Genomic DNA, 41,170 nt, shown 5'->3' with positions numbered 1-41,170 from the left:
GTGCGCCGCCCCGCCGGACGGCCCGTCCCCCCGGACCGCCTCGCCAGGCCGACGCACCAGCCGGTACGCCTGCATCAGCTCATCCCACCACGCCCGTACGACACCTCCCGCGACACCATCTCACCCTCGCGCCCAACTCACGTTGATCATGAGTTTGTCGCCCCGACACGCCGGCATCGACGACGACAACTTCATGATCGAGCGGCGGCGGGGCTGGCGTCAGGTAAGGCGGGATTCGAGGATGTCGAGGGCCTCGGGGACGGTTCGGGCCACCGTGAGCAGGTGCAGGCCGGCGGGTTTGAGGAAGTTCTGGTCGGCCAGGCCGCCCAGCCAGTCGAGCAACGGGCGGTAGAAGCCGTCCGCGTCGATCAGCACCATCGGCTTGGCGTGCATGGCGAGCGTGGCGGTGGTCCACACCTCGAACAGCTCGTCCAGGGTGCCGAGCCCGCCCGGCAGGGTGATGAACGCGTCCGACTTGTCGATCATCAGCGTCTTGCGGCCGGCCATGCCCTCGGTGATCAGCAGCTCGTCGGAGGCCAGGTCGGCGACCTCCAGGTCCACCAGCGCCTGCGGGATCACCCCGAGGGTGTACCCGCCGGCGGAGCGCGCGCCGTCCGCCACCGCCCCCATCATCCCGACGCAGCCGCCGCCGCTGACCAGGGTGTGCCCGCGCCGGGCCAGCTCGGCGCCGGTCTCGGCGGCGAGGTCCAGCCAGCGTGGGTCGAGGGTGCGGGAGGACGCGCAGAACACGCAGATGGCGGCCATTCAGCCCTTCCCGCCCTCGTCGGCGGCGGCCCGCTGGTCCGCCTCGGCGCGGGCGACCGACTCCACGCGGATCGCCTCCTGCTCGGCGGAGAGCACCGCCTCGGCCTCCACGATGTGCCGGACCGCCGCGTTGACGTCGTCGGTGAGGCAGATCAGCTCCAGGTCGGAGGGCCCGATCTTGCCCTCGGCGGCCATGCTGTCCCGCAGCCAGTCGAGCAGCCCGCGCCAATAGTCCGCGCCCATGAGCACCACCGGGAAGCGGGTGACCTTGCCGGTCTGCACCAGCGTGAGCGCCTCGAACAGCTCGTCCATGGTGCCGAAGCCCCCGGGCAGCACGACGAACGCCTGCGCGTACTTGACGAACATGGTCTTGCGGGCGAAGAAGTAGCGGAAGTCGATGGCCAGGTCGACCCAGTCGTTGAGGCCCTGCTCGAACGGGAGCTCGATGCCGAGCCCGACGGAGAGGCCGCCCGCCTCGCTGGCCCCCCGGTTGGCCGCCTCCATCACGCCCGGACCGCCGCCGGTGATCACCGCGTACCCGGCCCGGGCCAGGGCGCCGCCCAGTTCCTCGGCCATCCGGCACTCCGGGCTCTCCGGCATGCTCCGGGCCGAGCCGAAGACACTGACCGCGGGCGGCAGGTCGGCCAGGGTGTCGAAGCCCTCGACGAACTCCGACAGGATGCGCAGCGCCCGCCAGGCGTCCTTGGTCTTCCAGTCGCCGCGCCCCCGGGAGTCGAGCAGCCGCTGGTCGGCGGTGCTGGTCGGGATGGCGCCGCGACGCAGCGTGACGGCGCCCCGGTGCCGCTCCCGTCCCCGGTCCGGGCCGGGCTGCTGCCGCCCGTTGCTCTGGCTCATGGGAGCCACCGTAGTGGAGCCGGGGCGGCCGGGTGTGCGGGCCGGCGAGCCGGGGAAATTGTTCGGGATCTTGGGCAACTAATTCGGTCGCCCGTACGTCTTACTATTCACATACCGGGTATGCCCCGGCGCGCGCCTTCGGGGGAGGAGCAAGCGTGATCAGCAACAGCGAGATGATCCGGATCCGGCGACAGATGCAGCGGCGGATCCGGGACGTGGTGGCGGAGCGCCGCCGCGCCCGGCAGTTGGAAGCCCATGACCTCAGCGGTGACCCGACCGAGTCCCGCCCCCCGGCGGACCAGTCCCTCACCCCGGCCGGCTGACCGGTCGACCGTCGATCAGGAGGTTCGCGTCGACCGGGATCCGGTGACGCGAACCTCTTGATCGTCTCAGGGGCGGGTTAGGCGGGGGCGAGCCAGCGGTGCAGGGTGGCCGCGCCGTCGCGGATCTTGGTGAGCTCGACGTGCTCGTCCTTGTGGTGGGCCAGGTTCGGGTCGCCGGGGCCGAAGTTCAGCGCCGGGATGCCCATCGCCGCGAACCGGGCCACGTCCGTCCAGCCCAGCTTGCCGATCGGGGCCGCACCCACCGCCGCCAGGAACTCCTGCGCCGGCGGCGCGTCCAGGCCGGGGGCCGCGCCCGCCGCCGCGTCCGTCACCGCCAGGTCGAAGCCGGCGAAGACCTCCCGCAGGTGCGCCTCGGCGCCCGCCGGGTCGCGGTCCGGGGCGTACCGGTAGTTGATCTCGATCTCGCAGCGGTCCGGGACGACGTTGCCGGCCACCCCGCCGGTGATCCGCACCGCGTTCAGGCCCTCGCGGTAGTCGCAGCCGTCGATGGTGACCCGCCGCGCCTCGTACGACCGCAGCCGGTCCAGCACCTCGCCCGCGCCGTGGATGGCGTTCACCCCGTGCCAGGACCGGGCCGCGTGGGCCCGCTCGCCGTGCGTGGTGACGATCGCCCGCATGGTGCCCTGGCAGCCGGCCTCGACGATCCCGTAAGTCGGCTCGAGCAGCACCGCGAAGTCGGCCTCGAGCCACTCCGGGTGCGCCTCGGCCACCAGGGTGAGGCCGTTGTACCTCGACTCGATCTCCTCGGCCTCGTAGAAGAAGTACGTCACGTCGTAGCGCGGGTCCGGCAGGGTCACCGCGAGGTGCAGCGCGAACGCCACCCCGGACTTCATGTCGGAGGTGCCGCAGCCGTACATCAGGTCGCCGCGCATGGTGGACGGGAAGTTGTCGTTGAGCGGCACGGTGTCCAGGTGGCCGGCGAGCACCACGCGCTGCGCCCGGCCCAGGTCGGTACGCGCCATCACCGTGTTGCTGTGCCGGAACGTCGTCAGGTGCGGCACCGAGCGCAGCACCTCCTCCACGCAGTCGGCGATCGCCTTCTCGTTGAGGGAGACGGACTCTATGTCGACCAGGGCGCGCGTGAGCGCCACCGGATCAGCCAAGACCTCGGGGGTCAACGGGTTCTCCATGGTTGGCACGGTACCGTCACAATCGTGACGACCGCGCAGTCTGCCTGGGGCATCGGCCTGGCCACCGTGACCGCTGACGATCAGGTGCTCGACACCTGGTACCCGACCGGCAAGCTGGGCCTCGGCGAGCTGCCGCTGGTCCCCGGGGAGGACCAGGCCGACGTACTGGACCTGCCTCCGGGCGCGGTCGGCGAGCGGGCGCTGCCCGGTCTGCGTACGGTCGAGGTGACCACCGTGATCGGCTCGCTGGACGACCCGATCAAGGACGCCGCCGACGCGTACCTCCGGTTGCACCTCCTCTCCCACCGCCTGGTGCGACCCAACGAGCTCAACCTCGACGGCATCTTCGGCAAGCTGGCCAACGTGGCCTGGACCTCGGCCGGGCCGTGCCCGCCGGAGCGGGTCGACGAGCTGCGCGTCATCGAGCGGGCCGCCGGCCGCCACCTGGCCGTGTACGGGGTGGACAAGTTCCCCCGGATGACCGACTACGTGGTCCCCGCCGGCGTACGGATCGCCGACGCGGACCGGGTCCGGCTCGGCGCGCACCTGGCCGCCGGCACCACCGTGATGCACGAGGGCTTCGTCAACTTCAACGCCGGCACGCTGGGCACCTCGATGGTGGAGGGACGCATCGTGCAGGGCGTGCTGGTCGGCGACGGCTCCGACATCGGCGGCGGCGCCTCGATCATGGGCACCCTCTCCGGCGGCGGCACCGAGAAGGTGCGCATCGGCGAGCGGAGCCTGATCGGCGCGAACGCCGGTGTCGGCATCTCCCTCGGCGACGACTGCGTGGTGGAGGCGGGCTGCTACATCACCGCCGCCTCGAAGATCACCCTGCCGGACGGCCGGGTGGTCAAGGCCCGCGAGCTCTCCGGCGTGGACGGGCTGCTCTTCTGGCGCAACTCGGTCACCGGGGCGCTGGAGGCGAAGCAGCGCAGCGGCCGGGGCATCGAGCTGAACGCCGCCCTGCACGCCAACGACTGACGGCGGACACCGCGACGGTGGCACAAAACGACGAGGGGTCCAGGGATGATCACCCGGTGAGCTCCATGAGGGAACGCATGCTCGCCGGCGAGCCGTACCTCGCCGACGACCCCGAGATCATCGCCGACCTGGACCGCGCCGCCCGGCTGACCGAACGCTTCAACACCAGCTCGGCGGAGGATCCGGAGGGCCGGCTCGCGGCGCTGCGGGAACTGCTCGGCTCGCTCGGCGAGGAGACCTGGGTGCGGCCGCCCTTCCACTGCGACTACGGCTGGCAGACCCACATCGGCCCGCGCAGCTTCGTCAACTTCAACGCCGTCTTCCTCGACGTCGCCCGGATCGTCATCGGCGCCGACGTCCAGATCGGACCGAACGTCCAACTCCTCACCGCCACCCACCCGATCGAGGCGGAGCCGCGCCTGGCCAAGTGGGAGGCGGCCAAGCCGATCACCATCGGGAACAACGTGTGGCTCGGCGGCGGGGTCGTCGTCCTCGCCGGGGTCACCATCGGCGAGAACGCGGTGGTCGGCGCGGGAGCCGTCGTGACCAAGGACCTGCCAGCCAATGTGGTCGCGGTCGGTAACCCCGCCCGGGTCGTACGCGAACTCGCCTGACCGCGTCCAACCGCAGGGCACGCGCCGGAGTTCCACCGGGAACGGGCCCGGGTGGCCTGGCTGCTGCGCCGCGCGGTGCCGTCACCCGGGCGGGGGCTCGGTCAGGCGTACCACCAGGTCGGCGCGGCCGGCGGTGCCGGAGACCAGGCCGGCGTTGGCCTCGTCGCTGCCGAGCGCCCAGGCCCGGGCCTGCTCCGGCGACTTCCCGTACGCCTCGTGCCGGGCGGTGAGCCGACGCAGCCGCAGCTCGGCGTCGAGATCGAGGAACCAGATCTCGTGCAGCAGGGTCCGGACCTCCTCCCACGGCTCGTCCCGCAGCAGGAGGTAGTTCCCCTCGGTCACCACCAGCCGGACCTCGGGCGGCACCTCGATCGCCCCGGCGACCGGCTCCTCCAGATCCCGGCGGAACGCCGGCGCCCAGACCGAGGTCGGCTCCAGCCGCCGCAGGCGGCGCAGCACCGAGACGAACCCGTTGACGTCGAAGGTGTCCGGCGCGCCCTTGCGCTCCTGCCGGCCGAGCCGGACCAGCTCGGACTGGGCGAGGTGGAAGCCGTCCATCGGCACCAGCCGGGCGGTCGGCCCGACCGCCGCGACGAGCCGTTCGGCCAGCGTGGACTTGCCGGCCCCGGGTGCCCCGGCGATGCCGAGCAGCTGCCGCGGACCGGCCGCGGCGAGGGTCCGCGCCCGGGCGGCCAGCTCGTCGAAGGGCAGGACCTGCGCCGGAGGCATCAGCCGAGCACCGGCTCGCTGATGGTGAAACGCGCCTCCACCGCGGCCTGCACCGACTGCGGGCGCGGGTCGAGCTCCAGCTCCGGCGCGACGTCGGCCCGCCCGCCGGCGCCCTTGCCGAACACGGCGCGGGCCATCATCGGCTGGGCGCCCGTACCGGTGTCGGACAGCTCCAGCAGGGCGGTCACCCGGGCGCCGAGCGCCTCCGCGTACTCCCGGGCCCGGGCCAGCGCGTCCGCGATCGCGGCGTGCCGGGCCTCCCGGTACGCGGGGCTGTCCGGCCGCAGCGACCACCACGGGCCGGCCACCTCGACCTGGTCCTGGTCGGCCAGGCGCAGCATCAGCTCGCCGAGCGCGGTGAAGTCGGTGACGGTGACGCTGGTGCCCACACTGCCGTGGTATGCCACCACCCGCTCGCCCGAGCGCTTCGTCTCGGGCCAGACCCGCAGCTGGCCGGTCTCCCGGCGCTCGATGGCCGGGCCGGAGGAGTCGAGCAGCACCCGGACCGCGGCGGCCCGCTCGGCCAGCCGGGTCAACGTCGTCTCCCGGTCGCGGTCCCGGGCGGTCGCGGTCACCGTGAACTCGGCCAGCTCGGGGGCGACCTCCCGGTACGCCTCGCCGCGTACCGCCACCACCGGTGCGTCCGCCATGCCCTCACCCTAACCGCGGGCCGTCCCGGGCGCGGGGGCGCGGGGCGCGGTTCAGCCCGGCGGCCCCGGCAGGTGCCCGGTGTAGGCGACCGCCCCGGCCTCGACCCGGCACTCCGTCAGGTGGCCCCCGGCCGCGCCCAGCTCCCGCAGGTACGCCAGCTCCCCCGCGTGGTCGACCCCGGCCCGGAACTCCCGGCGGTGGGCGGTGAAGGGCCGGCCCCGCACCGCGGCGCGGGCGGCGCGGCCCTCGTCGAGCAGGGCGGTCAGGGTGGCCCGGTCACCGGCCCGCAGCGCGTCGGCCAGGTCGTCGAGGACGACCCGGACCGCATCCAGCCCGGTCAGCACCGGTCCCCGGTTGGCCAGCAGCATGTTCGCGGTCCGGTCGGGCGGGCCGCCGGCCACCCGGGTGCCGTCGGTGAAGCTACCCGCGGCGAGGGCGAGCACCGCCTCACGCAGCGCGGACCGTTGCACCGCCCCGGCCAGCGCACCGGCCAGCAGGTGCGGCACGTGCGAGGAGAGGGCCGCGACCACGTCGTGCTCCGGCGCGGACATGGGCACCACCCGGGCCCCGAAGACGTCGATGACCAGCGCGGCGAGCCGCCGGAACGCGGCCATCCCCGACCCGGTCGGGCAGAGCACCCAGGCCGCCCCGTCGAGCAGCCCCGGGGAGGCGGAGGCGAGACCCGCGCGGTCGGCGCCGGCCATCGGATGACCGGGGACGAACCGATGTCCCAGCCCCAGCGCGCCGGCGGCGGCGGCCACCTGCGCCTTGGTGCTGCCCACGTCGGTGAGGACGCAGTGCTCGTCGGTGGCGGCGGCGACCCGGGACAGCGTCCCCGGCAGGCTCGGCAGCGGACCGCAGAGGAACACCACGTCCCGGCCGGCGACCGCCTCCTCCAGGGTGTCCGGAGCGACGACGCCCTGCGCGTCGGCGTACCGGCGGGTGGCCGGGTCCGGGTCCCACCCGGCGACGTCCAGCCCGGCCGCGCGCAGCCGCAGCAGCACCGACCCGCCGATCAGTCCGGTACCGATCACCGCGGCCGTCCGCTCGCCGAGGACCGGGCGCTTGTCGCTCACCCCGTCGGTCATCGCCGCAGCAGCCCCGGGGTCAGCCGCGCAACCGGCCGGCGACCGCCGCGACATGCTCGTCGGACTCGGTCAGCGCCGCCCGGACGTGCCGGGAGCCGGCCGGGCCGTAGAAGACCCCGGCGGCGACCAGGATGCCCCTGCGGGCCAGCCAGTCGACGGTCTCCCAGCAGTCCTCGTCCCGGGTCATCCACAGGTAGAGTCCGGCCTCGGAGTGTTCGACGGTGAAGCCGGCGCCGGTGAACGCGGCGTGCAGCCGCTCGCGGCGGGCCCGGTAGCGCTCCCGCTGGGCGTCGGCGTGCGCCTGGTCGCCGAGCGCGGCCACCATCGCGGCCTGCACCGGGGCGGGCACGATCATGCCCGCGTGCTTGCGGATCTTGAGCAGCTCGGCCACCAGCGCCGGGTCACCGGCGACGAAGCCGGCCCGGTAACCGGCCAGGTTGGAGCGCTTGGAGAGCGAGTGCACCGCCAGCACGCCGTCGTACGACCCGCCGCATACCTCCGGCGAGAGGATCGAGACGGGCTCGGCCTCCCAGCCCAGCGGCAGGTAGCACTCGTCGCTGGCGACCACGGCGCCGCGTTCGCGGGCCCAGTCGACCACCTTGCGCAGGTGGGTGGCGGGCAGCACCCGGCCGGTCGGGTTCCCGGGCGAGTTGACCCAGACCAGGCGTACCCGGGAGGTGGGGCCGACCGCGGTCAGCGAATCGGTGCGGACGGTGGTGGCGCCGACCAGCCGGGCCCCGTCGGAGTACGTCGGGTAGGCGATGGACGGCACCACGACCACGTCACCGGAGCCGACGCCGAGCAGCGTGGGCAGCCAGGCGACCAGCTCCTTCGAGCCGATCGTGGGCAGCACCCCCAGCCCGTCGACGCCGGCGCCGCAGGCCCGGGCGACCCACGCCGCGATGGCTTCCCGCAGCGCGGGGGTGCCCGCGGTCAGCGGGTAGCCCGGGGCGTCGGACGCGTCGGCGAGCGCCTGCCGGATCACCGTGGGCACCGGGTCCACCGGCGTGCCCATGGAGAGGTTGATCAGACCGTCCGGGTGCGCCGCTGCCGTCGCGGCCGCGGCGTCCAGGGTGTCCCAGGTGAAGTCGGGCAGCCGCGACGAGACCGGCGCGGGCCGGTTCAGTGGCCCTCTCCGCGCGGCGGCTGGGCGGCGACGAACGTGGCGTCCTTCTCCACCTTGCCGATCTTGGAGGCGCCGCCGGGCGAGCCGAGGTCCTCGAAGAACTCGTAGTTCGCCCCGGTGTAGTCCTTCCACTGCTCCGGGACGTCGTCCTCGTAGAAGATCGCTTCGACCGGGCAGACCGGCTCACAGGCACCACAGTCGACGCACTCGTCGGGGTGGATGTAGAGCATCCGATTGCCCTCGTAGATGCAGTCGACCGGGCACTCCTCGATGCATGCCTTGTCGAGCACATCGACGCACGGCTCGGCGATGATGTAGGTCACCGGTCTTCTCCTCCGCAAGACTCGCCGCGATCACCCGCGACGGTAAGAGCCTAGTATCTCGCCGGGGAGGGGATGAATGGTGCTCCGGCAGCAGGACGTGGGACACCGGATCGTGGTCCGCCGGATTGTGGGGATTCGCGAAGGCCGGCCGCTCTTCTCCGACGCCCTCGGGGAGCTGGTCGAGGTGAGCGAGACCCACATCACGCTGGCGACCGCCCAGGGCCGGCTGCGGGTCCCGGTGGGCGAGGTGCACCGGGCCAAGCGGGTGCCGCCGGCCCGCCGGCCGACCGCCGCCGCGGTGGTCGCCCTGGAACTGGCCGCCGACGAGGCGTGGCCCGCCCCCGTCCGCGGTCGGCTCGGCGACTGGCTGCTGCGCAGCGCCGACGGCTGGACCGGCCGGGCGAACTCGGCGCTGCCGGTGGGCGACCCGGACCGCCCGCTCCCGGCCGCCCTGGACGCCGTCGAGCGCTGGTACGCCGACCACCGCCAGCCGGCCATGGTCAACACCCCGCTGCCGCTCGCCGCGCCGGTCGGCGCCGAGCTGGACGCGCGCGGGTGGGGCACCCGGCCGCCGGTACTGGTACAGACCGTGGCGCTCGCCGCGCTGTCGGCACCCGCGCCGGCCCGCGCCGGCCTGCCGCCGGTCGAGCTGGCCGCCGCGCCGTCGGACGACTGGCTGGCCGTCGCCGCCGGCCGCAAGGGCGGCCTGCCGGACGCCGCCCGGCACGTGCTCACCGCCGTGGACCGGGTCCGCTTCGCCCAGGTGTACGCCGACGGCAGGCTGGTCGCCGTCGGCCGGGGCACGGTCACCGGGCAGGGGCGCTGGCTCGGCCTGACCCTGATCGAGGTGCTGCCCGAGGCGCGTCGGCAGGGGCTGGCCAGCCGGGTGCTGCGGTCGCTGGTCGACTGGGGCACGACGCAAGGGGCGAGCCACGCCTTCCTCCAGGTCGAGCAGCGCAACACCCCGGCGGTGGCCCTCTACCGGGGTCTCGGCTTCACCACCCACCACACGTACCTGACCCGCGTCGCCCCCGCCTGAGCCCGCGGCGCGACCCGCCGCCTCGATTCATGATCGTCTGCTGTGCAGTGGGCCGGCCGACGGCGCGGCGGGCCCCTCAGCAACAGACGATCATGGCGCTGTGTGTGGGGGTCAGCGGCGGACGACGCGGCGCGGCTTGGCAGCCTTGAGCTGGGCGTACCGCTTGAGTTGCTGGGAGCGGTAGTCGCGGCCGAGCGCGGTGAGGATCAGGTAGCCGACCAGGACGCCCGCCCCCGCGGCGGCGAGGTAGAGCCAGATCTGGGCGAAGAAGAGCCCGGCGCCACCGCCGAACGGGTTCTCGCCGACCAGCAGCGAGGCGACGAACACGGTCAGCGCCAGCGCCACGCCCACCGCAGCGGCGAGCTCACCGGCCCAGCGGCCCACCGGACGGTCGCGCCCCCAGCGGAACGCCAGCGCGGCGAGGATCAGCCCGATCACCACGAACATCACCAGGGACACCCGGTCGGCGGCGCTGTCGTCGCCCTCGAAACCGAACCTGATGACCAGCCGGGCCAGCACGTTGACCGCGAACAGCGCCATCGCGAGCACGCCCACCGCGCGCCACCGCCCCATCGCACACCTCCGCCGTACGCCCGCCGGAGCGGCGGGACTTCTGGCAGGAATGTCTACCACCGCAACCTGTGTGCCGTCATCACCCGTGGTGCCGGGCCGGTGGCGCGAGGATCTGCCGGAAGCCCATCACCGCGAACGTCATCGCCCCGGCGACGATCATCGCCAGCCCGACCCAGTTGTCACCGGAGACCAGCAGGTCCCCCTCGGTGGTCCGGACCGAGGCCACCGCCATCAGCGCGAACCACGGCACGGCGGGCAGCACCACCGCCCACCGGGTGCCGACCGCCTCGTGGGCGAACCAGCTCAGCGCGATGCCGGCGCCGATCGCCACCAGCGCCGACACGCCGATCAGCTGACCGCCCACCCGCACGGTGGAGAGCAGCAGCTCCAGCACCGCCGAGAGCACCCCGGCGAGCACGGCGATCAGGCCACCGGCGACCCGCAGCGCGAGGTCGACCGCCGGCCGTGGGCGCGCGGGCGGCGGCGCCGGCTCCTGCTCGGGTACGACCGACATCGACGCGGTCGGCAGGGTCACCGGAGGCCGGCCGCCGCGACCGGGGACCGGTCCGGCCCGTTCAGCGCCAGCCCGGCGAACAGGTCGTCCTCCCAGCCGTACGGGCCGTTGCCCGGACCCTTCTCGCCGACCGCCAGGGTGAAGTACTCGACGCCCATGAACTCGGCGCCGAAGTTGCCGGCGATCGAGTAGAGCCAGGAGGTGGCCGGAATCTGGGTGGCGTGCGCCCGCATCGCCGCCTCCTTGGCGGTGTGCTGGTCGGTGGCGTCCATCCGGGCGGCGATCTCCGGGTCGGGGGTGCCGAAGGGCAGCTCGTCGACGCTCTCGATGCCGGCGAAGGGGTTGTCCGAGGCCTCGACGAAGTGCTCCAGGCCGGCCGCCAGCACACTGCGCGGCATGGCCGTCCAGTAGACCTTCGCGGGGGCGAAGCCCCCGACGGCGGCGAGTTCCACCGCCCGCATCGCCACCCGGTGCGCCTGGATGTGGTCCGGGTGCCCGTAGAAGCCGTTGGGGTCGTACGTGATCATGACCTGCGGGCGTACCTCGCGCATGATCTCCACCAGGTGCCCGGCGGCCTCGTCGACGTCCGCCTGCCAGAAGGCGCGGGGGTGCTCGTTGGTGGCGAGCCCCATCATCCCCGAGTCGCGGTAGCGGCCGGCGCCGCCGAGGAAGCGGTGGTCGGTGATGCCGAGCGCGGCGCAGGCGGCGGCGAGCTCGCCGATCCGGTACCCGCCGAGCTGGTCGGCCTCGGCCGCGGCGAGCTGGGCCAGCTCGGGCACGTGGATCTCGCCCTCCTCGCCCAGCGTGCAGGTCACCAGGGTGACGTGGGCCCCGGTCGCGGCGTAGTGCGCCATGGTCGAACCGGTGCCGATGGACTCGTCGTCGGGGTGCGCGTGGACCAGCAGCAGGCGGCGGTCGGGCAGGGTCGTCACGACCGTCACTCTAACCGTCGTCCTCCGCCGACCGAGCCTGACGCGTCCACCCAGGTCGGCCACATCACGCCCGATGCGGCTCTACGATCCGAACTGTGGACTTTCCCGAGCTGGCCGCCCGTACCCGCCGGTTCAGCCACGGGGCGCCGCGCGCCGTCTCCGTCGCCGACGACGGCTCCCGGGTGATCTTCCTGCGCTCGTCCGGTCCGGAGGACCCCGCCGACGCGCTCTGGCTGCTGGACGTCGCTTCCGCCGAGGAACGGCTGGTCGCCGACCCGGCGACCCTGCTCGAGGCGGACGCCGACCCGGCCGCGCTGGCGCCGGGCGAGCGGGCGCTGCGCGAACGGCTGCGGCTCAGCGCCGCCGGCATCGGCTCGTACGCCCTGGACGCGGCCGGCCGGATCGCGGTGTTCCCGCTGGCCAGCCGCCTGTTTCGGGCGGACCTGGTGCACGGCGACGTGGTGGAGGTGGCCACCGTCGGCCCGGTGATCGACCCCCGTCCGGATCCGACCGGGGAACGACTGGCCTACGTCACCGACGCCGCCGAGGGGGTGCGCCGGGGGCAGCTCCGGGTGGTCGAGTCCGACGGCACGGACACCCTGCTGGCCGGCGAGGACAGCGGCGTCACCTGGGGTCTGGCCGAGCACATCGCGGCCGAGGAGTTCGACCGCTTCCGCGGCTACTGGTGGGCGCCGGACGGGCGCTCGGTGCTGGCCGCGCGGGTGGACGAGTCTCGGCTGCCCCACTGGCACCTGCACGACCCGGCCGATCCGGCGAGCCCGCCGACGACCATCGCGTACCCCCGCGCGGGCGGGCAGAACGCCGAGGTCAGTCTGCACCTGCTCGACCTGGACGGCGGCTGGGTCGACGTGCACTGGGACCGCGAGACCTACCCGTACCTGACCTCGGTGGACTGGGCGGACGGCGGGCCGCTGATCACCGTGCTGCGCCGGTCCCAGCAGCACGGCCTGGTGCTCGCGGTGGACCCGCGTACCGGGGAGACCCAGGTGCACGCCGAGCTGGCCGACCCGCGCTGGGTGGAGCCGATCCCCGGCACCCCGGCCCACCTGCCGGACGGGCGGGTGCTGGTGGGCGGGGAGCTGGCCCACGACGGGTACGACGCCCGCTGCCTGTTCGCCGACGGCACCCTGCTCACCCCGCCGTCGCTCTACGTACGCCGGGTGGTGGGCCGGCTGCCGGCGGGCCCGAACGGCCCGGCGGACCTGTTGGTCGAGGCGAGCGAGGGCGAGCCGAGCCAACGGCACCTGTTCCGGGTCCGCACGGCGATCGGCGGCGGCGTGGACGCCCGCCGGTTGAGCGGCGACCCGGGTTGGCACACGGCCGCGATCGGTGGCGCGACGCTGGCGGTCGGCACCGCGTCGCTGGAGCACCCGGGGACCAGGTGGTCGGTCTGGCACGAGGACCGGGAGGTGGCGCGGCTCCGCTCGCTGGCCGCCAACCCGCCGTACGCGCCGAGGCCGACCCTGGTCCGGGTGACCGACCGGCGGCTGCCGACCGCGGTGCTCTACCCGACCGACCACGTGAAGGGCACCCGGCTGCCGGTGCTGCTGGACGTCTACGGCGGTCCCGGGCACCAGGAGGTGATCTCGGCCCGGGGGGCCTGGCTGGAACGGCAGTGGTGGGCCGACTCGGGCTTCGCGGTGGTGACGATCGACAACCGGGGCACCCCGGGGATCGCGCCGTCGTTCGAGAAGGCGATCCATCGGCGGCTGGCCGACGTGATCCTGGCCGACCAGGTGGACGCGCTCACCGCCCTGGCGGGCAAGCATCCGGACCTGGACCTGGACCGGGTGGCCGTGCGGGGCTGGTCGTTCGGCGGCTGGCTGGCCGGGCTGGCGGTGCTGCGGCACCCGGAGCTGTTCCGCTGCGCGATCGTCGGCGCGCCGGTCACCGACTGGACGCTGTACGACACCGCCTACACCGAGCGTTATCTCGGCCTGCCGGAGGACGGGATGGACGTGTACGCCCACCACTCGCTGGTGGAACTGGCCGCCGAGCCGGTCGGCGCCCCGGAGCAGGCCCGGCCGATGCTGCTGGTGCACGGCCTGGTGGACGACAACGTGCTGGCCGCGCACACGCTGCGGCTCTCGGCGGCGCTGCTGGCCGCCGGCCGGCCGCACGCGGTGCTGCCGCTGACCGGGGCGACCCACATGGCGACCGGCGGCACCGCCGAGCGCCTGCTCAAGCTGGAACTGGACTTCCTCCGCACCCACCTGCGGTGAGGAGCGCCCCGTCGACGAGAAGGGCCCGCGGATGCGACCGCCCCCGGCCGACGACGCTGTCGGCCGGGGGCGGTCCGTGCGGTGTTACTGCTTGACGTAGGCGTCCACGAAGCTGGGCCAGCCGAAGATGCTGCCCACGAAGACCCCGCCGGCCTTCTCGCCATGGGCGACGGAGACCACCTCGTTGTACAGCGGCACGGCCGGCGCCGACTCCTTCATGAGCCGCTCGTCCAGCTTGCTCCACTCGTCGGCCTGCTTCGCCGGGTCGAGCGCGAGCACCCGGTCGAACTCGGCGTTGATGGCCTCGTTGTTGAGCTGCGACGTGTTGCTGTTGCCCTCGGCCTTGATGTTGCGGCCGTCGAAGAGCACCGGCAGGATCGAGGCGCCGCTGGGCCAGTCAGCCGCCCAGGAGTCGACCCAGATGTCCCACGGGTTGGTCTTCTTCTTCACCGCGTCGAGGTAGCCGTCCTCGGGGATCGGCTTGATGGTGACCGTGAAGCCGGCCTTCTCCAAGGCGTTCTTGACCTGGGTCGCCGTCTCCTGCGACGGGGTGTCGTCGGAGGTGCCGAGCACCAGGCTGACACTCTTGCCGGCGAGCACCTCCTTCGCCTTCTCCGGGTTGCCGCTCTCGCCGGCCGGGTACACGTCGGACTTCTGGTAGCCGAGCGTGGTGGGCGGCAGCAGCGTGGTGAGCGGCACGGCGCCGTACGGGCCGCCGAGGTTCTTGGTGATGCTGCTGCGGTCGATCGCGTAGTTGATCGCCTGCCGCACGGACAGGTCCGTGACCCGCGTGGTGTTGATGCTCAGCCGGTACGCGTTCGGCGTGGCGGCGACGATCATCCGCTCCTTGAGCTTGGCGTCGCCGGTGACCTTGGCGATCAGCTCGGACGGGACTCCGCCGGTGGCCACCGCGGCGGCGTCGTTGCCGGTGCCGGCGAGCACGCGGTTGGTCTGGGTGGCGTTGTCCGCGCCGAAGGACCAGATGAACTTGTCCGGGTACTGGTGGCGCACCGGGTCGGTCGCCGGGTCCCAGTTCGGGTTGCGCTCGAGCACCATCTCCACGCCCGGCGTGTGCTTGGTGATCTTGTACGGCCCGGACGAGAACGGCTGCTGGTCGAGGTTGACGCCGGTGTCCTTGTCCGCGGGCAGCGGAGCGGTGGCCGGCAGCGACACGGCGAACGGCAGGTCGCAGCGGGGCTTGTTGAACTCGAAGCGCAGCGTCCGCTCGTCCGGCGTGCTCAGCCCCGGCGGCAGCGACGTCTTGTTGGCCTTGAAGTTCCACTTGGTGTCGTACTGCGGGCTGTCGGCCAGCCACTCCTGCAGGTAGGTCGGGCCGCCGGTGAGGTCCGGGTCGAAGGAGCGGGCGATGCCGTACGCGATCTCCTTGGCGGTGATCGGCCGGCCGTCCTCGAACTTCACCCCCTGCTTGATCTTGAACTCCCAGACCTTGCAGTCGTTGTTCACGTTGGTGCCGGGGGTTTCGGCCAGGTCGCCGACCAGGGTGACGTTGCCCTTGCCGTCGTCCTTGAAGGTGGTGAGGTAGCGGGCGTAGAGCTGGCTACCCATCAGACCGGCGAACGAGTAGACCCGCTGCGGGTCCAGGTGGGAGATCTTGTTCTCGCGCAGGATGTAGAAGGTCCCACCCTTGGCCGCGCCGGCCACCTCCGGCGCCGGACCGAGGGAGTCCTTGGGGTCGGTCGCGATGGCGCCGGTGCGCGGCTTGTTGCTGTCCACGCTGTCGGCGTTGTCGCCGGTGTTCTTGCTGCACGCACCGAGGGCAACCGCCAGTGCGATCGCACCGCCCATGGCGGTGACGAGTCTTGCTCGCATACTCACTCCTCCGGGATCGCCATTGAAGGAAAGCTTCGCCTAGCTTTCGTTCGCCGTAAATTTCGAGCAGGTAACGGGGCCACAACGATCGGCACCCGGGAGGTCAGCCGAGGCGTACCCGGGGGTCGATGAACGCGTAGAGCAGGTCGACGACGACGTTCGCGACGACCACGAAGAGCGCGGAGATCAACACGGTGGCCATGATGGTCGGAAGGTCCCCCTGGCGGACCGCCTCCACCGCGGTACGGCCCAGCCCCTGGATCCCGAAGGTCGTCTCGGTGATCACCGTGCCGCCGAGCGCGCCGCCCACGTCCAGACCGGCGATCGTCACGATCGGCGTGATCGCCGCCCGCAGCGCGTGCCGCCCGTAGACCTGCCGCTTCGGCATGCCCTTGGCCCGGGCCGTCCGGACGAAGTCCTCGGAGAGCGTCTCCAGCATCTGCGCCCGCGACAACCGCGCGTAGATCGCGGAGAAGAGCAGCGCCAGGGTGACCCAGGCCAGCACGAGCCCCCGCGCCCACTCCACCGGGTTGTCCACGAGGGGCGTGTACCGCGGCGTCGGCAGGATCTTCAGGGTATAGACGAAGATCAGCAACAGCACGGCACCGACGAAGTAGAGCTGCAACGAGGCGAACGTCAGGGTGAGCCCGATCGAGACGCGGTCGAGCAGCGAACCTCTTCGCAATGCCGAGATCATCCCCAGCCCGACCCCGAGGGCGAGCCACAGCACCGCCGCCGGGATGACGATGTTCAACGTCACCGGCAGGACCCGGGCGAAGGTGTCGCTGACCGCCTCGCTGTTGACGTAGGAGTAGCCGAGACAGGGCGCCTCGCACTTGCCGCCCTGCGCGCTGCCCAGGTCGCGGCCGACGAAGATGCCCTTCATGTAGTTGGCGTACTGCTCCGTCCTCGGGTCGTTCAGCCCCAGCTCGGTACGCACCCGTTCCAGGCGCTCGGCGTTGCAGTTCTTCGGGCACATGCCGGTCACCGGGTCGCGGGGCAGCGCGAAGAACATCAGGAAGCTGACGACGCTCACCGCGAACAGCACCGAGACCGCCAGCAGCACCCGCTTCAGCAGGAAGCGCATCATGCGCAGTACCCCTTACCGTGACGACTTCGGGTCGAGCGCGTCGCGGAGCGCATCGCCGAAGAGGTTGAACGCCAGCACGAGCGCGAAGATGGTGATGCCGGGGAAGAAGACGTAGGCCGGGTCGGTCTGCAGGTAGTCGATGCTGCGATAGATCATCCGGCCGAAGCTCGGCACCGACTCGGGAAGTCCGATGCCGAGGAAGGACAGCGCGGCCTCGCCGGTCACGTACGCCGGCACCGCGAGCGAGAACGAGACCAGGATCGGGGCCCAGATGTTCGGCAGCAGTTGCCGGAAGAGCATGTGTCCCAGCCCGGCCCCGCTAGCCCGGGCCGCCTCCACGAACTCCCGCTCGCGCAGCGACACCACCTGTCCGCGTACCAGCCGGGCGGTGCCGGTCCAGCCGAACGCGGCGAAGACCACGATCAGCGTGGTGACCGCGAACCAGGTCGGCACCGCGTCCCGGGGGCCGTAGAAGCGCAGCGAGAACGTCGGCACCACGGCCAGCGCGAAGACGAGGAACGGCATCGCCAGGGCGACGTCGGTGACCCAACCGATCACCGAGTCGATCACCCCGCCGAGGTAACCGGCGAGGATCCCGAGCACCACCCCGATCGTCGCGGTGACCAGCGCGGCGCCGAGCGCGATCAGCAGCGAGGTGCGGATACCGAAGATCATCCGGATGAAGATGTCCCGGCCCAGGCCCGGTTCGAGCCCGAACCAGTGGTCGGCGTTGACCCCGCCGACGTAACCGAGGGGCATGCCGGTGGTGTCCAGCAGGTCACCGAACTGCTCGTTCGGCGACACCCCGTAGAGCCGCTGGACCAGTGGCGCCGCCACCGCCAGCAGGACGAACAGGGCCAGCACCACGCCGCTGACCAGCGCGGTGCGGTCGCGCCGCAGCCGGCTCCAGACCAGTTGGCCCGGTGAGCGACCGACGAGGGACTTCTCCTCGGGACCCGTGCCGGTGGACTCGATCTCGGCCAGTGCCACGCCCTCGACCGGGGACATGCTCATTTCGACACCTCCTCGGCGGTCTCGCCGACCGGCCCGGCCGAACTCGCGCCGGCCCGCGCGGGGTCCGGGCTCGCGCTCGGGCTGATCGTTCCCGTCTCCGGGAAATGACAGGCGGTGGCCTGGTTGCCGCCGCGCGGCACCAGTGCCGGTTCCTCGGTCGCGCACCGCTCCTGGGCCTTCCAGCAGCGGGTGCGGAAGCGGCAGCCCGACGGCGGGTTGAGCGGGGTGGGCACGTCCCCGGTGAGCCGGATCCGGCCGGTCGGGCCGAGGGTGGTCACATCGGGGATCGCCGACAGCAGCGCCCGGGTGTAGGGGTGCTGCGGGCGCTGGTAGATGTCGTCGCGGTCACCGATCTCGACGATCTTGCCCAGGTACATCACCGCGACGCGGTGGCAGAAGTGCCGGACCACGGCCAGGTCGTGGGCGATGAACACGAACGCCAGATCCAGGTCCCGTTGCAGATCCCGCAGCAGGTTGATCACCTGCGCCTGGATCGACACGTCCAGGGCGGAGACCGGCTCGTCGGCGACGATCAGCTTCGGCCGCAACGCCAGGGCGCGGGCGATGCCGATGCGCTGGCGCTGCCCGCCGGAGAACTCGTGCGGGTACCGGTTGTAGTGCTCCGGGTTCAACCCGACCAGCTCGAGGAGTTCCTGGACCCGCTTCCTGACCCCACCGGGCGGGGTGATGCCGTTGACCTGCAGCGGCATCGCCACGATCCGGCCGACCGTGTGCCGGGGGTTCAACGACGCGTACGGGTCCTGGAAGATGATCTGCAGGTCCTGCCGCAACGGCCGCAACTCGCCCCGCCGGGCGTGGGTGATGTCCCGCCCCGCGAACTCGATACTGCCGGCCGTCGGCTCCAGCAACCGCACCAGCATCCGCCCGGTGGTGGTCTTCCCACAGCCGGACTCCCCGACCAGGCCCAGGGTCTCCCCGGGCCGGACGTCGAAGTCCAGGCCGTCGACCGCCCGCACCAACCCGGTGGTGCGGAAGCCACCGCGCACCGGGAAGTGCTTCGCCAGACCTCGCACCCGCAGCAGCGGCTCCTCGCTCATCGCGCCACCCCCACCTGTGCCACGTCCTCCTGGTAGAGCCGGGTGCGCTCCTCGGCCGGCAGGTGGCAGGCGACCAGGTGCCCGTCCTCCCCGGCCGGGCGCAACTCGGGCACCTCGGTGGTCGACCGGTTGCCGTTGCGGCCGGCGTAGCGGCAGCGCGGGTGGAACGCGCACCCCGACGGCAGATTGATCAACGACGGCGGATTGCCCGGAATCGGCACCAGGTCCGCGTCCGCGTCACCGCGCAACGACGGCACGCTCGACAGCAACCCCCACGTGTACGGATGCTGCGGCCGCCGCAACACCTGCGCCACACTCCCGTGTTCCACCGCCCGACCGCCGTACATCACCAACACGTCGTCGGCCACCTGCGACACCACACCCAGGTCATGGGTGATCAGAATGATCGCCGAATGAAACTCCGCCTGCAGATCAGCCAGCAGATCCAAGATCTGCGCCTGCACCGTCACGTCCAGCGCCGTCGTCGGCTCGTCCGCGATCAGCAGATCCGGATCGTTGACCAGGGCCATCGCGATCATCGCCCGCTGCCGCATCCCACCCGAGAACTCATGCGGGTACTGGTCGAACCGCCGCGCCGGCTGCGGAATCCCCACCCGCCCGAGCATGTCCACCGCCCGCTGCCGGGCCTCCCGCTTCCCCGCCTTCGGGTGGTGCACCCGGTACGCCTCGGCGATCTGCCTGCCCACCGTGTAGTACGGGTGCAAGGCCGACAACGGGTCCTGGAAGATCATCGCCATGTCCCGGCCGCGCAGCCGGCGTACCTCCTCCTCCGGCAGGCCGACCAGCTGGCGACCGCCGACGAAGATCTCGCCGGTGATGCTGGCGCGCTTGGCGTTGTGCAGGCCGAGGACGGCCAGGGAGGTGACGCTCTTGCCCGAGCCGGACTCGCCGACGATGCCGAGCGTGCGGCCCCGCTCGACCGCGAACGACACCCCGTCGACCGCGCGCACCACGCCGTCCTCGGTGTCGAACCGGACCCGCAGGTCGTTCACCCGCAGGTAGGGCCCCTCGCCGGAGCGCTGCTCCGGCACTTCGGGGCGGTCCGGTTCCCCGGACGGCGCCGACTCCGACCTGCCCACGACCGCCTCCCTCAGTAGTGAAGAGAACCTACAGCAAAGTCCTGAGGGCGAAAATAAGCTACAAGGCGGGAGCTGTCAGCGGGGCTCAGCGTAACGACTCGGCATCGGCCATGAACAGCCCTCACCTGGACATTCACCGCCACAACTCGATGTCGTCCCGCGTCGGTCGCACGTCGGATGCGACCATGGTCGGGGTAACCACGTGAAGATTCCCGCCGACACGAGGTGGAGGTGACCATGACCGCGGCGGTGTTCGGCCACGACGGACCGTGGACCGAAGAGGAGTACCTCGCCCTCGGCGAGACGCAGCAACGCGTCGAACTCTTCGACGGGAGCCTCCACGTGACCCCAGCCCCCACCCCACGGCACCAGAACATCTCCGGCGAGTTGCGGGCGGCACTGCGCCTCCCCGCGCGCGCGGCCGGGTTGCACGTGCTCGAAGCGGTCAACGTACGGCTCCGGCCCGGCCGCATCCCGATTCCCGATCTCGTCATCACCGGCCCCATCGACTTCGACGAGCTCAACGTCGAGGCCAGGGACGTGCGGCTGGTCTGCGAGATCATCTCGCCCAGCAACGCGGCCACCGACAAGGTGCTCAAGATGCACTACTACGCCGCCGCGGGCATCGAATGGTATCTGTTGATCGAGCAGGAGAACGGCACCCTGCATCTCCACCGTCGGCACCACAGCCACTACAAGGAGCAGTCGGTGACCAAGCCCGGCCAGGTCCTGGAGCTGACCGAGCCGGTGCGGGCGACGATCCGGCCGGAGGATCTCGTCCCCTGACGGATGTCGGTCGGCTCGCCTAGGGTCGGTCGCATGACCGAGTTCGACGCGGCGACCGCCGCCGTCCAGGCCGCCCTCGACGCGGGCGCCCGGTACGCGGACGCCCGGGTGATGCACCGCCGCTACGAGTCGATGTCGGCCCGCAACGGCGACATCGAGGAGCTGACCCAGGACGAGAGCATCGGGCTGGGCGTCCGGGCGCTGGTCGGGTCGAGTTGGGGCTTCCACGCCGTACCGGACCTGTCGGACGCGGCGGCCCGGGACGCCGGCCGGCGCGCCGCGCGGATAGCCGCCGCGAGCGCGGGGGTTCCCGGCCCACCCATCGACCTGGTCCCCGTCGAGGCGACCACCGCGAGCTGGGCCTCGGACTGTGCCGTCGACCCGCTCGGCGTGCCCCTGTCGAACAAGGGCGACCTGCTGGTGCGGGCCACCGCGACGATGCGGGAGCACGGCGCCGACCTGGCCGAGGGGCTCTACCAGATCTGGGACACCGCCAAGTGGTTCGTCTCCAGCGAGGGGCACCGGATCGACCAGCGGATCCGGGAGTGCGGCGGCGGCATCTCGGCCACCTCCATCGGCGACGGGGAGACGCAGCGCCGCTCCTACCCCAGCTACCGGGGCCAGTACGGCACCACCGGCTGGGAGCTGGTCACCTCGCTCGACCTGGCCGCGCACGCCGCCCGGATCGCCGAGGAGTCCCGGGAACTGCTCACCGCCCCCGAGTGCCCGAGCGGCGAGACCGACCTGATCCTCGGCGGCGAGCAGCTCGCGCTGCAGATCCACGAGTCGGTCGGGCACGCGATCGAGCTGGATCGGATCCTCGGCTGGGAGGCCGCCTTCGCCGGCACGTCCTGGCTGGACCTGGCCCAGCTCGGCACGCTGCGCTACGGCTCGGAGCTGATGAACGTCACCATCGACCCGGCGCTGCCCGGCGCGCTCGGCAGCTTCGGCTACGACGACGAGGGCTCCCCGGCGGTGAAGCGGGACGCGGTCCGCGAGGGGCGGTGGGTGGGCGTGCTCGCCGGCCGGGACTCGGCCGCCGTCGCCGGTCTCGACCACGGCGGCAGCGTACGCGCCGACGGCTGGGCCCGGCTGCCGATGGTGCGGATGACCAACGTCGGCCTGGAGCCCGGCCCGCACACGCTCGACGAGATCATCGCCGCCACCGACGACGGGGTGCTGATGGACCTCAACCGTTCCTGGTCAATCGACGACAAGCGGCTCAACTTCCAGTTCGGCTGCGAGATCGGCTGGGAGGTGAAGAAGGGCCGGCGCGGGCGGATGCTGCGCAACCCGACGTACACCGGGATCGGCCCGCTCTTCTGGCGGTCGATGGACATGCTCTCCAGCGAGATCGTCCCGTGGGGCACGCCGAACTGCGGCAAGGGTCAACCCGGCCAGACCGGCCACACCGGCCACCCGGCCGCCCCGGCCCGGTTCCGCAACGTCCGGGTGGGGGTGCGGGCGTGAACGACCACTCGGCCGACCGGCAGAAGGGTGCGGGAATGACCGAGCTGGACGTCGCCGGTCAGGTGGTGGAGCTGGTCCGCCGGCTCGCCGGGCCGCAGGCGCAGGCCGAGGTGGTCGCGAACCGGTTCGAGCTGGCGCTGACCCGGTTCGCCAACTCCTTCATCCACCAGAACGTCGCCGAGTCGGCGATCGGGGTGCGGCTGCGGCTGCACGTCGACGGCCGGACCGCCGCCGGCAGCGGCAGCGTGGCCACCCCCGACGGGCTGCGCGCCCTGGTGGAGCGGACGCTGACCGCGGCGCGGCTCGGCCCGCCCGACCCGGCCTGGCCGGGGCTGATCCCGCCGTCGGCGGTGCCGCCGGCCGGCGACTGGGACGAGGCCACCGCGCACGCCGACCCGGACGAGCGCGCCGCCCCGGTACGCGCCTTCGTGGACGCGGTCGGCGGGCTGGAGGCGGCCGGCTACTGCCGTACGGCGCACCGGTCCGGGGCGTTCGCCAATTCCGCCGGTCACAGCGCCCGGGGACGCTCCACCGAGGCGGCGATGGACGGGATCGCGCGGACCGGCGGGGCGGACGGGGTGGCCCGGCTCTGCGCCGACCGCCTCGCCGCCCTCGACGGCGCCGCCCTCGGCGCCCGGGCGGCCGCCAAGGCGCGTGCCGCCGCCGACCCGGTGGAGCTGCCGCCGGGCCGGTACGAGGTGGTGCTCGAACCGGCCGCCGTCGCCGACCTGTTGCAGAACCTGGCGTGGTACGGCTTCAACGGCAAGCGGTACGCGGAGCGGCAGTCCTTCGCCGAGCCGGGCGTCGCCCAGTTCGACCCCGCGGTGACCCTGGTCGACGACCCGCTGCACGGCTCGGCCCTCCCGTACGACCCGGAGGGGACCGCCCGGCGGGCGCTGACCCTGGTGGACGGGGGCGTCACCCGGGCCATGGCACACGATCGGCGCAGCGGCGCGCAGGCGGGCACCGGTTCCACCGGTCACGGCGGCCCGGGCAGCACCACGTTCGGCCCGCTCCCCCACAACCTCCGCCTCCTCGCCACGCATGGCGACGGCGGGCCGGCCGCCGGCGTCCCGGTCGCGGACGTCGGCGCGGTGGCCGACCCGGACACCGCCGCGCTGGCCGCCGGGGTGAAGCGGGGGCTGCTGGTCAGCGACTTCTGGTACACCCGGGTGCTCGACCCGAAGCGCCTGGTGATCACCGGCCTGACCCGCAACGGGGTCTGGCTGGTCGAGGACGCCGTGCCGACCCGGGCGGTCCGCGACTTCCGCTTCACCGAGTCGTACCCGCGGGCGCTCGGCCCGGGCGCGGTGCTCGGCCTCGGCCGGCGGCCGGTGCGGCAACCGGACCGGGTGGACGGCGTGTGGTGGGAAGCGCCGCCAGTGCGCCTGGCCGCCTGGAACTTCACCGGCGGCGCCTCGGGCTGACCACGCCGGACGATCTTTCCTAACAGCCGGACATCGATCGTGCTCCGGCTCTTTCCAAGCTGGGGGACACACGGGACACTGCGTTGCGCGGCCGGGCCGCGAAGATCGGCGTAACGTGTGTCACTTAGCTGCGCCGGTACGCCGGTGCGGTCGCCTGCGTGCGCAAGACGTGGCAGTGGACGCGGTCTCGCCGGTCCGCTGACCGGTACGACTGATCCGCCGCCCGCGAGGGCCCCGTCAGGGAGACGACTCGAATGACATCAACGGCAACGAGGCCGCGGGGGGCGCGGGCACGCGCCGCGATCGCGGCGAAGACGTTGCGGACCGACCGCTGGTGGTTCCAGCCACTGATCACCGTCATCGGGCTCAGCGCCTGGGTCGCGTACGCGACGGTCCGGGTCTTCATGCACAAGTGGTACTGGGTGGACGCGTACCACTACCTGACCCCGTTCTACTCCCCGTGCGTGACGGACCGGTGCGTCGAGGGCTCCTCGCACTTCGGCAGCTTCCTGCCCGGCTGGTGGATCATCCCGGACGCGGCGTTGACCCTGCCGTTCCTGCTGCTGTTCCGGTTGACCTGCTACTACTACCGCAAGGCGTACTACCGGTCGTTCTGGCTGTCGCCGCCGGCCTGCGCCGTCCCCGACGGGCACGAGTCGTACGGCGGGGAGACCCGGTTCCCGCTGCTCGGCCAGAACCTGCACCGCTACTTCTTCTACGCCGCCGCGATCATCTCGCTGATCAACACGTACGACGCGATCTACGCCTTCCACTCGCCGAAGGGCTTCGGCTTCGGCTTCGGCAACCTGATCCTGCTGGCCAACGTGGTGATGCTCTGGGCGTACACCATCTCCTGCCACTCCTGCCGGCACATCATCGGCGGGCGACTCAAGCACTTCTCCAAGCACCCGGTGCGGTACAAGGCCTGGACGTTCATCTCCTGGCTGAACGTCCGGCACATGCAGCTCGCCTGGATCACCCTCGGCACCCTGGCGCTCACCGACTTCTACGTCATGGCGGTGGGGGCCGGCTGGTTCAACGACCTGCGGTTCATCAACTAGAGGCCCTGGACATGACTGAGACGCGAATCGAACGACACCACTACGACGTCGTCGTGATCGGGGCCGGCGGCGCCGGCCTGCGGGCGGCGATCGAGGCCCGACTGGCCGGCAAGAAGACGGCGATCATCTCCAAGTCGCTCTTCGGCAAGGCCCACACGGTGATGGCCGAGGGCGGCGCGGCGGCCGCGATGGGGAACGTGAACAGCCGGGACAACTGGCAGGTGCACTTCCGCGACACCATGCGCGGCGGCAAGTTCCTCAACAACTTCAGGATGGCCGAGCTGCACGCGAAGGAGTCGCCGCAGCGGATCTGGGAGCTGGAGACGTACGGGGCGCTCTTCGACCGCACCAAGGACGGGAAGATCTCGCAGCGCAACTTCGGTGGCCACGAGTACCCCCGCCTGGCGCACGTCGGTGACCGGACCGGCCTGGAGCTGATCCGTACCCTCCAGCAGAAGATCGTCTCCCTGCAGCAGGAGGACAAGCGCGACCTCGGCGACTACGAGGCCCGGATCAAGATCTTCGCCGAGACCACCATCACCGAGCTGCTGCTCGACGGCGAGCGGGTGGCCGGCGCGTTCGGCTACTACCGGGAGTCCGGCGAGTTCATCCTGTTCGAGGCACCCGCGGTGGTCCTCGCCACCGGCGGCGTCGGCCGGTCCTACAAGGTCACCTCGAACTCCTGGGAGTACACGGGAGACGGTCACGCTCTCGCCCTGCGCGCCGGGGCCACTCTGATCAACATGGAGTTCCTCCAGTTCCACCCGACCGGCATGGTCTGGCCCGTGTCGGTGAAGGGCATCCTGGTCACCGAGTCGGTGCGTGGCGACGGCGGCGTGCTGAAGAACTCCGACGGCAAGCGGTTCATGTTCGACTACGTCCCCGACGTCTTCCGCAAGCAGTACGCGGACAACGAGGAGGAGGCGGACCGCTGGTACAAGGACCCGGACAACAACCGGCGTCCGCCGGAGCTGCTGCCCCGCGACGAGGTCGCCCGCGCGATCAACAGCGAGGTCAAGGCCGGTCGCGGTACGCCGGCCGGCGGCGTCTACCTGGACATCGCCTCCCGGCTGCCGGCCGAGGAGATCCGCCGCCGGCTGCCGTCGATGTACCACCAGTTCAAGGAGCTGGCCGACGTCGACATCACCAGGGAGCCGATGGAGGTCGGCCCGACCTGTCACTACGTGATGGGTGGCGTCGAGGTGGACCCGGACAGCGGTGCCGCGTTCGGCGCCGTGCGCGGGCTCTTCGCCGCCGGTGAGGTCTCCGGCGGCATGCACGGCTCGAACCGGCTCGGCGGCAACTCGCTGTCCGACCTGCTGGTCTTCGGCAAGCGGGCGGGCGGCCACGCCGCCTCGTACGCCGACCAGTTGACCTCGCGCCCGAAGGTGCCGGTCGCGGCCGTGGAGACCGCGGTGGAGACGGCGCTGGCGCCGCTGCAGCGGGACACCGGGGAGAGCCCGTACACCCTCCAGCAGGACCTCCAGGCGGTGATGGGGGATCTGGTCGGCATCATCCGGCGGGAGGGTGAGCTGGTCGACGCGTTGGGCAGGCTGGCGGAGCTGCGCGAGCGGGTGGCGAAGGTGAGCGCGGCCGGCGGCCGGCGCTACAACCCGGGCTGGCACCTGGCGCTGGACCTGCGCAACATGCTGGTGGTCTCGGAGTGCACCGCGAAGGCGGCGCTGGAGCGGCAGGAGTCGCGCGGCGGGCACACCCGGGAGGACCACCCGGCGATGGACCCGAAGTGGCGGCGGGTCAACCTGGTCTGCTCGCTGGACGGCGACACGGTCCGGCTGACCCACAAGCCGCTGCCGAAGATGCGGGGCGAGCTGATCAGCCTCTTCGACCGCGCCGAGCTGTCCAAGTACCTGACCGACGAGGAGCTCGCCGAGTTCGACGCCCTCGCGCAGAAGGAGAGCTGACGAAATGGGTGAGCAGAAATCCCAGGCGGCCGGCAAGCCGGGCGCGAAGCGACAGTTCCGCATCTGGCGGGGCGACGAGACCGGCGGCGACCTGCAGGACTACACGGTCGAGGTGAACGAGGGCGAGGTGGTCCTCGACGTCATCCACCGGCTCCAGGCCACCGACGCGCCCGACCTGGCCTGCCGGTGGAACTGCAAGGCCGGCAAGTGCGGCTCCTGCTCGATGGAGATCAACGGCAAGCCGCGGCTGAGCTGTATGACCCGGATGTCGACGTTCGAGGAGACCGAGACGGTCACCGTCACGCCGCTGCGGACCTTCCCCGTCATCCGGGACCTGGTCACGGACGTCTCGTTCAACTACGAGAAGGCCCGGGAGACCCCGGCCTTCGCGCCGCCGGCCGACGTCGCCCCGGGCGACTACCGGATGCAGCAGGTGGACGTCGAGCGCTCGCAGGAGTTCCGCAAGTGCATCGAGTGCTTCCTGTGCCAGAACGTCTGCCACGTGATCCGCGACCACGAGGAGAACAAGCAGGCGTTCTCCGGTCCGCGGTTCTTCATCCGGGCCGCGGAGCTGGACATGCACCCGCTCGACGCGAAGACCGACCGCAAGGAGTACGCGCAGGCCGAGCAGGGTCTGGGCTTCTGCAACATCACCAAGTGCTGCACCGAGGTCTGTCCCGAGCACATCAAGATCACGGACAACGGGATCATCCCCATGAAGGAGCGGGTCGTCGACCGCAGGTACGATCCCCTCGTGTGGCTTGGTAGCAAGATCTTCCGGAGGGGTCAGGTGCCTCAGACCTTCGTAACCAGCGCGCAGCAGAGCGGCGCGGCGCATTCCGCTGCCGCCCATGGCGGCGTGCACTCGCACGCGGGCGGCTCGCACGACCCGCGCCATGAGGCGGAGGCGCAGAAGGGCGTCAACTGGCACCGCCAGGTGCCGCACCCGACCGCCGCGCCCGTCGACGCCAACGGCAGGCTGCCGCTGACGGAGCTGACCTTCGACCGGGCGGCGGCGCCGTCGCCGTTCGGCGACGACGTCACCTTCCCGCTGCCGCCCGAGCACCTCAACTTCGCTCACCCGAGCCAGGACGAGCCGAAGCACTGAGCACGACGACAACAACGAAGACGGGGGCCGCGGCGACTTGCCGCCGGCCCCCGTCCCGTTTTCGCCTCCGTGTCCGCTTCCGCGGTCAGCCGGCGGCGAGCAGCGGGCGGAGGGCGGCGACGATCGGGGCGTCGGCGGGGAGCCAGGCGACGGAGTCGAGTTCGCTGGCGGTGAGCCAGCGCAGCTCGGAGTGTTCCAGCGCCTTCGGTTGGTCGCCGTGGAGCAGCCGGGCCGTGTACACCTTGAGCACCGAGCGACCGTGCGCCATCCGGACGTCGCGGCCGACCCGGTCGCCGATCTTCACGCGTACGGCGAGTTCCTCGACGCACTCCCGGACCAGGGCGGCGGTCTCGCTCTCGCCCGGCTCGACCTTGCCGCCGGGGAACTCCCACCGGCCGGCGACCTCGGGGGGCGCGGAGCGCGCGCAGGCCAGGACCCGCCCGTCGGCGATGATCGCCGCTCCGACGACCACCTTCGGCTCGCGCCGGTCGGGCTGTCCGTATCCGCTTACCCGTTCGGTCCGCACGGGCGTCCAGCGTGCCAGATCAATCGGCGGTTTGGGTACCGGAGTCGGCCGTCAGGCCAACAGAACACGGAAGTGTGGGCGTGGACACACCATGTGTGCGACGACAGACTAGAGGTCGTCTACGAGGACACGGGATGGCGGCGATTTGGCCACAAGCCGGCAACGACGCCTGGGAGGTGCGGTGATGCGTGTGCTGTTCAGCGGCCGAGCAAAGCACGACTACCTCAGCGACGCGCTCACCCTGCTGTCCGGGTGGACCCGCGAGGGCGAGCAGATCCGCCGGACCATGGTCCTCGACGACACCCAGCACGCGGCCCTGACCGAACGGGTCAAGGTGGTGGCCGACGCGCTGCGCCTGCGCCCCGAGATCAGCCGCCGCGCCGACCAGACCCAGATCCGGGTCGGGCACGGCGACGGCGAGCCGCTGACCGAGGGCGAGGTCCTGCTGGCCGCCCGCATCGAGGACGCCTTCCGCGCGGTCACCGACATCCGCTCCTGACCCACCAGGTCACTCCGGAGCCCCGCCGCGAATCCGTCGATGCGCGGCGGGGCTCCTCTGCTGTCCGTCGGCTGTTGGCGCGCCCTGCCTACCGTGGGACGCATGGTGAACGCGACGTACGACCGTAAGGAACAGTTCCAGCAGATCCAGAGTGGGCTCCTGGACGGCGAACAGATCATCGCCGTCTACGACGCGGTGGGCACGGGCACCGGCTTCATCGGCCTGACCGACCGCCGGGTGATCATCCAGGACCGGTCGTTCGTCGGTAAGCGGCACGCCATCACCAGCATCCCGTACTCGAAGATCACCAGCGTCAGCGTGGTCAGCAACAAGTCGTGGGGCGGGTCGTTCTTCTCCACCGGCGCGATCGCCATCCACGTCGGTACGCACACCTACGAGGTCGAGTTCCGGGGCGCGCAGAAGAGCCACCACGTGCACAACGTGATCCTGCACCACATCTCCTGACCCCTATCCTGATCAGTCATGGCGGATCTCCACGCGCAGCGGCGGCAGGACGTCGACCGCGTCATGGCCGATGTGGACCACTGCATGGACCGGCGCCTCGCGGCCGTCTACGACGCGGAGAACCGGTGGGGCCGCGACGACGACTTCTTTCTCACGGCGGTCGACCAGACCCCGGCGGCCCGGGTGCTCGACCTCGGCTGCGGCACGGGCCGCCTCACCCTGGCGCTGGCCGCCGCCGGCCACACCGTCACCGGCGTCGACCCGCACTGCGCGTCCCTCGACGCCGCCCGGGCCAAGCCGGGCGCCGACCGGATCACCTGGATCGAGGGCACCGCCGAGGTCCTGCCGGACGCGGCGTACGACGTCGCGGTGCTGACCAGCCACGTGGCGCAGGAGATCCGCGCGGAGGACGACTGGCGGCGGACGCTCGCCCACCTGCGCCGGGCGCTGGTGCCCGGCGGCCGGCTGGTCTTCGACTCCCGCGACCCGGCGGCCCGCCGGTGGGAGCGCTGGAACCCCCGGGACTCCCGGCGCCGCCTGACGCTGCCGAACGGCACAGTGGTCGACGCCTGGACCGAGCTGACCGAGGTACGCGCCGGCCTGGTCAGCTTCGTTCACCACTACCTCCTGCCCGACGGCGACGAGCTGCGCAGCCCGGGGACGTTGCGCTTCCGGACCGAGGCGGAACTGCGGACGGCCCTGGCCGCCGCCGGCTTCGCGGTCGAGCGGATCCACGGCGGATGGGGCCGGGAGCCGGTGGGCGCGAACGACGACGGAGAACTGATCGTCATGGCCCGCGCCGCCGACTGACCGGGCCGGCGGGCGGCGTCAGCGGCGGTAGGCCAGCTCGAAGTCGAGCGTCCAGTCGACGCCGTCGGCGGACTTCTCCCAGCGGCCGTCGATCGTGTCGCCGTCGGCGCTCAGGGTGCCGGTGAAGCGCTGGTGGAAACCGGGCGCGTCCCGCCGGATCCGCCACACCCGGTCGGCGAACGTCATCCGGTAGACCCGGTGCACGCCCCGCGCGTCGGCGTACAGCATGGTGAACTCGTCGGCGGAGTCGTCCAGGCCGATCAGCGCCGTGGTGGGGAACGGGGCGTTCTCCCGCCAGGCCTGCGGCGCGGTGTCCGGCACCGGCTCGGCGTCCGTGACCTGACGCAGGAACTGGCCGTCCTCGACCCAGTCGAAGACCGTCCACCCGGCGCCGAGGCCCTCGACCTTCGGCTGCACCGTCCACCGCCCGACGAGTACGTCGAGTCGCGCGAGCGCAGAATGCCGCTCCTTCATCCCACTACCTCCTCCGGCGTCGATGGGCTCACGCTAATCGCGGGCCCCGACAACGGCCGGGGATTACCGGGTCAGCGGACCAGGCGGCGGATGCACGGCCCGTCGTGGTCGGCGCGGAGGAGGCAGCGCCGGCCGCCGGGTAGCAACAGGTCACAGCAGACCCGATGCCGTACGCCCTGGTCAGCCTGGTCCTGCGCGGGTCGGTCGGTCCGCTGGCGTCCGGCACCATCCAGCCGAATCCGCCGCCACGGCTACGTCCGTGGCTACTCCTCGGGACGACCCCGACCGGTGAACCATCCGGCGCGAGCGCTATCATCGCGATATGGCGATTGGTTGTACTCCCGGGGTAGCTCCGGCTGTGGCGCTATTCCGCTCCCTCGGTGATCCGACCCGGCTGGCCATCCTGCGTCGGATCGCCACCGGGGAGGCGCGCGTGGTGGACCTGACCGGCGAGTTGGGGCTGGCGCAGTCGACCGTCTCGAAGCACCTGGCGTGTCTGCGCGACTGCGGGCTGATCGACTACCGGGCTGAGGGTCGCCAGTCGTTCTACGCACTGACGCGACCGGAGCTGTTGGACCTGCTGCGCTCGGCGGAACAGCTTCTGGCCGCCACGGGCGAAGCGGTCGCCCTCTGCCCGGTCTACGGCACTCCGGCCGACTCCCCGGCGGAGGTGACGGCGTGAGCACATCCATCCGGACGCCGGAGCGTCGGGCGGTGCTGTCCCGGCGCAGCCTGTGGCTGGCCTACGCCACCGCCGGCTACAACCTGTTAGAGGGCCTGGTCGCCATCGCCGCCGGCGCGGCAGCCTCGTCCACGGCACTGATCGGCTTCGGCCTGGACTCGTTCGTCGAGGTGTCCAGCGCCGCCGTGCTGATCTGGCAGTTCCGCTCCCGCGTACCCGAGGACAGGGAACAGCTCGCGCCGCGGCTCATCGGCGTCTCGTTCTTCGCCCTGGCCGCCTGGGTGACCTTCGACGCCGTCCGCTCGCTGCTGGCCGGCGGCGACGCCGACGCCAGCCGCGTCGGCATCGGCCTTGCCGTCGCGTCGCTGCTCGTCATGCCGCTGCTCGTGCGGGCCAAGCGGCGCACCGGCCGCGAACTCGGCTCGGCAACGGTCATCGCCGACTCCACGCAGACCATGCTCTGCACCTACCTGTCCGCGGTGCTGCTCGTCGGCCTGGTCCTCAACGCCGCGTGGGGTTGGTCATGGGCCGACCCGATCGCCGCGCTCGTCATCGCCGGCGTCGCGGTCAAGGAAGGCGTGGAAGCCTGGCGCGGCGAGCACTGCGACGACTGCGCACCGCTACCCGCCAGCGAAGGCTCAAGCTGCGCCGATGGCTGCTGCACTGACCGGAAGCCATGACCATGGCCTGGCTCGCGCTGCTGCTGTACCCATTGGGCCCATGGATCGTCTGCTCTCGATGCCACTGGAAGTCGGCAGTCGCTTGGTCCAGCTCGGCGATGAGGTGAGGTCGGGCCGGCGGTATGCCGCCTCGAGCCCGGACGTCATTCATGCGAAGTAATGCGTCCGTCGCAGCCGCCAGCAGGGCCTGGTGACGGGCAAGCGCCCGGTGGCGCGCTACCGGGTCACTCGCAACGAGGTCGGAGACCCAGGAGAAGTCGCCTTGCAGCGTCGGGAGCACCACGACAGCCTGCCATCCGCCCCGAGCTCGCCCGACACCCGCAACCCGGCTTCTTTAGCGGGAGGTGTCATCGGTGGGGACGGGTTTCGGCCATACTGGTCCGCCATGGACCTGGACGAGTATCAGCGCGGCGCCCTCCGTACTGCCGCTCCACGTGACAAGAGGAACGAGCTGCTCCACCTGGTGCTCGGGCTGGTCGGCGAGTCGGGTGAGATCGCCGAGAAGTTCAAGAAGTGGGTCCGAGACCTCGACAGCGAGGAGTCCCGGATCGACCGGGCCGACATCGCCAAGGAACTCGGTGACGTGCTCTGGTACATGGCGGTGCTCGCCGACTACCTCGATCTCTCGCTGGACGACATCGCGACGGCCAACCTGGCCAAGCTGGCCAGCCGCCAGGGCCGTGGCGTGCTGGGTGGCAGCGGCGACAACCGCTGAGCCGGGGTTTGCCTATGTGGTTGTCAAGCCGCGTTCGGGGGGTATCCCGGCCGGGGGGAGATTCCTACGGCACTACTTCGCCTCCGGGTTGATCGCGCAGGGGTGCGACGTGGTGACCGTGCAGCGGGCGCTGGGCCACGCGAACCCGGCCGTGACTTTGAAGACGTACAGCCACTTGTGGCCGACGGCGGAGGACAAGACCCGCAAGGCTGCGGCGGCGCTGATGGCTGAGACGTTGACCAGCGACAGTTCTGCGGACTATCTGCGGACTGGGGAGGCGTGACATGCCCCTTGACCTGCGAGAAGGTGGCCCGCCTAGACGTTGAAGCGGAACTCCACGACGTCGCCGTCCTGCATGACGTACTCCTTGCCCTCGATCCGGACCCTGCCGGCGGCCTTCGCCGCCGCCATCGATCCGGCCGCGACCAGGTCGTCGTAGGAGACCACCTCGGCCTTGATGAAGCCGCGCTGGAAGTCGGAGTGGATGACCCCCGCGGCCTCCGGCGCGGTCGCGCCGACCGGGACGGTCCAGGCCCGCGCCTCCTTGGGCCCCGCCGTGAGGTACGTCTGGAGCCCGAGCGTGCGGAAGCCGACCCGGACGAGCTGGTTCAGGCCCGGCTCGTACTGGCCGATCGACTCCAGCAACTCGCGGGCCTCCTCCTCGGGCAGGTCCACCAGCTCCGACTCGATCTTGGCGTCCATGAAGACCGCCTCCGCCGGAGCGACCAGCGCCCGCAGCTCGTCGAGGAACTCGGCGTTGCCCAGCTCGGCCTCGTCCACGTTGAAGACGTAGAGGAACGGCTTGATGGTGAGCAGGTGCAGCTCGCGCAGGTGCTCCAGCTCGATCTTGGCGGCGGCCGCGCCGGCGTACAGGGTGGTGCCGCCGTCGAGGACGTCGACGGCCTTCTTCGCGGCCTCGACCGCGGCGGCCCGGTCCTTGCGGAGCTTGGCTTCCTTCTCCAGCCGCGGCAGCGCCTTCTCCAGGGTCTGGAGGTCGGCCAGGATCAGCTCCGTGTTGATCGTCTCGATGTCGTCGGCCGGGGAGACCTTGCCGTCGACGTGCACCACGTTCGGGTCGGAGAAGGCGCGCACCACCTGGCAGATCGCCGAGGCGTCGCGGATGTTGGCCAGGAACGCGTTGCCCCGGCCCTGCCCCTTCGAGGCGCCCCGGACCAGGCCGGCGATGTCGACGAACGACACCGGCGCCGGCAGCACCTTCTGCGAGGCGAAGATCTCTGCGAGCTTGCCCAGCCGCTCGTCGGGCAGCCCGACCACGCCGACGTTCGGCTCGATGGTGGCGAACGGGTAGTTCGCCGCGAGCACGTCGTTCTTGGTCAACGCGTTGAACAGGGTGCTCTTGCCGACGTTGGGCAGGCCGACGATCCCGATGGTGAGGCTCACGGGCGGCCAGTCTACGCGGCCCCCGACCTGGCCCTGCCGGCCGGCGTCCCGTCCGGTAGGCGAACCGCCGGTAACCGCCCCCGCACGCGCTGTCAAGGACGGTCACCGGTACGTGGCGGGACGTTGCTACCCTCTTCGGTGCCGTAGGCCCGCGGGGAGGCGTTGTGGACCAGGTGACCGAATTCAACCGGTTGTTCGAGCAGACCCGGCTCGTGCTCGCCTCGATGCACGGAACAGCGGCCACGTCCGGGGCGGACGAGGCTGCCGAGCCGCTGCGGGCGGCGGGCACGGCGGCCGAGGGCCAGGTCGAGGTGGTGCTGGTCGGCCAGCGGGTCGAGTCGGTGCGGTTGGACCCGCGGGTGCTGCGGGCGGGCGCCGAACTGCTCGGCGAGTACGTCGCCCAGGCGGTCAACGCCGCCCTGGACGACCTGCGCCACCAGGCCGGGCAGGCCGGGGCGGAGCCGGCCGCGCTCGACCCGGCCGCGCTCGGCGAGACCCTCGGCCAGCTGCAGGACCAGTCGGTGCGGAGCATGTCGGCGATGAGCCAGGCGCTGACCGACGTGGTGCAGCGGATCCAGGAGGGGGGCCGGTGACCGGCGGATACGAGGTCCACCCGCCCGCGCTCCGCCAGGGTGGCAGCGAGCTGGCGGCGGTCGCCGAGCAGGTGGCCGCCCAGTGGGAGGCGTTGCAGGCCCGCACCGCGGCGATGGGCGACATCTTCGGCGACGACGACGTGGGCGGCCTGATCGGCATGTCGTACCAGGTGGCCGAGGAGATCGCGGGCGAGTGCCTGCGCTCCGTCGTCGAGGGGCTGCGCGGCTTCGGTGCGGGCCTCGGCGTGATGGCCGAGCGGTACGACCTGGCCGAGCAGGACAACCTCGCCAACTTCAGCAACCTGAGCTGGTAGGCGGCGATGGGCATCATGCTCCCCGGCGAACTGGCCGGGCTGCTCAACGAGCTGGGGTACACCTGGCCGAAGTCCGACGAGGCGCAACTGTTCGCGCTGGGCCAGATGTGGCTGGAGCTGGCCGGCTCGCTGCAGCGGACGGCGGCCGAGGGGGCGGCTACCGCGCAGCGGCTGCTCGACGGCAACTCCGGCGAGGCGATGGCCGCCTTCGGGAAGCGCTGGACGGCCGAGGGGTCCGCGATCACCGTGCTCCAGAAGGGCGCCACCGGAGCCCAGATGGTGGCGGCCACCCTCTTCGTCTGCGCCCTGATCGTGCTGGCCCTGAAGATCAACGTGATCGTCCAGCTGACCATCCTACTGATTCAGATCATCCAGGCGGTCGCCACGGCGGGTCCCACCTTCGGCGCCTCGCTGTTGGAGATCCCGGTCTTCAAGAAGCTCACCGACGTGGTGCTCGGAATCCTCGTCGACCAGGCGATCGGGGTGGTGCTCGGATGACTTCCCCACTGCCGGAGCTTTACGTGGCGGTCGACGTGGAGGCGGACGGCCCGATCCCCGGGCCGTACAGCATGATCTCGCTGGGCATGGCCGTGGCGGGCCGGCCGGACCTCAGCTTCTACACCGAGCTGCGACCCATCTCGGACGACTTCGTGCCCGCCGCGCTGGCCGTCTCCGGCCTGGACCGGGACCGCCTGCTCCGCGAGGCGCCGACCGCCGAGGAGGCCATGTCGGCCGCCGCGAAGTGGGTCAACGGCCTGCGGACGATCGGGCGGCCGGTCTTCCTCGCCGCCCCCGCCGTGTGGGACGGCATGTTCGTGCACTGGTACTTCGTCCGGTTCGTCGGCCACAGCCCCTTCGGGGCGACGGGCTCCGGGGTGGACCTGCGCAGCTACTGGATGGGGCTGACCGGCAGCGAGTGGGTGCAGACCCGCAAGGGGAAGATCAAGCACGAGCTGGGCCTGTACGACGTGCCGCACACCCACCACGCCGGGGAGGACGCCGCCGAGCTCGCCCAGGTCTTCGACGCGGTGCTTCGGTACCGAACGGAGGGGCCGGCATGAGCGGCCGGCACGGCGTACCGGGCGGGGCGACCTCGGCCGCCCGGGGCATCATCGCCCGGGCCGCCCGGAGCATGATGCACCAGGCCGACGAGGTGGCGGGTGAGGCCGCCGAGTCGGCCGCCGCCCGGACTGCGCGGCGGATCCCGCAGGGCTTCACCGAGCGGCAGTGGACCCGGTTCGCCCGGGGCGCCCGGCAGACCCAGCGGCAGGCCGGACTGCCGGACGGCGACCTGGTCGCGCATGGCAGTCGGGTACGCGGCAGCGCCCGCACCGACTCGGACATCGACGTGGCGCTGATCGTCGACGACGACGCCTTCTTCGACCTGGCCGAGCGTTCCCTCGCGCGCGCGCCGGCCGGCACCCGGCTGCGCAGGACGATGCTGCGCCGGATCAACGAGAACGGTCAGCTCGCCAGCTTCGACCTCGGCACCGACTTCACCGGCCTGCGTCGCCAACTGATGGACGTGCACGTGCCGCACAAGGTGCAGTTCTCGGTGCTGCGGCGCGGCGGGAAGTTCGACAACGGCCCGTTCCTCCCGCTCGATTGAGCGGACCGGCATCTGGCAAGGTGACAGGGTGCAGACGACGTTGCAGTTCCTGATCATGGTGGACGGCCCGCTGGAATCGGCGGAGCTGCTGGACCGGATCCGCACTCGGCTGCCTGACGCGGTGCCCTACCGGCGGGACTCAGTGGACGTCCGGGGCAACCTGCTGGAGATCAACCCCAACGAGGGGGCCGACCCGCGGCTGGCCGCGAGCGACGAGGACGACTACCTCTACTTCAGGTGGCGGGTCGAGCTGACCCCGATGGACCGGACGGTGGACGAGGACCACCAGGTCACGCTGGCCCGGGAGCTGCTCCGGGCGATCGAGGGCCCGCAGGTGCGGGCCACCGTCTGCGCCGCCTTCGAGGACCGGGTCTAGCCGAGCAGCCGGGGCTCGATCCGGGTCTCCCGGACGCTGCCGTCCTCGGCCCGGCTCACCTCGTACGCCGCCACGCCCTCGCGGTCGGCGACCGCCTCGGCCAGGCGGATGCCCCGGTAGACCAGCCCCACCCCGTCGTCGGTGCAGTGGCTCACCGGGAGTGTGCCGTCACCGACCAGCTTGTGCATCAGCGGCCGGCGCTGCTCCTCGGCGTCGTAGTGCACCCCGTTGCCGTACGGCAGCCAGCCCAGCCCGTCGACGAAGGGCCGCAGGGTCGGGCCGAAGCTGTCGGTGGCGCCGCCGAGGTGCCAGCAGATCGACCCGGCGGAGACCCCGCCCAGCACCACGCCGGCCTGCCAGCACTCGTGCAGGATCTCGTCGAGGCCGTGTACCCGCCAGACCGCGCAGAGGTTGGCCACGCTGCCGCCGCCCACCCAGATGACGTCCTGGGCGAGCAGGTGGGCCCGCACGTCCTCGACGGTGGGCATCGGGAAGTGGGCCAGGTGGGACGGGCGGAACCGGGTGCCGGCGAACGCCCCGTAGAAGACGGTGAACGAGGTCGGCTGGTCGCCGACCGCCTGGTTGAGGTAGCAGATCCGGGGCGCGTCACCGGCCTGCGCCAGCTCGGCTATCAGCTCGAAGACCGGGCCGGGCTGCGCGTCGTACGGGCCGCGGCGCCGGCTGGAGAAGCCCATGCTGGTGGCGACGATGGTCGGTTCGCTGGCGGGCACGGTCGTCCTCCCGGTCGGTGACTGGCGGTGATCATCCTCCGCCACGCGCGCCGGCCCGCGCAGCCCCGCCCTCCGTCGGCCGGCGCGGCCCGATCGCTCAGCCCTCCGCCTCGGCGGCGGCGAGCAGCGTACGCAGCAGGTCGGCGAGGCGCGCCTGGTCCCCGGGCGACAGCGCGTCGAGGATCTGCCGCTGCACGGCCAGCCCGGCCTCGGCCGACTCCTCGACCACCCGCCGACCGTCGTCGGTGAGGGTGACCCGCAGCCCGCGCCGGTCCGCCGGGTCGGGCGTACGCCGGACCAGGCCGGCCCGCTCCAACCGGTCCAGCCGGCCGGTCATCCCGCCGGAGGTCAGCATCAGCCCGGCGGCGAGCGCCTTCGGCGCGAGCGTGTACGGCTCGCCGCAGCGGCGCAGCGCGGCGAGCACGTCGAACTCGCCGCGGCCGATCCCCCAGCCGGCGTACACCTTTTCCTGGCGGTCGCCGACCAGCCGGGCCAGCCGGTAGATCCGGCCGAAGACGGCCATCGGCTCGGGCCGCATCCCGGCCCGTTCCCGACGCCACTGCTCGACGATCGTGTCGACCTCGTCCGTTGCTGCCACTCCCGGATTGTGCCGCACCTCGCACTTCCCCTTTCGCTCGACACTCATTAGCTTAACTCTAAGATACTTAGCGAAAAGATAGGGACGGGATCATGAACCGGCGCTGGACCGACGTCGCGCTGACCGCCGCCGCCCCGACCGCCTGGGGCACCACCTACCTGGTCACCACCGAGCTGCTCCCCGCCGACCGGCCGCTCTGGTCCGGTGCGCTCCGGGCGCTGCCGGCCGGGCTGCTGCTGCTCGCGCTGACCCGCCGCCGACCGCACGGCGTCTGGTGGTGGCGCTCGGCCCTGCTCGGCGCGCTCAACATCGGCGCCTTCTTCCCGCTGCTCTTCCTCGCCGCCTACCGGCTGCCCGGCGGGACCGCCGCGGTGCTCGGCGCGGCCCAGCCGCTGCTGGTCGCCGCGCTCGGCGTGATCGCCCTGGGCACCCGACCCGGCCGGCCGGCGCTGCTCGCCGCGCTGGCCGCACCCCTGGGCGTCACCCTGGTGGTGCTGCGACCGGCGGCGGCGCTGGATCCGCTCGGCGCCGCGGCCGGCCTCGCCGCCACCGCCGCCATGGCCGCCGGGCTGGTGCTCACCCGGCGCTGGGGCCGGCCCGCCGGGGTCGGCACCCTCGCCGCGACGAGCTGGCAGCTCGTTGCGGGCGGCCTGCTGATCGTGCCGCTGGCCGCCGCCGTCGAGGGCGCGCCGGCCGTACCGGACCGGCCCGCCCTGCTCGGGTACGCCTGGCTCGGACTGGTCGGCACCGCCGGGGCGTACGCGCTCTGGTTCCGGGGGGTCGCGCTGCTGCCGGTGACCCGGGTGTCGGTGCTGGGCGCGCTCAGCCCGCTGACCGCCGCCGCGTTCGGCTGGCTGGTGCTCGGCCAAGCGCTCGGCCCGGTGCAGCTCGCTGGCTTCGTCGTGGCGGTCACCGCGATGGTGGTCGGCCAGCTGCCCGGTCAGCCGGCGAGCAACCGACGCCAGTCGGGGCCGTCGCGGTCCACCCGGTCAGGCAGCGCGCCGGGCGACAGCTCCGCCGCCGCGGCGCGCGGCAGGACGAACCGGTGCACGGCGGCCGGGCCGGCCGCGTCCGACTCGTCGAGCATCCAGCGCACCTCGTCGACGGTCCAGCCCAGCCCCGCCCGGCCGGCGATCTCCCGGACCAGCCGCAGGCCCACCCGGGTGTCGTCGTCGTAGAAGCGCACACACCAGTGGTGCGCCCACATGCCCAGCGCACGCAGCCCGGCCACGTCCAGCGAACCGGCGAGCCGGCCGCAGGCGGTCTCCGGAAAGGCCCGCCCCGGGTCGTCGGCGCGGTCCCGCTCGATCGCGCCGTAGGCTGCCGGCGCCACCACCCGCATCCGGTCGTAGAAGCCCTGCACCACCGCGCGGTCCAGCCGGACCCGTCCGGACCGCATCAGCGGGCACCTCGCCCGGCCACGCTCGCCATCCCCCGCACCTTTTCTTGAGTTGGTGGCGGGACGGTACCGGCCGCGACCGACACTTTCGGCCCGGAAATCGTTGCCACGTCAGGGATAGCTGGCCCGAGCTGGGGCGTCTGTAGCTGTGACAGTGAGAACGGGGAGGGTGGGTGGACGAGGGCGAACGGGCCCGGCTGGCCGACTTCGTGGCGAGCCGCACCCCGGCGCTGATGCGGGTCGCGTACCTGCTCACCGGGGACCGGCACGCCGCCGAGGACCTGGTCCAGTCGGCGCTGGCCAGGACCATCCCGAAGTGGCGGACGCTGCGGCACGCCGACCCGGAGGGTTACCTGCGCGCGGTCATGTACCGGGAGCAGGCGGAGGCGGCCTGCCAACCCCGCACGGAGTCCCCGCCGACCTCCGCACGGCCAGGTCCGAATCCCGCCAGCCGTCGCCCCGAGCGGCGAGGCAGTATCGGTGGCGTGGAGTTGGACTTCGAACGGTGCTACCGGGCCGTGGACAGCCGTGACCAGCGGTTCGACGGCTGGTTCTACACCGGCGTGACCTCGACCGGGATCTACTGCCGGCCGTCCTGCCCGGCGACGACGCCGAAGCGGCAGAACGTCCGGTTCTTCCCGTCGGCCGCCGCGGCGCAGGGCGCCGGGTTGCGGGCCTGCCGCCGCTGCCGCCCCGACGCGGCGCCGGGCTCGCCACAGTGGGACGTCCGGGCCGACGTGGTCGGGCGGGCGATGCGGCTGATCGCCGACGGGGTGGTCGACCGGGACGGCGTACCGGGGTTGGCGGCCCGGCTGGGCTACACCGAGCGGCACCTGCACCGGATGCTCCGCGCCGAACTGGGCGCCGGGCCGCTCGCGCTGGCCCGCGCCCAGCGCGCCCAGACCGCCCGGATCCTCATCGAGACCACCGGCCTGGGCATGGCCGAGATCGCGTTCGCCGCCGGGTTCGGCAGCGTCCGGCAGTTCAACGACACGGTCCGGGAGGTGTACGCGGCGGCCCCGTCCGAGCTGCGGGTCAGCCGGGGCGGCCAGCCGGCGGCCGGCGGGGCGGGCACGATCACGCTGCGGCTGGCGTACCGGCCGCCGTTGCACGCGGCGGCGCTGCTCGACTTCCTCGCGCTGCGGGCGCTGCCCGGCGTGGAGGAGGTCCGCGACGGGACGTACCGCCGGGGGTTGCGGCTGCCGCACGGGACCGGCGAGGTGGCGCTGACCCCGGCCGACGGGCACGTGTCCGCGACCCTGCGGCTGGCCGACATGCGCGACCTGGCCCCCGCGGTCGCTCGCTGTCGCCGCCTGCTCGACCTCGACGCCGACCCCACCGCCGTCGACGAGACCCTCGCCCACGATCCCGCCCTGGCGCCGGCGGTGCGGGCGGAACCGGGAGTCCGTCTCCCCCGCGCCGTCGACGGCTTCGAGATGGCGCTCCGCGCCATCACCACCCAACAGGTCTCCCTCCAGTCCGCCCGAACCACCCTCACCCGCCTCCTCCAGGCAGCCACCCC

Annotated in this window: 47 protein-coding genes and 1 pseudogene; 26 read left to right on the top strand and 22 right to left on the bottom strand. The window is 72.3% G+C overall.

What is annotated here, in order from left to right; genetic code table 11:
• Positions 1-219: 219 nt before the first annotated feature.
• Together DKT69_RS12765 and DKT69_RS12760 are read right to left on the bottom strand one after the other, a co-directional pair.
• Positions 220-765, bottom strand: coding sequence for an LOG family protein (locus DKT69_RS12765; RefSeq protein ID WP_109801783.1), 546 nt, complete (start codon positions 763-765; stop codon positions 220-222).
• Positions 766-1,620: an LOG family protein gene (locus DKT69_RS12760; RefSeq protein WP_109801782.1), complete on the bottom strand. Its 855-nt coding sequence runs from the start codon at positions 1,618-1,620 to the stop codon at positions 766-768.
• Between the two features lie 155 nt (positions 1,621-1,775).
• Here DKT69_RS12760 and DKT69_RS38950 point away from each other — a divergent pair, with 155 nt between their 5' ends.
• Positions 1,776-1,943, top strand: coding sequence for a hypothetical protein (locus DKT69_RS38950; RefSeq protein WP_201749624.1), 168 nt, complete (start codon positions 1,776-1,778; stop codon positions 1,941-1,943).
• Positions 1,944-2,020: 77 nt separating this feature from the next.
• Here the strand turns inward: DKT69_RS38950 and dapE are convergent, their stop codons facing one another.
• Positions 2,021-3,094 carry a succinyl-diaminopimelate desuccinylase gene (gene dapE / locus DKT69_RS12755; protein ID WP_109801781.1) on the bottom strand — a complete coding sequence of 358 codons (1,074 nt, stop codon included), beginning with the start codon at positions 3,092-3,094 and terminating at the stop codon, positions 2,021-2,023.
• A gap of 24 nt (positions 3,095-3,118) precedes the next feature.
• Here dapE and dapD point away from each other — a divergent pair, with 24 nt between their 5' ends.
• Entirely contained in the window at positions 3,119-4,078 is a 960-nt protein-coding gene (gene dapD / locus DKT69_RS12750; RefSeq protein ID WP_109801780.1) for a 2,3,4,5-tetrahydropyridine-2,6-dicarboxylate N-succinyltransferase, read from the top strand.
• Positions 4,079-4,134: 56 nt separating this feature from the next.
• Positions 4,135-4,692 carry a sugar O-acetyltransferase gene (locus DKT69_RS12745; RefSeq protein ID WP_109801779.1) on the top strand — a complete coding sequence of 186 codons (558 nt, stop codon included), beginning with the start codon at positions 4,135-4,137 and terminating at the stop codon, positions 4,690-4,692.
• A gap of 81 nt (positions 4,693-4,773) precedes the next feature.
• Here DKT69_RS12745 and DKT69_RS12740 read toward each other — a convergent pair whose 3' ends face one another.
• The 5 genes from DKT69_RS12740 to fdxA are packed head-to-tail and all read right to left on the bottom strand — an operon-like array spanning position 4,774 to position 8,609.
• The gene (locus tag DKT69_RS12740) at positions 4,774-5,421 is read right to left on the bottom strand and encodes a nucleoside/nucleotide kinase family protein (RefSeq protein WP_109801778.1); all 648 of its coding nucleotides are present in this window, start codon (positions 5,419-5,421) and stop codon (positions 4,774-4,776) included.
• Positions 5,421-6,071, bottom strand: coding sequence for an SIMPL domain-containing protein (locus DKT69_RS12735; protein WP_109801777.1), 651 nt, complete (start codon positions 6,069-6,071; stop codon positions 5,421-5,423). Before DKT69_RS12735 ends, DKT69_RS12740 begins: the two co-directional genes overlap by 1 nt.
• A gap of 51 nt (positions 6,072-6,122) precedes the next feature.
• The gene (locus DKT69_RS12730; RefSeq protein ID WP_109801776.1) at positions 6,123-7,160 is read right to left on the bottom strand and encodes a prephenate dehydrogenase; all 1,038 of its coding nucleotides are present in this window, start codon (positions 7,158-7,160) and stop codon (positions 6,123-6,125) included.
• Positions 7,161-7,179: 19 nt separating this feature from the next.
• The gene (gene dapC / locus DKT69_RS12725; protein ID WP_109801790.1) at positions 7,180-8,286 is read right to left on the bottom strand and encodes a succinyldiaminopimelate transaminase; all 1,107 of its coding nucleotides are present in this window, start codon (positions 8,284-8,286) and stop codon (positions 7,180-7,182) included.
• On the bottom strand, positions 8,283-8,609 hold the full coding sequence (fdxA, locus tag DKT69_RS12720) for a ferredoxin (RefSeq protein ID WP_007464872.1): 327 nt from the start codon (positions 8,607-8,609) through the stop codon (positions 8,283-8,285). The genes dapC and fdxA overlap by 4 nt, the downstream gene beginning before the upstream one ends.
• A gap of 79 nt (positions 8,610-8,688) precedes the next feature.
• On the opposite strand from fdxA, the gene DKT69_RS12715 reads away from it, so the two are divergent.
• A complete protein-coding gene (locus tag DKT69_RS12715; protein ID WP_109801789.1) occupies positions 8,689-9,648 on the top strand; it encodes a GNAT family N-acetyltransferase in 960 nt (319 codons plus the stop codon).
• Positions 9,649-9,759: 111 nt separating this feature from the next.
• On the opposite strand, the gene DKT69_RS12710 is transcribed toward DKT69_RS12715, so the two are convergent.
• The 3 genes from DKT69_RS12710 to mshB form a co-directional block, all read right to left on the bottom strand.
• Positions 9,760-10,221 (bottom strand): hypothetical protein, encoded by a 462-nt coding sequence (locus tag DKT69_RS12710; RefSeq protein WP_109801775.1) that lies wholly within the window; start codon positions 10,219-10,221, stop codon positions 9,760-9,762.
• Between the two features lie 79 nt (positions 10,222-10,300).
• Positions 10,301-10,735 carry a hypothetical protein gene (locus tag DKT69_RS12705; protein ID WP_109801788.1) on the bottom strand — a complete coding sequence of 145 codons (435 nt, stop codon included), beginning with the start codon at positions 10,733-10,735 and terminating at the stop codon, positions 10,301-10,303.
• 17 nt (positions 10,736-10,752) lie between these two features.
• Positions 10,753-11,676 (bottom strand): N-acetyl-1-D-myo-inositol-2-amino-2-deoxy-alpha-D-glucopyranoside deacetylase, encoded by a 924-nt coding sequence (gene mshB, locus DKT69_RS12700; RefSeq protein WP_109801774.1) that lies wholly within the window; start codon positions 11,674-11,676, stop codon positions 10,753-10,755.
• An 86-nt stretch (positions 11,677-11,762) separates the two neighbouring features.
• Here mshB and DKT69_RS12695 point away from each other — a divergent pair, with 86 nt between their 5' ends.
• Positions 11,763-13,910, top strand: a complete 2,148-nt coding sequence (locus tag DKT69_RS12695) for a S9 family peptidase (protein ID WP_109801773.1) — start codon at positions 11,763-11,765, stop codon at positions 13,908-13,910.
• 84 nt (positions 13,911-13,994) lie between these two features.
• Here DKT69_RS12695 and DKT69_RS12690 read toward each other — a convergent pair whose 3' ends face one another.
• The 5 genes from DKT69_RS12690 to DKT69_RS12670 all read right to left on the bottom strand — a co-directional run bounded on the left by DKT69_RS12690 (position 13,995) and on the right by DKT69_RS12670 (position 20,002).
• Complete coding sequence (locus DKT69_RS12690; RefSeq protein ID WP_109801772.1) at positions 13,995-15,740, bottom strand: ABC transporter substrate-binding protein; 1,746 nt, start codon at positions 15,738-15,740, stop codon at positions 13,995-13,997.
• Positions 15,741-15,843: 103 nt separating this feature from the next.
• Positions 15,844-16,830: an ABC transporter permease gene (locus DKT69_RS12685; protein ID WP_109801771.1), complete on the bottom strand. Its 987-nt coding sequence runs from the start codon at positions 16,828-16,830 to the stop codon at positions 15,844-15,846.
• 12 nt (positions 16,831-16,842) lie between these two features.
• On the bottom strand, positions 16,843-17,844 hold the full coding sequence (locus DKT69_RS12680) for an ABC transporter permease (RefSeq protein WP_109801770.1): 1,002 nt from the start codon (positions 17,842-17,844) through the stop codon (positions 16,843-16,845).
• On the bottom strand, positions 17,841-18,902 hold the full coding sequence (locus DKT69_RS12675) for an ABC transporter ATP-binding protein (RefSeq protein ID WP_109801769.1): 1,062 nt from the start codon (positions 18,900-18,902) through the stop codon (positions 17,841-17,843). The genes DKT69_RS12680 and DKT69_RS12675 overlap by 4 nt, the downstream gene beginning before the upstream one ends.
• Positions 18,899-20,002 carry an ABC transporter ATP-binding protein gene (locus tag DKT69_RS12670; RefSeq protein WP_109801768.1) on the bottom strand — a complete coding sequence of 368 codons (1,104 nt, stop codon included), beginning with the start codon at positions 20,000-20,002 and terminating at the stop codon, positions 18,899-18,901. Before DKT69_RS12670 ends, DKT69_RS12675 begins: the two co-directional genes overlap by 4 nt.
• Positions 20,003-20,239: 237 nt before the next feature.
• On the opposite strand from DKT69_RS12670, the gene DKT69_RS12665 reads away from it, so the two are divergent.
• The 6 genes from DKT69_RS12665 (at position 20,240) to DKT69_RS12640 (ending at position 27,776) form a co-directional block, all read left to right on the top strand.
• Positions 20,240-20,788 (top strand): Uma2 family endonuclease, encoded by a 549-nt coding sequence (locus DKT69_RS12665; protein ID WP_109801787.1) that lies wholly within the window; start codon positions 20,240-20,242, stop codon positions 20,786-20,788.
• A gap of 33 nt (positions 20,789-20,821) precedes the next feature.
• Entirely contained in the window at positions 20,822-22,258 is a 1,437-nt protein-coding gene (locus DKT69_RS12660; RefSeq protein WP_109801767.1) for a TldD/PmbA family protein, read from the top strand.
• 35 nt (positions 22,259-22,293) lie between these two features.
• A complete protein-coding gene (locus tag DKT69_RS12655; protein WP_109801786.1) occupies positions 22,294-23,685 on the top strand; it encodes a TldD/PmbA family protein in 1,392 nt (463 codons plus the stop codon).
• Positions 23,686-23,939: 254 nt separating this feature from the next.
• Complete coding sequence (sdhC, locus tag DKT69_RS12650) at positions 23,940-24,746, top strand: succinate dehydrogenase subunit SdhC (protein ID WP_109801766.1); 807 nt, start codon at positions 23,940-23,942, stop codon at positions 24,744-24,746.
• An 11-nt stretch (positions 24,747-24,757) separates the two neighbouring features.
• Complete coding sequence (locus tag DKT69_RS12645) at positions 24,758-26,668, top strand: fumarate reductase/succinate dehydrogenase flavoprotein subunit (protein ID WP_109801765.1); 1,911 nt, start codon at positions 24,758-24,760, stop codon at positions 26,666-26,668.
• 4 nt (positions 26,669-26,672) lie between these two features.
• A complete protein-coding gene (locus tag DKT69_RS12640; RefSeq protein WP_109801764.1) occupies positions 26,673-27,776 on the top strand; it encodes a succinate dehydrogenase/fumarate reductase iron-sulfur subunit in 1,104 nt (367 codons plus the stop codon).
• A gap of 85 nt (positions 27,777-27,861) precedes the next feature.
• On the opposite strand, the gene DKT69_RS12635 is transcribed toward DKT69_RS12640, so the two are convergent.
• Entirely contained in the window at positions 27,862-28,302 is a 441-nt protein-coding gene (locus tag DKT69_RS12635) for a (deoxy)nucleoside triphosphate pyrophosphohydrolase (protein ID WP_109801763.1), read from the bottom strand.
• Positions 28,303-28,486: 184 nt separating this feature from the next.
• On the opposite strand from DKT69_RS12635, the gene DKT69_RS12630 reads away from it, so the two are divergent.
• The 3 genes from DKT69_RS12630 to DKT69_RS12620 all read left to right on the top strand — a co-directional run bounded on the left by DKT69_RS12630 (position 28,487) and on the right by DKT69_RS12620 (position 30,076).
• The gene (locus tag DKT69_RS12630) at positions 28,487-28,801 is read left to right on the top strand and encodes a 4a-hydroxytetrahydrobiopterin dehydratase (protein WP_109801762.1); all 315 of its coding nucleotides are present in this window, start codon (positions 28,487-28,489) and stop codon (positions 28,799-28,801) included.
• 102 nt (positions 28,802-28,903) lie between these two features.
• The gene (locus DKT69_RS12625) at positions 28,904-29,266 is read left to right on the top strand and encodes a PH domain-containing protein (protein WP_109801761.1); all 363 of its coding nucleotides are present in this window, start codon (positions 28,904-28,906) and stop codon (positions 29,264-29,266) included.
• A gap of 18 nt (positions 29,267-29,284) precedes the next feature.
• Complete coding sequence (locus DKT69_RS12620; RefSeq protein ID WP_236647797.1) at positions 29,285-30,076, top strand: class I SAM-dependent methyltransferase; 792 nt, start codon at positions 29,285-29,287, stop codon at positions 30,074-30,076.
• 18 nt (positions 30,077-30,094) lie between these two features.
• Here DKT69_RS12620 and DKT69_RS12615 read toward each other — a convergent pair whose 3' ends face one another.
• Positions 30,095-30,550, bottom strand: a complete 456-nt coding sequence (locus DKT69_RS12615) for a hypothetical protein (RefSeq protein WP_109801760.1) — start codon at positions 30,548-30,550, stop codon at positions 30,095-30,097.
• Between the two features lie 322 nt (positions 30,551-30,872).
• Here DKT69_RS12615 and DKT69_RS12610 point away from each other — a divergent pair, with 322 nt between their 5' ends.
• From DKT69_RS12610 to DKT69_RS40615, 4 genes are all read left to right on the top strand, one after another.
• Entirely contained in the window at positions 30,873-31,232 is a 360-nt protein-coding gene (locus DKT69_RS12610; RefSeq protein WP_109801759.1) for an ArsR/SmtB family transcription factor, read from the top strand.
• A complete protein-coding gene (locus tag DKT69_RS12605) occupies positions 31,229-31,912 on the top strand; it encodes a cation diffusion facilitator family transporter (RefSeq protein ID WP_109801758.1) in 684 nt (227 codons plus the stop codon). The genes DKT69_RS12610 and DKT69_RS12605 overlap by 4 nt, the downstream gene beginning before the upstream one ends.
• A gap of 385 nt (positions 31,913-32,297) precedes the next feature.
• Positions 32,298-32,627 (top strand): nucleoside triphosphate pyrophosphohydrolase family protein, encoded by a 330-nt coding sequence (locus tag DKT69_RS12600; RefSeq protein ID WP_109801757.1) that lies wholly within the window; start codon positions 32,298-32,300, stop codon positions 32,625-32,627.
• Positions 32,593-32,910 carry a tyrosine-type recombinase/integrase gene (locus DKT69_RS40615; RefSeq protein WP_368666242.1) on the top strand — a complete coding sequence of 106 codons (318 nt, stop codon included), beginning with the start codon at positions 32,593-32,595 and terminating at the stop codon, positions 32,908-32,910. Before DKT69_RS12600 ends, DKT69_RS40615 begins: the two co-directional genes overlap by 35 nt.
• A gap of 32 nt (positions 32,911-32,942) precedes the next feature.
• On the opposite strand, the gene ychF is transcribed toward DKT69_RS40615, so the two are convergent.
• Positions 32,943-34,028: a redox-regulated ATPase YchF gene (gene ychF / locus DKT69_RS12590; protein WP_109801756.1), complete on the bottom strand. Its 1,086-nt coding sequence runs from the start codon at positions 34,026-34,028 to the stop codon at positions 32,943-32,945.
• Between the two features lie 164 nt (positions 34,029-34,192).
• Between ychF and DKT69_RS12585 the strand changes: the two genes are divergently transcribed.
• Genes DKT69_RS12585 through DKT69_RS12560 form a run of 6 tightly spaced genes read left to right on the top strand, consistent with a single transcriptional unit; the run spans position 34,193 to position 36,920 of the window.
• Positions 34,193-34,621, top strand: coding sequence for a YbaB/EbfC family nucleoid-associated protein (locus DKT69_RS12585; RefSeq protein ID WP_109801755.1), 429 nt, complete (start codon positions 34,193-34,195; stop codon positions 34,619-34,621).
• Positions 34,618-34,935: a hypothetical protein gene (locus DKT69_RS12580; protein ID WP_109801754.1), complete on the top strand. Its 318-nt coding sequence runs from the start codon at positions 34,618-34,620 to the stop codon at positions 34,933-34,935. The genes DKT69_RS12585 and DKT69_RS12580 overlap by 4 nt, the downstream gene beginning before the upstream one ends.
• Before the next feature lie 6 nt (positions 34,936-34,941).
• A complete protein-coding gene (locus tag DKT69_RS12575; RefSeq protein WP_109801753.1) occupies positions 34,942-35,433 on the top strand; it encodes a WXG100-like domain-containing protein in 492 nt (163 codons plus the stop codon).
• Positions 35,430-35,996 (top strand): 3'-5' exonuclease family protein, encoded by a 567-nt coding sequence (locus DKT69_RS12570; RefSeq protein WP_109801752.1) that lies wholly within the window; start codon positions 35,430-35,432, stop codon positions 35,994-35,996. The genes DKT69_RS12575 and DKT69_RS12570 overlap by 4 nt, the downstream gene beginning before the upstream one ends.
• Complete coding sequence (locus DKT69_RS12565) at positions 35,993-36,544, top strand: nucleotidyltransferase domain-containing protein (RefSeq protein WP_109801751.1); 552 nt, start codon at positions 35,993-35,995, stop codon at positions 36,542-36,544. Before DKT69_RS12570 ends, DKT69_RS12565 begins: the two co-directional genes overlap by 4 nt.
• Before the next feature lie 28 nt (positions 36,545-36,572).
• A complete protein-coding gene (locus tag DKT69_RS12560) occupies positions 36,573-36,920 on the top strand; it encodes a hypothetical protein (RefSeq protein ID WP_109801750.1) in 348 nt (115 codons plus the stop codon).
• Here the strand turns inward: DKT69_RS12560 and DKT69_RS12555 are convergent.
• Both DKT69_RS12555 and DKT69_RS12550 read right to left on the bottom strand, forming a co-directional pair.
• Positions 36,917-37,651 (bottom strand): Type 1 glutamine amidotransferase-like domain-containing protein, encoded by a 735-nt coding sequence (locus DKT69_RS12555; protein ID WP_109801749.1) that lies wholly within the window; start codon positions 37,649-37,651, stop codon positions 36,917-36,919. The genes DKT69_RS12560 and DKT69_RS12555 overlap by 4 nt on opposite strands.
• A gap of 97 nt (positions 37,652-37,748) precedes the next feature.
• Positions 37,749-38,297: a MarR family winged helix-turn-helix transcriptional regulator gene (locus tag DKT69_RS12550; RefSeq protein WP_109801748.1), complete on the bottom strand. Its 549-nt coding sequence runs from the start codon at positions 38,295-38,297 to the stop codon at positions 37,749-37,751.
• Positions 38,298-38,341: 44 nt separating this feature from the next.
• Here DKT69_RS12550 and DKT69_RS12545 point away from each other — a divergent pair.
• A pseudogene (locus tag DKT69_RS12545) lies at positions 38,342-39,112 on the top strand (EamA family transporter); the annotation flags it as partial.
• A gap of 77 nt (positions 39,113-39,189) precedes the next feature.
• Here DKT69_RS12545 and DKT69_RS39705 read toward each other — a convergent pair.
• Complete coding sequence (locus DKT69_RS39705; protein WP_236647795.1) at positions 39,190-39,648, bottom strand: hypothetical protein; 459 nt, start codon at positions 39,646-39,648, stop codon at positions 39,190-39,192.
• Positions 39,649-39,821: 173 nt separating this feature from the next.
• Between DKT69_RS39705 and DKT69_RS12540 the strand changes: the two genes are divergently transcribed.
• The coding region (locus tag DKT69_RS12540) for an AlkA N-terminal domain-containing protein (protein ID WP_109801746.1) at positions 39,822-41,170 on the top strand (1,349 nt) is incomplete at its 3' end.

Origin of the sequence: Micromonospora sicca, from assembly GCF_003172935.1 — a bacterium.
Taxonomy (GTDB): Bacteria; Actinomycetota; Actinomycetes; order Mycobacteriales; family Micromonosporaceae; genus Micromonospora; species Micromonospora sicca.
The sequence above is the reverse complement of the archived record's forward strand: the minus strand, read 5'-3'. Positions and strand labels throughout refer to the sequence as shown.

Excerpts from the sequence above, each read along its gene's own strand:
- DKT69_RS12765 (WP_109801783.1), bottom strand. The coding sequence starts at position 765 with ATGGCCGCCATCTGCGTGTTCTGCGCGTCCTCCCGCACCCTCGACCCA.
- DKT69_RS12760 (WP_109801782.1), bottom strand. The coding sequence starts at position 1,620 with ATGAGCCAGAGCAACGGGCGGCAGCAGCCCGGCCCGGACCGGGGACGG.
- dapE (WP_109801781.1), bottom strand. The coding sequence starts at position 3,094 with ATGGAGAACCCGTTGACCCCCGAGGTCTTGGCTGATCCGGTGGCGCTC.
- DKT69_RS12740 (WP_109801778.1), bottom strand. The coding sequence starts at position 5,421 with ATGCCTCCGGCGCAGGTCCTGCCCTTCGACGAGCTGGCCGCCCGGGCG.
- DKT69_RS12735 (WP_109801777.1), bottom strand. The coding sequence starts at position 6,071 with ATGGCGGACGCACCGGTGGTGGCGGTACGCGGCGAGGCGTACCGGGAG.
- DKT69_RS12730 (WP_109801776.1), bottom strand. The coding sequence starts at position 7,160 with ATGACCGACGGGGTGAGCGACAAGCGCCCGGTCCTCGGCGAGCGGACG.
- DKT69_RS12710 (WP_109801775.1), bottom strand. The coding sequence starts at position 10,221 with ATGGGGCGGTGGCGCGCGGTGGGCGTGCTCGCGATGGCGCTGTTCGCG.
- DKT69_RS12705 (WP_109801788.1), bottom strand. The coding sequence starts at position 10,735 with ATGTCGGTCGTACCCGAGCAGGAGCCGGCGCCGCCGCCCGCGCGCCCA.
- DKT69_RS12690 (WP_109801772.1), bottom strand. The coding sequence starts at position 15,740 with ATGCGAGCAAGACTCGTCACCGCCATGGGCGGTGCGATCGCACTGGCG.
- DKT69_RS12685 (WP_109801771.1), bottom strand. The coding sequence starts at position 16,830 with ATGATGCGCTTCCTGCTGAAGCGGGTGCTGCTGGCGGTCTCGGTGCTG.
- DKT69_RS12680 (WP_109801770.1), bottom strand. The coding sequence starts at position 17,844 with ATGAGCATGTCCCCGGTCGAGGGCGTGGCACTGGCCGAGATCGAGTCC.
- DKT69_RS12675 (WP_109801769.1), bottom strand. The coding sequence starts at position 18,902 with ATGAGCGAGGAGCCGCTGCTGCGGGTGCGAGGTCTGGCGAAGCACTTC.
- DKT69_RS12665 (WP_109801787.1), top strand. The coding sequence starts at position 20,240 with ATGACCGCGGCGGTGTTCGGCCACGACGGACCGTGGACCGAAGAGGAG.
- DKT69_RS12660 (WP_109801767.1), top strand. The coding sequence starts at position 20,822 with ATGACCGAGTTCGACGCGGCGACCGCCGCCGTCCAGGCCGCCCTCGAC.
- DKT69_RS12655 (WP_109801786.1), top strand. The coding sequence starts at position 22,294 with ATGACCGAGCTGGACGTCGCCGGTCAGGTGGTGGAGCTGGTCCGCCGG.
- sdhC (WP_109801766.1), top strand. The coding sequence starts at position 23,940 with ATGACATCAACGGCAACGAGGCCGCGGGGGGCGCGGGCACGCGCCGCG.
- DKT69_RS12645 (WP_109801765.1), top strand. The coding sequence starts at position 24,758 with ATGACTGAGACGCGAATCGAACGACACCACTACGACGTCGTCGTGATC.
- DKT69_RS12640 (WP_109801764.1), top strand. The coding sequence starts at position 26,673 with ATGGGTGAGCAGAAATCCCAGGCGGCCGGCAAGCCGGGCGCGAAGCGA.
- DKT69_RS12630 (WP_109801762.1), top strand. The coding sequence starts at position 28,487 with ATGCGTGTGCTGTTCAGCGGCCGAGCAAAGCACGACTACCTCAGCGAC.
- DKT69_RS12625 (WP_109801761.1), top strand. The coding sequence starts at position 28,904 with ATGGTGAACGCGACGTACGACCGTAAGGAACAGTTCCAGCAGATCCAG.
- DKT69_RS12620 (WP_236647797.1), top strand. The coding sequence starts at position 29,285 with ATGGCGGATCTCCACGCGCAGCGGCGGCAGGACGTCGACCGCGTCATG.
- DKT69_RS12615 (WP_109801760.1), bottom strand. The coding sequence starts at position 30,550 with ATGAAGGAGCGGCATTCTGCGCTCGCGCGACTCGACGTACTCGTCGGG.
- DKT69_RS12610 (WP_109801759.1), top strand. The coding sequence starts at position 30,873 with ATGGCGATTGGTTGTACTCCCGGGGTAGCTCCGGCTGTGGCGCTATTC.
- DKT69_RS12600 (WP_109801757.1), top strand. The coding sequence starts at position 32,298 with ATGGACCTGGACGAGTATCAGCGCGGCGCCCTCCGTACTGCCGCTCCA.
- DKT69_RS12575 (WP_109801753.1), top strand. The coding sequence starts at position 34,942 with ATGGGCATCATGCTCCCCGGCGAACTGGCCGGGCTGCTCAACGAGCTG.
- DKT69_RS12570 (WP_109801752.1), top strand. The coding sequence starts at position 35,430 with ATGACTTCCCCACTGCCGGAGCTTTACGTGGCGGTCGACGTGGAGGCG.
- DKT69_RS12565 (WP_109801751.1), top strand. The coding sequence starts at position 35,993 with ATGAGCGGCCGGCACGGCGTACCGGGCGGGGCGACCTCGGCCGCCCGG.
- DKT69_RS12550 (WP_109801748.1), bottom strand. The coding sequence starts at position 38,297 with ATGAGTGTCGAGCGAAAGGGGAAGTGCGAGGTGCGGCACAATCCGGGA.
- DKT69_RS39705 (WP_236647795.1), bottom strand. The coding sequence starts at position 39,648 with ATGCGGTCCGGACGGGTCCGGCTGGACCGCGCGGTGGTGCAGGGCTTC.